We start from the raw sequence: 56,166 nt of genomic DNA on the forward strand, positions 1-56,166 counted from the left end.
GCACGTCGCCGAACAAATGGCCGGAACCGATCGAGCCCCCGACGATGATGCCGACGCCAACGATCATGGCGGCCATTGTCACGAACGTGGCCGGGCGCGGTCGTTCGCCGAGGAACAGCCAGGACAACAGCGCCGCGAACATGGTGTTGAAGGCGAGGATGAAGACGAGATTGGCAGTCGTGGTGTTGAAGACGGCAGTGATGAAGGCGATCGAGCCGAGCCCGTAAAGTGCAGCGACAGCCAGGCCAGCACGACCCGGGATCAATTTGGGTGCGCTGGGCGTCCACCAGCGCCATATCGCCCACACGATCAGTCCCGCAAGCAGCGTGGTGCCGCTGCGCAGCATCAGGATGGTCCAGGGCGCGCCGTCGGCCAGGCGGATCAGCGGGATGTCCACCGTCAACGCCATGCCACCGAGCGCGGCAACCAGCAGACCTTTGGAGTGGTCGTGGGAAACTGTCACGTGGAGGCCCCCGCCTTAAAGCAACGGCAGCGTTAGGAGCCTTGAAAAGGCTGGACGGGCCGGATTGTTCAGTCTCAGCCGCTGAAGCGTTCCCAGCCCTTCGGGCCGAGATGTTCCTGCGGCATGAAACGCATCTTATAATTCATCTTGCGTGAACCGTTGACCCAGTAGCCGAGATAGACATGGGGCAAGCCCATCGCCTTGGCACGCTGGATATGGTCTAGGATCATGAAGGTGCCCAGCGAGCGCTCATCCAGGTCGGGATCGAAGTAGGAATAAACCATCGACAGGCCATCGGCCATCTTGTCGGTCAATGCCACCGCCACCAGTGCACCCTGGCCCTTGCCGGTGATGAATGTGTCGGGTCCGCGCCGACGGTACTCGATAATCTTGGTGTCGACATGGGTGTCCTCGACCATCATGGCGTAGTCGAGAACCGTCATGTCCGACATGCCCCCCTTGCGGTGACGGGCGTCGAGATAGGCGCGGAAGAGGGAGTATTGTTCGGTCGACGGTTCGGCGTCGTGCATGACGCCGACGAGATCGGCATTGTGCTGCGTCACGCGGCGCATGTTGCGACTGGGTTCGAACTCCTGCGCCAGGATACGCACCGAAACACAGGCGCGGCAATTCTCGCAGGCTGGGCGGTAGGCGATGTTCTGCGAGCGGCGAAAGCCTCCCTGGGTCAGGAGGTCATTCATCTCCGAGGCCTTGTCACCGACCAGATGGGTGAACACCTTCCGCTCGAACTGACCTTCTAGATACGGGCATGGCGAGGGCGCGGTCAGGAAGAATTGCGGAGACTGGGTAGGATGCTGCGTCATCGCGCGTCGAAAAATGCTCCCACGAACTACGGAGCGTTTCCACTTTTCGCGGAAACGCGGAAATGCTCCAGCTTTTTGTTTTCGCGCAATTCCGGACGCAAAACCGCTGCGCACTTTTGCTGGAATTGCCCTAGCTTGGCGCGCGCGGCAAAAAATTCAACAGGATAATCGTGTCGGCGTGCCTTCTGGCCCATATATTCGTTGGTTGGGCAGCACAGTGTGGACAAGTCCCGTCTCAGCGGTCGGTACGGCTGACGACGGTACCCAGCAGCAGGTCGTGCAGCGTGCGCTTGCGGTCGGAAAACAGCGTGACGAGCAGCACCAGTGGCGTGAGAATCACATTGCCCGCCCAGAACAGCACCGAATGCACAACAGCGGTCATGCCATCGATCGGGGTGCCGTCCAGCCTGTCCAGGCGGATACCCATCGCCTTCATGCCAAGCGTGGCCTGATCGCGACCACCCAGCGTATTCCAGATGTAGACCACGGCGACTGCGGGCACGAGAACTGAAAACAGCATCCAGCCCAGGCCCAGCGTGATGATGCCGAAGAGGAATACCAGGATGGCAAATGGAATGGTCAGTACGCCGACCACCAGATAGTCGATGATGCAGGCAAAGACGCGGCGCGAGCGGACGCCGTCATAGGCACGGACGTCGTCCAGCCTGGAAGTGATGATCTCGCCGTCGAGAACGCGCGCGTTCATTTGCTGAATATCCTCATGGTTGGCCGGTTCAGGACCCGCCTCTCATTTCAAATGGTGTGGCAGCGGCTTGCGTTCAAGTTGCAGCGACGGATCGCCGCCGGTCGAGCCATCCGCTGATGATATTGCCGTCCACTGCGCCGAATTCATGGCCGGAGGCTACCGTATGTTCATCGACGTTGGCGTGATGCGCCCGCAGCAGTCCGGCGAGCGCTGGCGCGAAAGGCGCGTAGGTGACGTCGTTGGCGCCGGTTATCATCAGCACATGCGCACCCGATAAGTCGGTATCCGGGACGTGATGCAGTACCGGCATGGCGCGCAGCAGCACCGCGCGTCGGAGCACTCCGGGGGTCAGCAGCATGGTGCTGGTCACCAGGTTGGCGCCGTTGGAATAACCGATGAAGGCAATATGTGCCGGCTCCAGATTGTGACGGGCGACCAGCTCGTCGATGAAATGCGCAAAAGCATGCGCTTCCGTGCGGATGCTGGCCTGGTCGAATTCCGTCGGCGTGACCCGCCTGAACCAGCGCAGATCGCCGTCTTGTATGATGCGGCCGCGCACCGCCACCAGCTTTGCTCGCGGGGCGGCAGCCATAGCCAGAGGCATCAACGTCGTCTCGTCCGCTGCCGAGCCGTGCAGCAGGATGAGCACCTCGCTGCCCGCGTGCTGCGGGACCTGGAGGCGATAGGAGAACGACAGGTCGCGTCGTAATGCCGCGATCTCCGTATTTTGTCGACTATCGGTTCCAGCCGTTTGATTTTCCATCATTTTGTCTCTGTTTGCCGGCTTCAAAACGAAACATTTTTGGATCGTCCCAAAAGTGATTGGGCCTGCTCTGTTTTTCATCACTTTTGCGCTGATATGGAGTGTCGAGCGGTTCCGTGACGGAGGCTAGGGGGTGAACCGCAGACAATGTGAACCGTTGCGGAGTCCTAATCATGACCACACCGCTCTCTTCCGAACGTGATACCCGCATCGATGTTCTGCGTGCGCTCGCTCTGCTGATGATCTTCATCGATCATGTGCCCGGCACCAGGTTCGAGCTCTTCACATACAAGAATTTCGGCTTCTCCGATGCAGCCGAAGCGTTCGTGCTGATTTCGGGCATTGCCGTCGCCCTTGCTTATGGTCGCAAGTTCCAGCCGGGAGACCGATTGCTGGCGACGCTCAGGATGTGGCGCCGCGCCGGCGTGCTCTACGCTGCCCATATCGTCACCACCGTGGCCTCGATCGCCATCTTCTGCGCGGCCGCATTGCTCGCCAGGCGTCCGGACTTCCTGACGCAGATCAACATTGGCCCCTTGATCGAACGCACGCCTGAGGTGTTGCTCGGCATTGCCACGCTCGGTCACCAGATCGGCTATAACAACATTCTGCCACTTTACGCAGTGTTGCTTCTCGCGGCGCCAGCGCTTCTGTTCCTTGGCGGGCGCTGGCCGCTGCCAACGCTGACGGTTTCTGGCATCGTCTGGTTGTGGGCCGGCCTCTATCAGGTTGCGCCGCCAAACTATCCAGAGCAGGGGTTCTGGTTCCTCAATCCGCTGTCGTGGCAATTTCTTTTCACCATCGGTGTCGTCGGCACATTGCATGTACGCCGTGGCGGCTGCATTCCGGTGAATGTCTGGCTGCTTGGCGCAGCCGCTGCCTATGCACTCATCGCTCTGGTCTGGGTTCGTGGCCCCTGGTGGGGGCAGGATACCTGGTTTGGTCTGCCACCGGTGCTTGCCGGTTTCGACAAGACTTTCCTGTCGCTGTCCCGGCTGCTGCACGTGCTTTCAGTTGCTTATCTGATCGTGGCGCTGCCTGCTGTTTCGGGTTTCTTCCGCAAGCCGCTCGATCACCCGCTTGCCATCCTCGGCAAGCGGTCACTGCCGGTGTTCATTGCCGGCACCTTGCTTGCAATCATGGCGCAGGTGCTGAAGCTGGTGCGACCCGGCGGCTTTTCCTACGACGCCATGCTGATTGCCACCGGCATCGCTGCGCAGTTCGCGTTCGCCTACTATCTCGAATGGCTGTCACGGCTAGGATGGACGAGCAAGACGAAGGCGCCGCAGCAGAGCCGGGGTTTCAGCGCGCAGCTGGTCAGCGTTCGCTGACGGGACCGGCCGATTCGCGCACGACCAGCTCGATCGGCATCTCCTGCCGGCGTTCGGCCTGGCCCGGGTCTAGGATGGCGCGGGCGGCACGGCGGCCCATTTCCCGCATCGGCTGAGCGATCGTGGTCAGCGACGGCTTGCATGTGGCCGCTTCCGGAACGCCGTCGAAGCCGACAATGGAGACATCGCCAGGTACCGACAGGCCGCGTTCCTTGAGCCAGTCGATCGCGATCATGGCAATCCGGTCGGACATCGCAAGCAGCGCGGTCGGTGGTTCTGGCAGGTCGAACATGTAGTCGAGGCTTGCATGTACGGTCGGCACATCGTTGCCGGTTTCGTAAATCGGAACACTGGCTGCATCAATGCCGGCACCGGCGAGCGTTTCCAGATAGCCGTAGAGGCGGTCGCGTGTGCCGGAGTAGGTGGCGCCTTCGGCGCGCAGAGCGGTCACCGGCCCGCTGCTTCCCTCGTCGAAATTCAGCGCCAGCACGCCGAAACGGCTGTGGCCGAATGCCAGAAGGTGGTCCGCAGCCAGTTTCGCGCCGGCCTTGTTATCGATTCCGATGGCTGAAAGCGCACCCTCGTCATAACCGAAGTCGAGCACGACGAAGGGGAGTTTTCGCTCGCGGGTCAGATACACTGGCTGCCAGTTGCCTTCCACGCAGAAGACGATGAAGCCGTCGACCAATGCGCTCTGGATGTTCCAGGCGAGATGTTCGCCGTTGATCGCAGACACCAGCGACAGGCCGGCACCCGTGGCATCGCAAATTTCCGAGATGCCGGACATGACCACGCGCGCGAAAGGGTCGTCGAAGAAATAGGAGAGGGGTCCCGCGGTGGCAACGCCGATGGCGTTGACCTTGCCGGCCCTCAGCAGGCGGCCCTTGGGGTCGGGGCCGGCGTAACCGAGTGCGTCCGCAGCCGCCTTGACGCGTTCGCGTACTTCTTCGCGCACGATTTCCGGGTGGCTGAAGACATTCGAGGCGGTGCCGTGCGAGACGCCGGCAGCCTTGGCGACATCCGCCAGTCTGACCGGTTTGATCGCGGTTGCCTGTCTTGCCATCAGTCATCCTTCTCATCGGTGGACGTATCGATGTCCGGGCGTTTTTCAGAGGCCTGATGATCACCAGACCGCCGACCTTGTATCACAATTGTTGGATCGATCCATATTTGCCTTGACTTTGCGTCGAGGGAGGCAGAGGATTTGGATCGATCCAAAAATTTTTAGACCGATCTTGGATCGATTCAAATCCGAAATGATCCGGATCGGGGAAGTGAGGCAGCAATGCGTCCGATCGACTATCTGTTTGAAGATATCTATCGCAACTATTGGGGCATCTCGTTCAAGTCGCCTCCAAATGAGCAGAACGAGGCTCAAACCAACCACTTTGACCTTGTTCGGCGTTTCATAAGCGGGATCGCCAGATCGCTGCTTGCACAACAGGGCAGCCGATCAGGCGGCGATCCTGTTGCCAGGCTTCAGGGTCAGCAGCGGGACGCAGACAAGATAAAGAGCTGCGCCACCGATCCAGACCAGCCCGGGAAACGTCGATCGCGTGGCGAAATAGGTGGTCGAAATCGCGAGAGGCGCGACAATGGAAGCAAGGCTGGTCAGCCCGGCAATCACGCCCTGCAGCCGGCCTTGACTGTTCGCGTCAACTCCTGCGGTCATCATTGACTGCAGCGCTGGTGCGCCGATGCCGCCAAGGCAGAGCATGGGCAGAAGGGCGAAGACCATCCAGCCGTGCGTTGCCAGTCCGATCAGGATGTAGGCGGTGCTGTCGGCGGCGATGGCGATGGCAAGCGCTTTCTTTTCACCCAACCTTTCGCTGAGAGGCCCGGCCAGAAAGGCCTGGGCCAGGGCGTGGAAGAGGCCGAACAAGGTCAGCGAAATGCCGACAGTGAGCGGATCCCAGGCGAACTTGTCCTCGACATAAACAACCCAGATCGTGCCTCCGACTTCGCCGACCATGGCCAGCAGAATGGTCGTGCCAAGCAATGGCAGCAGCAATGGAAAGCCGAGTGCCCAGCGCAAGGGAGCGAAGGGGTTGAGCGAAACGGTCGTGGCTTCGATGCTCGCACGTTTTGGCTCCTTCAGGACCAGCATGGCGATGAGCAAGGTGACCAGATTCAGGACCGCGGCGGCAAGGAAGGGGGCACGCGTCCAGATACCACCCAGCAGACCGCCGATGGCTGGCCCGGCGATGAAACCGACGCCGAAGGCCGCGCCGAGCTGCCCAAAGCGCCGTGCACGCTGGTCCTCGGGCGTCACGTCGGCAATGTAGGCCGACGCGACCGCGGACACGGCACCGGTGACGCCGGCTATCGCCCGGCCGATGAACAACAGCCACAGCGTCGGGGCGAGGGTCATGAACAGGTAGTCCACCGTGGCGCCAGCCAGAGACATCAAGAGCAGTGGGCGGCGGCCGAAACGATCCGACAGCGCGCCGAGCAACGGTGAGAAGACAAACTGCATCAGCGCGTAGAGTGCCAGGAAGGCACCGTAGCGCCAGCCGAGATCGCCGGTGTGGCCGACTTCGCGCAGCAGTTCCGGAATGACCGGCATGGTGAGCCCGATACCGGTTGCGGTGAGGGCAACCGTTGCCAGGATGATGGCGATCGAGCGATTCATGACGAGTCCAAAATTTATCGGTGATAAATTCACTTATCATTGATAAATTTTGGATGCAATGAGGATGTTGTTCTCGAGAGGAGACGCCAATGAAGGTCGACCGCACACGCATCGTCGAAGAGGCGTTGAAACTGCTCAACGAAGTGGGGGTGGATGCGTTGTCTACGCGCCTGCTTGCGGAGCGGCTGCAGGTGCGCCAGCCGGCCTTGTATTGGCATTTCAAGAACAAGCGCGCGCTGCTGGATGCCATGAACAGGGAGATCCTGGAGCGCAGTCACAACCATCCGTTGCCGACGGAAGGTGGCGACTGGCGACGCTACCTCGCTGACAATACGCGCAGCTTTCGCGCTGCGCTGCTGGCGTACCGGGATGCCGGCCGGGTTCATGCGGGCACCGAAGTCGAACCCGATGAATTGCAGGATATCGAGACGAAGACTGCGTTTCTGGTTGCACAGGGGTTTGAGGTGGGTGAGGCGATGATGCTGTTTATCGCACTCGGTCGCTACACGCTCGGTTGCGTCATCGAGGAGCAGTCCGACTATCCTGAAGGGCCGGGCCGAGGCGCGGAACTCGATGATGCGGCGCGTGACTTTCCGCTGTTGTCGGCGGGATTGGCGCGCTATCGCGAAGGGGGGCACACGGCCCTGTTCGAAACGGGACTCAGTCTGATCCTGGATGGTGCCGCCATGCGGCTTGCACGCAAGGCGGAAAAATCCGGCGCCTAGGTCCTTGATCCTGCAAATGCCGACGCTGCGGTCGTCAGCCATCCCAGGATCAGCAGCGTGCCGCCGGTCGGTGCCACAAAGGGCAGCAGTCGCCCGCCCAGGAAATCACGGGCGAGCAGGTCGCCGCAGAACAGGATCAATCCCACCAGCAGCACCAGCCCACCAAGGCGAAGTATCCTGTTGCCACCGACCAGCCCGATCGCGAGCAGCGCGAGCGCGTGGGTAAGCAGGAATGATGCGACCGTGCCGGTAAAGGCACCACCGACATGCGCGGCCGCCGCCGACAGCGCCACGCCCGCGGCGCCGCTGAGACCTCCTGCCAACACCAGAGGCGCGCAAGGTTCAAAAGCGAAACGGGAAGAGTTCATTGTTGAAGTTCCATCAGCAAGGGCGGAAATGCGCGAAACCAGGTCCTGGGGAACGACGCCTGGAAATCGAGGCAGGATCGCACGGTTTGGGCGTTACGCGGACTGCGGCTGTTCGTAGCGGCTGCGCACGATCCAGTTGAAGAGCGCGCCCAGTGCAAGCAACACCGCGGTGAACAGAAAAACCGCGCGCATGCCGAAATGACCGCCGACAAAACCGCCGAGAACCGGTCCGGCGACCTGACCGACATATTGCGCCGAGATCGAATAACCCAGGACATTGCCGCCGACACTGTCCGGTACATTGTGGCGAATGACGCTGGTGACGGAGGGCAGCAGACCGCCCAGCGCCAGGCCCATCAGGAAGCGCAGCACGATCAGTTGCCAGCTTTCGGTGACGAACGCCTGCGGAATGAGCAGCAGCGCTGCCACCAGCAGCGCGCCGATGATCACGCTCCAGTGGCCGACGCGATCGGCGAGCTTGCCCAACCTCGGGGCCGACAGGATCGCCCCGAGTGCCGCCGCCGACATGACGAAGCCGGCAACCAGAGTCACTTTCGCAGAATCCGTCACCAGTTCGGCGACATAGACGGTGATGATCGGTTCGATCGACATGGTGGCGAACATCAACAGCATGCCGGTGGCCAGCATCGCCACCACCGGTCGTTTGTCGGAGATGCGTGACCAACTGCCCGCCTGCTTCTTCCTTGTTTCAGTTGCGGTGGGTCGACGATTTTCCCGGATCAGGAAGGTCGTGGCGAGGAACGCCAGGAAGATGACGCCGCCAGCAATCAGGAAGGTCGCGCGGATGCCGATCCTGGGCGGCAAGGCACCGCCAATCAACGGTCCGACCAGATTGCCCGCCATGATGCCGGCTGAAAGTGTTCCGAGAGCCCAGCCGGAACGATCCTTCGGCGTCTGCATGGCGACCAGAATGGTCGATCCTGAGGAATAACCGCCGGCCAGGCCGATCAGAAGGCGCAAGGCCACCAACTGCCAGACGTCCTGGACCATACCCATCAGCGACATGCACACCGCCATGCCGAAGCTTGCGCGCACGAGCATCGACTTGCGGCCATAGCGGTCGCCCAGCCGGCCCCACAATGGCGCGACCAGGGCCGCTGCCAGGAAGGTGGCGCCATAGGCGATGCCCGACCATTGAACGATCCCCGCATGATCGCTGACGCCCAGCTCCGCCACATAGAGCGGCAGGAAGGGCAGGAGCAGCGTCATTGCCACCAGTGTGGTGAAGGAGCCGACGAAGCACACGACGAGATTGCGGCGCCAGTGGATATTGTAGCCTGCTTCCCCGGACGTGGTGCTTTCATCGGACATGGCGTTGCTCTTCGCTGCGTTGTCTTGTATCCCGATTTGGGATACCAATTTGGTATCCGTATCAGGCGCGGACATTGCGGAGTCAATGGGCCAATGGCGAGAGGGAGAAAGTCGCGATGTCACAGATGCTGCAGGTAGAGCGTCAGCTTCGCGAAATGATCCTGGGCCTCGACATCGGCCCGGGCGAAAAGTTGACCGAGCGCTGGATGGAAAGCCGTTTCGGGGCGTCGCGCACGCCAGTGCGTGCGGCACTGCTCAGGTTGGAGACGGAGGGACTTGTGTCGCGCGACGGGCGGGGTTGGACGGTTTCACCGATCAACCTTGCCGAAATCGAGCAGATCGCGGTCTATCGTCAGGCTGTCGAGGTTGCTGCCGCGCGATTGACGGCGGCGCTGGAAGACAGAAGCGGCCTCGATGCGATTGAGGCAATGCTTGATTCCTGCGGAGCGGATACGCCGAGGGAAGAATGGCATCGGGTCGGTACCGACTTCCACGTCGAGCTGGCGCGCCTGTCCGGCAACGAGTTCCTGTTTCGCGCCGTGCGGGATGCCATGACCCGGCTGTCGCGGGCGCGATGGCTGGAAATTCGTGACGAGGCTGCATCGGAGCGGGCCTGGCAGGAACATAGAGCTATCCTGGCCGCTCTGCGGGCAGGGCGAGCGGACGACGCTGCGGACCTCCTGATCCGGCACATCGGCGGCAGCCGTGATCGCCTCGTCGGCTCATTGCAGGCCGAGCGCCGCGGCCTGCGCGCCCGTGGTTTCGCTGTCGTTGCGGCCTAGAAAAAAGGGCGCCCGCCGAGCCGGGGGCACCGCATTGTTTCCTGATAATGTTTCGTCACATTCTTTGACTGTTTTCTCTCGGGATTGTCTGGCGCAGCAGGACCCGTGACGCTAAAAGCCTGCGCGGGCTTTTGCGTTGGAATTTCGATGCGTAATATTCGTCGCAGGACTGGCAAGGTCTTTTATTACGCGCGCAACATTGTTCGCGACAGCGCGCCGCAATTGCTCTTCCGCCGTAGGCTGGACCAGGCGCTGACGACTGCCTTGCGCGGCGGCCCCGTGCTTCTCGATCGACTCAATTACTACAACAAGCTGCGGGAGCCGTTCACACCGAGCCCGGCGGCCGTGACGATCGCGACACTGCCGCGCCGCCCATCGATGTATTATTACGATCTCAAGGAGTTCGCCCGCTACTTCGATCCTAACCTGCGTCTGGACCTGGAGTTCGGCGACGTTCGTGGACTTCCTGATGTCCCTTCGATCGTCAAGAACCGTCCGATCGGCGCAAACAATGCCAACGCCGTGCTGTTCAAGATGGACAAGCTGCGGCATTTCCAGATGCCGGACGATCCGGTGCGGTTTGCCGACAAACAACCCGGGGTCGTCTGGCGCGGCGACATGAACAATCCCATGCGCCTGGTTTTTCTGGACGCTGCGCAGGGGTTGCCGTTCTGTGATGTCGGGTCGCCCGCCACTCATGCGCCGGAACGTCACCACAAGCCTTTCATGAGCGTCGAAGACCAGAAGCGCTATCGCTACATCGTTTCGCTTGAAGGCTATGACGTAGCGACGAATCTCAAATGGATCATGAGTTCGAATTCGCTCTGCCTGATGCCGGAACCGACCAATGAGATCTGGTTCTGCGAGGGCCATCTGAAGCCGGATGAGCACTATGTGCAGCTTGCGCCCGATTTCTCGGATATCGCCGACAAGTTTGCGTTCTTCGAGCGCCATCCCGAACAGGCGGAGCGTATCATCGCGTCGGCCCAGGCCTATTGCCGCCAGTTTCTGGACGAGCCGACCGAAAGGGCGCTGTGTTTCCTGGTGCTCTACAAATATTTCGTGCTGAGCGGACAGGTCGAGCCCGACGACAAGGTCTGGCGCTTCATTTCATCGTAGGGCGCGTTTTGGTTCCGCAATTGCAATAAAACCGTCATTGCCCGCGGATATTGGTCGGCTCACGGTGCGAACGCGGAGCGATATCATGACCGAACTGGAACGCAATTCCCCCGCTGCTGATTGGCTGGAGGCGGAGCTGGCAGACACGCTCGACGAGGACTATGAGCTCGAGCTGTCGGAGCCAGCGCTTTCCGAAGAGATCGCCAAGATCTACAAGCGTTCGCATCCGCCATCTGTCGAAAGACAGGTCTATTTCCGCGAATTGCTGACATTGCAGTCGGAGCTGATCAAGCTGCAGTCGTGGGTAGCCCACACCAAGGCCAAGGTGGTGGTGCTTTTCGAGGGCCGCGATTCGGCCGGCAAGGGCGGCGTCATCAAGCGCATCACCCAACGCCTCAACCCGCGCATCTGCCGCGTCGTCGCGCTGCCGGCACCGACCGAGCGCGAGCGCTCGCAGTGGTATTTCCAGCGCTATGTGCCGCATCTGCCGGCAGGCGGCGAGATCGTGCTGTTCGACCGCTCCTGGTACAACCGCGCAGGGGTCGAGCGGGTGATGGGCTTTGCCACGGCCGACCAGGTCGAGGAATTCTTCCGCGACGTGCCGGAGTTCGAGCGCATGCTGGTCCGCTCCGGCATCATCCTGGTCAAATACTGGTTTTCGATCACCGATGAGGAGCAGCAGATGCGCTTCCTCATGCGCATCCACGATCCGATGAAGCAGTGGAAGCTCTCGCCGATGGACCTGCAGTCGCGCGTGCGCTGGGAACAGTACACCAAGGCCAAGGAAGAGATGCTGACGCGTACCAACATCCAGGAGGCTCCCTGGTTCATCGTTGAAGGCAACGACAAGAAGCGCGCACGGCTGAATTGCATCGATCACCTGCTGCAGCAGGTTCCTTATGAAACAGTGCCGCATGACGAAATCACGCTGCCGGAACGCGTGTTCAATCCGGAGTATGAACGTACCGTGTTGCCGCCGGAACTCTACGTGCCGCAGAAATACTAGAGCGCCGCGCGTCCCTTCGGACGCGCAAAGGACGCTCTAACACTTTGATTTGGCCGGTCATTCGGCCTTGCGTTGAGCGACAAAGAAGCCTTTCAGCGCATCGACCTTCTCAGCCGTCCATCCGGGCGGCTGTGCAACGGCCATCCAGGCATCGATATAGTGCTCGGGAGCGTAGACGTGCCCGTAGCCCATTGGCGTGGTCGTGCCGAGCCCGATGTCGACGGTCAGCTGCAGCAGCGTGACGATCGGGAACCAGCGGAAGCGCTGCGAGACATCGGGCCCGCGTTCGCCCTTCATCCAGTCCGGCTTGCTGTAGGCAGCATGAGGATCGAAAAACACGATCGGGTCGCTGGCATACTGCAGATAGACGACCCGTATCGGTCCCCATGGCGCGCCGTCGAGATCGAGCGCATTGCGTTGGCTGGTGAAGCGGATGACCGAACCGTCGCGGAAACGAGGCAGCCATGCGGGCGAGCCGGCGACGCGGCCCGCGGTGACACTTTTCCAGGTCCGACTGGGGAAGGGTGGGCCCGCCCACACGGCGCCCTGGTACGGGTCGGCAACGACATCATAGATATCGCTCGACAGATCTGAATTCATCGCGCCGAGACTAAGTCCGTACAGGTAGAGTTTCGGGCGCCGATCTTTCGGCAGTTTCTTCCAGTATCCATAGACCTGGGTGAACAGCGCCCGTGAAGCTTCCGAGCCGTAACCCGGCTCGACAAGCAAGGAGAGCCAGCTCGGCAGGTAGGAATACTGGATGGCGACGCTCGCGATATCGCCCCGGTACAAATATTCGACCGGATCTATTCCGGCGGGATCCACCCAGCCTGTCCCCGTCGGCGTGATGATGATGAGTGCGGAGCGTTCGAAGCCGCCAACCCGCACCAGTTCTTCGAGCGCCAGTCTTGCCCGAGCCTCTACCGTTCCGGCGGAATTCAGGCCGGCATAGACGCGGATCGGTTCCTTCCCGCCCTGGCCGGTCTGGGTGGCGATCTCATTGCCGCTCGGCGCGGAGGCAATGTAGCTGCGCCCCATCTTGCCAAGCCCCTGCCAGTTGATCAGCGAGGCCGAACTGCCGGTCTTCCGGGGATCGGTTGGCGGCTTTGTCTCGGCATCGATGATCTGATCCAGTTCCCGGTAGGATGAATCCATGGCGCGGATCGCGAAGCGCAGCAGCACGCCATCCACCACGGACCAGAACAGAAGAGTGGTGACGACCAGTCCGGCGACCCCGGCAACACGCCGGGGCACATGGGGGCGCAGTCGATTTGCAATGATGCGAAATACGCGCGCGAGCAGCCGTGCGATCAGGATAACGACCGCGAAGGTCACCAGCGCGATCACTGCGACCTCGAAGGGGCCGACCTTGTTGGCCGGTGCCATGCCCATCAGGATGCGGATGGAATCCTGCCAACTGGACGCCTGGATCAGGAAAAAGACGGCAGCAATCAGGCAGGCAAGAAGGATTACGCGCGACGCGGAAACCAGCCGACGCGGATTCGTGCGCGGCAGTTCCATGTAGGTCCAGAGCGCACGCAGGGCGACACCGACGCCATAGCCACAAGAGAAACTCAGGCCAGACAGAATGCCTTGGGTGATGCTTTCACGTGGAATGAGGCTTGGTGTCAGCGATGCACAGAAGAACAGCGTCGCGAGGGCCAGACCGGTCAGCGAGAAGGCGTCAATCGTCCTGGCTGCCCAGCGGAACACCATGCCTCAGCTTCATCCTTTCAGGATTTCGGCCACTCGTGGCGCGAAATAGGTGAGGATGCCGTCGCAGCCGGCGCGCTTGAACGCCAGCAGCGATTCCAGCATCACCTTTTCGCCGTCGATCCAGCCATTGGCTGCGGCCGCCTTGATCATCGCGTATTCGCCCGACACCTGGTAGGCGAAGGTCGGCATGGCGAACTCGTCCTTCAGGCGACGGATGATGTCGAGATAGGGCAAGCCCGGCTTGACCATCAGCATGTCTGCGCCTTCGGCAAGGTCCTGTTCGGCTTCTCGAACGGCCTCGTCGCTGTTGGCGTGATCGATGTAATAGGTCTTCTTGTCGCCCTTCAGCAGTCCCTGCGTGCCGATCGCCTCGCGATAGGGGCCGTAGAAGGCGGAGGCGAATTTGGTCGCGTAGGACATGATGGCGATGTCCTGGAAACCATTGGCATCCAGCGCGTCGCGGATTGCGCCGATACGGCCATCCATCATGTCGGACGGCGCGATGATGTCGGCGCCGGCGGCCGCCTGCAGCACGGCGGCGGCCGCAACCTGCTCGACCGTCTCGTCGTTGACGATGATGCCGTCACGCAGGATGCCGTCGTGGCCGTGGCTGGTGAAGGGGTCGAGCGCGACATCGGTGATGATGCCGATGTCGGGAACCGCCGCCTTGATGGCGCGCGTCGCGGCATTGATCAGATTGTCGGGATCGAGAATGTGCGAACCGGCCTCATCCTTGCGTGTGGCCTCGATGTTCGGGAAAGTCGCAATCGCCGGAATACCGAGCCTGGCGGCGCGTTCGGCTTCGCGAACCGCCTGATCGATGCTGAGGCGAAAGACGTCAGGCATCGCATCGATCGGCTCGCGTATATTCGTTCCGCCGGTCAGGAAGATCGGCCAGATCAGGTCGTCGACGGTCAGGCGGTTTTCCTGCCCAGCCGGCGCGACCAGTCCGCCTTGCGCATGCGGCGCAGGCGACGCGAGCCGGTGATTTCGTCGACGTTGCGGGCGCCGGCAGGTTTTGTGGGGGCGAACTTGTTCATGGCCAAAACTCCGATTGGCGGTTTTCTAACACGTGCGGGCCGGAGCGACCAATGCGGCTGGTTGTGCCAGCATCGGCGCGGATGGTCGCAGTGCGTTCCACACTCGGTCGGGGCCGGCTTGCCGGAAGGGTGGCATTGACGCGCTGGAGGGCGACGCTTAGCACTTCCAAAGCATATGAATGAGGATTCTATGGCAATCGATTTTGGCGGCGGCGAGGAAATCCGCTTCGAAAGGATTGGCCGGGCCGGCGTCGTGACCATGACCCGCCCCCAGGCACTCAACGCCATCACGCATCGCATGATCAATGCGCTATCGCGCGCTCTGGATGCCTGGGAGGCTGATCCGGAGATCGACCTGGTGCTGCTGAGGGGCGAGGGCAGGGCGTTTTCCGCCGGCGGCGACATCATGGCTGTCTATGAAGGCGGCAAGGCCGGCACCCCCCCAATCGAGTTCTTTGCCGACGAGTACCGGTTGAACGCGCGCATTCCCCGCTTTGCCAAGCCCTATGTCTCGCTGATCGACGGTATCGTCATGGGCGGTGGTGTCGGCCTGTCGTTTCATGGCTCCTACCGGGTGCTTACAGAAAACGCCCAGTTTGCGATGCCGGAGGTCGGCATCGGCTTTTTTCCGGACGTCGGCGGCAGCCATCTGCTGCCGGGCCTCGAGGGCAGTTTCGGGGTGTATCTTGCACTGACGGGAGAGCGCATCCGTTATGGCGATGCGCTGTGGTCCGGCTTGGCGACCCACGCGATCAAAGCGGCCGACCAGGCTGTTTTCGTCCAGGACCTGACCGAGACCGGAGATGTGAACGCGGCATTGCGGCGGCATGCCGTCGCTGCCGAAGCCGAGACCGGGGAGCCGGTGCGCGAAGCGATCTCGCGGCATTTTTCACGTGATACCCTGGCAGAGATCATCGCCAGCCTTGAAGCGGGAGCCAGCGATGAATTCGCTTCCAAAACACTGGCCATCATGGCTCAGCGTTCGCCAACCAGCCTGAATGTTGCCTTCCGGCAGATTCATGCCGGCCGCTCGCTGGCCATGGACGACTGCATGCGGATGGAGTTCCGCATCCTGGTGCGCATGCTGCAGGGCCACGATTTCTATGAAGGCATCCGCGCGGCGATCGTCGACAAGGATCGCCAGCCGAAATGGCGACCCGCAGGGTTGGGGGCGGTCTCCCCGGAGGATGTCGATCCATACTTCGCGTCGCTCGGCGAGCGGGAACTGGCACTGTGAACGATGCCGCGCAAAGCCGCATGGTTCTGGAACCTTCGACGACGGAACTCGTCTTCGAATGGTTCCAGCGTATCGTTGCCGTCTATTGCCTGCTGTTCGGGGTGCTCTACTGGGTTCGTCTGATCGGTTTCTATCCAGGACCTCTGTGGCGCTTCGACCTGATGCCTGTGCACTGGCAACTCGCCGCGGCAACGCTGGCGGTGTTCTTCCCCTTTGCCGCCGCCGGCCTGTGGATGCTGGCCTCCTGGGGGCCTGTCATCTGGGTCATCTGCGCCCTGACCGAGACGATCATGTATGTGGGCTTCCCACAGCTCTTCGGCGAACGCTGGCCGATCGTCGCGGCACATGCCGCCGTGGCCCTGATCTACATGGCGCTGCGGCTCGTCGTGCATTTCCAGCGCCGCCGCCAGCGCGTGTGATTTAAGCCGTTTGGCCGTTCGCTAAATCTTTAGGTTAATTTTCTTCCCGCGGCAGGCTTTTTATTAACCCTCTCTCGAAACCTCTTACCGGTAAGCTCTTGTTAGCCCTGGCGTTTAAGTCGAATTTTATAGGTATTCGATAGTGTCGCGATCAAGGTGACAAAAAACAAAAAATCACCGGGCGACAAACGAGAGGCAAAGACAATGATCAATTCGCGTCCTGTGGCGAAGACCGCCAATGTTATCGATGAACGCCGCGAGTCCATCCGCACGCTTTACATGGAATCCCTTCAGCTGGTCGAACGTCTTCATCGGCGTTTGCTTGATGTGATCAAGGATGAGTTCGATCGCAACGGCCGTTCCGACATCAATGCTGTCCAGGCTCTGCTGCTGTTCAACATCGGCAATGCCGAACTGACCGCCGGTGAGCTGCGCTCGCGTGGCTACTATCTCGGCTCGAACGTATCCTACAACCTGAAGAAGCTCGTCGACCTCGGCTTCATCAACCATCAGCGTTCGCGCATCGACCGTCGTTCGGTCCGCGTCAGCCTGACGGACAAGGGCAATGAGGTGGCTGAGGTGGTTGCCGGTCTCTATGAGCGCCATATCGGCTCGATCGAGCATGTCGGCGGCATCAACCAGGACGAGTTCAAGCAGATGAACCGTGCCCTGCAGCGCCTCGACCGCTTCTGGAACGACACGATCGCCTACCGCATGTAAGCGGCTGGTTCGTGATCGCCCGTCGGATTGCCGGCGGAGCTCCGCGACGTCTTCGTCGCGGCGAGATACCACGCCGAAGAGCGGGGAGGAGGAGATCTAGAGCGTTTCCGCTTTTCGCGGAAACGCTCCGAGTTTTGTTTCGGCCGCATTGTTGTAACGCCAGGTGTTTCCACTTGGCTACAAAATGCTCTAAATCTCCGGACTGGGCCGGTGCTGAAAAGGCACTGGCCCTTTCTTTCGTACGACGTAGGTCTAATGCGCGGGCGTTGCGCCTAATTGCCGCCATATTCCGGTGAAAGCGAGAAACAGGACGGTGCAGCCAATCTGGCTGGCTGGTCCGCTCTCGCGAATGTGCGTTTTCCGGCAGCGAGATGCGAGATATGGTTGGCTAAATGTTAAGGATGGCAACCATAGAGTGCGGGCCGCTAACCAGGCCCACTGGCCGATCGTCGAATTGTTGAACAAGTCTGGAACGCCCATGAACACCAGCCGTCGCCTGTTTCTCACCGGAGCTTCCGCGCTTGCCGTGGCTTTTGCCGCCGGCGCCGCCAGTGCCCAGGACGCCGTGGATGGTATCCTGAAGGCCTCAGGGCAGGGTAGTTGGGACGACACATTTGACGCCCGCGCGACGCAGGGCGGCAAGGTCGCTTCGACGCTGCCGATCTTCAGCCCTCAGACCGTGACCTACACCGAGCAGGCCATTGGCCAGTATCGTGACATCGTGGCTCAGGGCGGCTGGCCGGAAGTGCCCGCGACCAAGAAGCTCCAGCTTGGCGTTTCCGATCCCGACGTCGTGCCGCTGCGCAAGCGGTTGATGGTATCCGGCGATTTGCCGCAGAATGCCGGCCTGTCGGAATCCTTCGATTCCTATGTCGATGCTGCGTTGAAGCGTTTCCAGACCCGTCATGGCCTGCCGGCCGACGGCGTCACCGGCAAATACACCTTTGCTGCGATGAACATCTCGGCCCAGGTGCGGCTCGGTCAGCTCGAAACCAACCTGGTGCGCCTGCGCGCCATGGGCGGCTTTCTCGGCAATCGCTACGTGATGGTCAACATCCCGGCAGCGCAGATCGAAGCGGTGGAGGGAGACCGCGTCGTGCTGCGTCATACGGCGATCGTCGGCAAGATCGACCGCCAGACGCCGATCGTCAATTCGAAGATCAACGAGATCATCGTCAATCCTTATTGGAATGCGCCGGTGTCGATCGTCCGCAAGGACATCATTCCGCTGATGCGCAAGAATCCGAACTACCTCAAGGACAGCCATATCCGCCTGCTCGCGCCGGATGGCTCCGAAGTCGATCCGACCACCGTCGACTGGTCGACGGAAGATGCCGTCAAGTACCGTTTCCGCCAGGATCCGGGCACCGGCAACGCCATGGCGTCGGTCAAGATCAATTTCCCCAGCCCGGACGGCGTCTACATGCACGATACGCCGCAGCAGAGCCTGTTCGGCAAGCTGATGCGCTTTGATTCCTCGGGCTGCGTGCGCGTGCAGAATGTGCGCGACCTTGTCACTTGGATCCTGCGCGATACCCCGGGCTGGAGCCGCCAGCACTTCGAGGAAACCATCAAGACGGGCAACAACACTCCTGTTGCGGTCACCAATCCGGTTCCGGTCTACTTCACCTATGTTTCGGCCTGGTCGACGGGGCCTGGCGTCGTACAGTTCCGCGACGATATCTATCGCCGCGATGGCGTCGACGAACTGCAGATCACCTCTTCTCTCTAAGAAGCGGGCAAGTCAGAAAACATCAGAGCCATCGGCGGTAACGCCGGTGGCTTTGATGTTTTCGGCACAGATGTCGCGCACGCAACCGCGCAGCCAGCGATGGGCCGGATCGGCATCGAGCCGCGGATGCCACAAGAGCGAGATGGTGATTTCCGGCAAGGCAAGAGGGAGCGCGAAGCGGAACATGCCATCCCTGAGGTGGCCGGTGTAGCGTTCGGGAACGCTGGCGATCAGGCCAGCCGCCCGTGCAAAGACGAGCGCTTCCAGGAACCCGCTGACCGTTGTGGCGATCTGTCGTTGCAATCCAAGGATTTCCAGGGCGTCGTCAATCGGTCCCTTGTCGAGATTTCGGCGCGAGACGAGAACATGATGCCCGGCGGCATAGCGTTCGGCGGTGACGATACCCTCGCATAGCGGGTGCCCGACCCGTACGACGCCGACGAAACGGTCTCGAAACAGGGTCTGTGCCCGGATCTCGGGTCCGGTGGTGTTTCCGATCACGCCGGTTTCCAAGTCTACACTGCCGTCGCGCAGCGGTGTGCTGTCCTTGTCCGGTTTCGGTACGAAGCGCATGCGTACACCGGGTGCCTCCCGGGCAATGCGTGCAAGCAGGGAAGGCCCGAAGTTTTCGACAAAACCGTCGGAATTCCTCATGGTGAATGTCCGCGTGAGCCTTGTCAGGTCCAGCTTTTCTGCGGGGCGCAGCACTGCCTCGGCTTCCTCGACGATACGGCCGACGTGCTGGCGCAGTTCAAGCGCACGCGGTGTGGGGACAAGGCCGCGACCGGCCCGGACCAGCAACGGGTCGCCGGTGGCTTCGCGCAACCGCGCCAGCGCGCGGCTCATGGCCGAGGGGCTGAGCCGCAGCCTTCTGGCCGCGTGGGCAACGCTGCCTTCGGCAAGCAGCACATCGAGGGTGACGAGCAGGTTGAGATCCGGGTGTGGCATTCGTCCAGCATAACGCATGTTCCGTGTTTTGATGAGGCGTTAGATGCACGAATAAAGTGCAAATGGTGCGTCTTCCGCCATGTGATATCTGACGCTACCTCTCTGTCCGAGTTAATCGGCGGAGGCAGACAGACCATGCAATCGAACGTCAGCCAGCATGACACGACAACAGCACAGGCCCCAGATGGCACCGGCCGCTGGGCGCTGATCAGCCTGGCACTGTCGATGCTGCTTTCCTCGCTTGGCATCAGCATCGCCAACGTCGCCTTGCCATCCCTGGCGGAGGCATTCGATGCGTCTTTCCAGCGCGTGCAATGGGTTGTGCTGGCTTATCTGCTTGCAGTCACGATCACCATCGTTTCGGCGGGGCGGCTCGGTGATCTCGTGGGGCATCGACGCATGCTGATTGGCGGTATCTCGCTTTTCGCGCTTGCCTCGGGCCTGTGCGGCGTCGTGCCTTCGCTCTGGCTGCTGATCGGCGCGCGTGCCTTGCAGGGACTTGGCGCCGCTGTCCTGATGGCGCTCAGCATCGCCTTCGTGCGCGATACCGTCGCCAAGGACAGGACCGGGAGCGCCATGGGATTGCTGGGCACCATGTCGGCAATCGGTACTGCGCTTGGCCCTTCGCTGGGCGGGGTCCTGCTGACCGCGGCAGGCTGGCGGGCGATCTTTCTGGTGATGGTGCCGCTCGCTGTGCTGAACCTTTTCCTGGCCCGCCGTTTCCTGCCGAGTTCCAGGCCGGTTGGAAAGGGCGCTGGCTTCGACGCTCCTGGAACGCTGTTGCTTGGCCTTGCACTTGCTGCCTATGCGCTCGCCACCACGGTAGGTGGTTCGCATATGGGATGGCTGAATGTGACGTTGTTCGTCGCCGCCGCTCTCGGAGCCGGGTTGTTCATCAAGGTCGAGGCGAGGGTGACTTCGCCGTTGATCCAGCTGGCCGCATTCCGCGACGCTACTTTCAGTGGCAGCCTGACGATGAACGCGCTGGTTTCCACAGTCATGATGGTCACCTTCGTGGTCGGGCCGTTCTATCTTGCCCGTGCTCTCGGATTGAATGCAGCTTTCGTCGGCATGGTGATGTCGGTTGGTCCCGTGATCTCGGCCTTGACGGGCATTCCGGCTGGCCGGATCGTCGACCGGCTCGGTGCTTCGTTCGTTGTCACCGTCGGGCTGGTCCTGATGACGATCGGCGCGTTTGTCCTGGCCGCGGTTCCAACCTCCTTCGGTGTCGCCGGCTACGTCCTGGGCATCGCCGTCCTGACGCCTGGCTATCAATTGTTCCAGGCTGCCAACAACACGGCCGTCATGATGGATGTCAGCCCGGACCGGCGCGGCGTCGTTTCGGGCATGCTGAGCCTGTCGCGCAATCTCGGGCTCATCACCGGGGCATCGGTCATGGGGGCCTTGTTCGCCTTCGTGTCGGGCACTGTCGACGGATCGGTTTCGCATCCCGAGACCATCGCCACCGGGATGCGGATCACCTTTGCTGTGGCAGGAGCACTGACCTCGGCTGCGATCGTGATTTCTTTTCTGGTGCGCAGCGGCGCTGCAACTGCACAGCCGATTGAGGGATGACCCAACCCTCAATCATGCCGAACGGTTGGATGTCCGGCAAAGTCTCCTAAGCTTGTCATCTTAGCGTTACGGGCGGTCACTAGCGTTTGCTCACGAACGCAGGGGACGCTCGTGAGACAAGTTGCAGGGGCATGGGCATTTTGCCTGGCGATCTTCTTGGCACTGCTATCGGCCTTACCCGCTGGCGCAGAACCAATTCGTGGTGCGGGTTCGACCTTTGCCGCGCCGGTCATTTCGGCCTGGGCCAAGGCCTACAAAGAGGCGCGGGCCGACGGAGGCGACTACTTTACCCTCGACTGGAGCGTCGACTACGAACTGGTCGGCTCGTTGGCCGGCGTCATGCGGCTTTCGCAGCCGGAGATGGATTTCGCCGCGACCGATGCACCGCTTTCGCTGGAGGAGATCGCCAGGCGCAATGTGGCGCAATTTCCTATCGTCATGGGTGGCATCGCGGTGGTGGCCAACGTTGTCGGAGTCGAGCCTGGCAAGTTGCGCCTGAGCGGTCCGGTCCTGGCCGGCATCTTCTCGGGCCAGATCCGGACCTGGTCGGCCCCGGCGATCGTCGCACTCAATCCCGACATGCAACTGCCGGACCGCCCGATCAAGGTGCTGCGGCGCCAGGACGGCTCCGGCTCGACATTCGTCTTCACCAGCTATCTTTCCAGAACCAGTTCCGAATGGCGTGAGAAATTTGGAACTGCGACGTTGATCGATTGGCCTGTAGGGCAGGGCGCAGAAGGCACCGGCAATCTGGTCGCGCTGGCTGCAGCGACGGCCGACAGCATCACCTATCTCGAATATGGGCAGGTGGTGCGCGCTGGTCTGCCCGTCGTGCAGTTGCTCAATGAAGCCGGCGCCTTCGTCGCGCCCGCACCTGAAAGCTTCACGGCAGGCCTGGCAAATATTGCGTGGGACGCTTCCAGGCATTTCCTTGCCGATACAACCAATATGCCGGGTGCCGGCGCTTATCCAATGGCTGCCGTCACCTACGCGGTCATGCCCAAGGATCGGGGTGGTGAGCGAACCCAGCGCGTGCTCGACCTTTTCAGATTGGCCTATTCAGCCGGCGCCAGGGATGCACGTGCGCTGGGCTACACCCCCGTGCCACCGGAACTTGTGCGTCAGATCGATCGCTATTGGGCACAGACCCTGACGACCCTGAACAACTAGCGCGCTCTTCCAGGCGCCGGCACTGTCCACACAGGAAGGCATACCGACATGCAGGTCGACATCTTCAAGGACATCCTCGTTCCCGTGATCGGCGGTCTCGGCATTTTCATGCTCGGCCTCGAATTCATGGCCAACGGCATCCAGGCACTCTCCGTCAACAAGATGCGGGATTTTCTGGCCAAGGCGGCCGGAACGCCGATCAAAGGCGTGCTCGCCGGCACACTCATCACCGGTGTAATTCAATCCTCGACGGCGATGACCGTCATGGTGGTCGGCCTGGTCAATGCCGGGGTGGTGGCGCTACGGCCTGCCATCAGCGTCATCATGGGCGCCAACATCGGCACGACACTTGGCAACGGCTTGATCGCCCTGCCGCTCGGCCCTCTCGGCCTGATCCTGGGCGGGATCTTCGCGCTCATCTACTGCTTCGCGAAGAGCGAGAAAGTGCGCAACATAGCGCTCGCCTGCATGGGGTTTGCGCTGATCTTCTACGGTCTCAACTTGATGACCGGTGGTCTGCGCCCGCTGCGCAACATGCCCGAAGTGATGGAATTGCTGCAGACGCTGCGGGCCGATTCCTACTTCAATCTGCTGAAATGTGTGCTGATCGCCGCCGGTGTCACGGCGATGATCCATTCTTCCTCGGCGACGATCGGTATCGTCATGGGCCTGGGCGCCGCCGGCGTGCTTGACTGGACCACCGCCGTCGCCTTTTCGCTCGGTGCTGATCTCGGCACCACGATCACTTCGTGGATGGCCTCGCTCAACCTTTCCAAGAATGCCAAGCGCGCAGCTTATGCGCACATGTCGTTCAACGTGATCGGGGTTCTTGTGACCGTCCCGCTGTTTTTCGTCTCGATCGAGGTGCTGCGCTGGGCCATGCAATGGTTCGGCGGCGATCCCAGCGTTCCGGTGGTCGTCGACGGCAAGGATACGTTCCCGCTCGTTCCCGTCGCGGTCGGTCTGTATTCAACCTTTTTCAATGTTTTCAATACGTTGCTTCTCTTTCCGTTTGTCGGCGTGTTCGAGCGCGTTCTGTCGCGCATCGGTCATACCGAAGCTGATGATGTGGAAGATTTCTCGGTGCCGAAATATCTTGATCGCCGCTTTTCCTCGGATCTTGGACAGGCCGTGCCTGCGGTGGAACAGGAGACGGAACGGCATCTCAAGGCCGGTGCACTGTTCCTCGATATCGCCCGCTCCAAGAAGAATGCGCCCAGCGACCCTGGCGAGCACTATCTGGCGACCGACATTCTGTCGCGCGACATCCGCTCCTATTCGGCCGCGTTGCTGTCATCAGATATGCCAATGGACCAACTTGATCTGGTTGCCAGCCTGATCGAGGAGGCTGATTTCACCGCAGCGCTCGCCGAGCAACTCCATCAGGTGGCGCGCCGCGTCCGTCGTGAAACCTTCGGAACGCAAGGCAAGGTGATCGTCGATACCGCGCTCGACAAGCTGGATTTCGACCTTCGCGAAATCCTGCCCGACTTCGGCGTGAAGGCACCGCAAATGCCGGCTGGTCATATCAATTTCCCGGAGGTCGACCAGCTTCGGGCTCAGATATTGACCGCAGGCGAGGGAATCGCTCCCGGTGAACGGGGGGCGTTGCTGGCATTGCTGGGCAGTGTCGAGCGCGCAGACCTCCTGATCAGGCGCATCGACGCCGAACGCAAATCCGTCAACCGTCAAGCAGTCATTGCCCGTGCCAGGGCTCGCCGCGAACAACGCGACGAGAAGGGTGGCGTATTTGGCGACGGTCTGGCGCCGGTACCCGGTGAATGAGTACCCTTTTCGGGACAAGGCCGCATGGGAGCGGCCTTGTCATCCGGGAGGCTGAATTTCTTCCTTCAGCATATCTCAGTGCGGGCTTGCTGTTGGCCGAATGATGATCTCGCTCACATCAATGTCGGCTGGCTGGCTGATCGCATAGGCGATGGCGTTGGCGACGGCTTCGGCACTGATGGTGATGGCACGCCAGGCTTTCATGGCTTCGCGCGCCCTGGCGTCGGTGATCGTGTCGGCCAACTCCGAGGTGGTGGTGCCGGGCGAAATGACGGTGACGCGGATCCGGTCGGTTTCCTGCCGCAGCCCATCTGAAATGGCCCCGACTGCGAACTTCGTGGCGCAATAGACGGCGGCTGTCGGCGAAACGCTATGGCCACCGATCGACGACAGGTTGATGATCTGGCCATGGCCCTGTGCGTTCATCAAGGGCAGGGCGGCTGCGATTCCGTAAAGCACGCCCTTGATGTTGACGTCCACCATCCTGTCCCACTCGTCCACCTTGAGTTCCGCGAGCGGAGACAGGGGCATCACGCCGGCGTTGTTGACGATGACATCGAGCCTGCCGAATTGCTCTTGCGCATAGCGTGCAAAGGCTTCGACATCGGCACATTCGGTAACGTCGAGCCGGCGGCTGCGGACGGAGCCACCGGCAGCGGTTATCTCGTCGCCGAGGTTTTGCAACCGGTCCACCCGGCGCGCGCCAATGACGACATGCGCGCCGCCCGCCGCAATAACTCTTGCCGTTGCCTCGCCGATGCCGCTGCTGGCACCGGTGATCGCGACGACTTTTCCTTCAATTCCGTTCATTCAGACATCTCCATGGTCTGGACAATTCTTGCAGTTGGCGGGGATCAATCGGGAAAATCAGCGCTGATTGTCGTCTCGGCCCAGGCATCGAAGTTCTGCCGCAACGCATCGAGCCGCTGGCGTGCTATGGTCAGGGCCGCAGCACCGAGCAGCAGGCGCAGTGGTGCTTCATCGGCTTCAAATGCCGAGATAATCGCCTTGGCAGCCCGTGCGGGGTCGCCCGGCTGGCGGCCTGATGCCTCACGGGTTGCCGCACGGCGCTTTCCCGCGGTCTCCGCATAGTCCTCGATGACAGTCCCGGATTCGACCATCGAACGGCCGGCCCAATCGGTACGGAAGGCGCCGGGTTCAATGATGGTCACCTTGATGCCGAGTGGTTTGACCTCGTGCGACAGCGATTCCGAAAGCGCTTCGACGGCAAATTTCGTGGCGTGGTAGTAGCCGGTGGCAGCGAAGGCGACGAGACCGCCAAGTGACGAGACATTGAAGATATGCCCCTGGCGACGGGCACGCATGCCGGGCAGGACGCGCTTGGTGACGGCGACGAGACCGAAGACATTCGTCTCGAATTGATCGCGGATTTCCCGATCGGAGCCTTCCTCGATGGCAGCCAGATAGCCGTAGCCAGCGTTGTTGACGAGCACGTCGATGGCACCGAATTTTGCCTCCGCCGCTGAAACGGCCCGTTCGATGGAAGCGTTGTCGGTGACGTCGAGCTGCAAGGCGAGCGCGCGTTCACCATATCTGGAGGCTAAAGCATTCAAAGCATTGGAATTGCGTGATGTTATGGCGGCACGCCAGCCGCGTTCCAGAACGGCTTCGGCAAGTGCCTGGCCGAGGCCGGAGGAGGCTCCGGTGATGAACCATACGGGATCGGTCATCGTCATGGTGAGTTCCTTTCAGTCGAGAGCGGGTGTCTCTCCGGTATTCATTGGCGGCGCAGGATCATGCCACCGTGGTGAAGGGTATTTTCGTCGACGAAGTCGCCATCGGCGGTGAAGCCGGTGTCGTCCCAGTATTCGATATGTGTGCCGGTCACTTCGTAGCGACCCTGATAGGCGCTTTGCCTGCTGCCGCGCGCTTCATCATAGCGGCCGTCCGGCAAGAGTTCGTGGCGGACCCTGCCGTCATCGGTCGACCACATGCCGACATAGGGATGCTGTGTCATCTCTCGCTCCTTGAGGAGGTGGGAATTGGTGACGCTTTCCGATGCCGAAGCCGGCGTTGCCGAAAGCATGGCCAGGATCAGGCAGGGCAGAACGTGTCTTTTGCTGTGTACCGTCATCGTTCGATCTCCGGTCCAGCCTGGCGCCATGCGTTGCGCACGACCTGGCTGGCAGGAGGAACATAGGAGCATCGATTGGCGTGATCGACTTGCCAATCGAAGATAGCTTGGTTAGTTATTCTAACTAATGGCGGATGATTTCGAAGGCATTTCGGTGTTTCTTGCCGTGGCGGAAGCGCGCAATTTCCGGCTTGCGGGCGAGCGTCTTGGCGTTACCCGCTCAGCCGTGAGCCAGGCATTGCAACGGCTTGAAGACCGGATCGGCACCGCATTGGTGCAGCGGACCACGCGCAGCGTCAGCCTGACGGAAGCGGGCGAGATGTTCTACGACATGGTCCGGCCGTCGGCGCAGGACATAACCGAGGCCGTGCAGGCGGTCCGTGAAACGCAGACGCGCCCTTCCGGCCTGCTCAAGGTTACGGTGTCCTCGATTGCCGAGCGTTTCATATCCGGGCCCCTGCTTGCAGGGTTCCTCGCGCAATACCCGGAGGTGAAGCTGGACATCACCATTACGGACGAGGAATTCGATATCGTCGCGGAAGGCTACGATGCCGGTGTCCGGTTGGGCGAGGTGATCGAGCAGGACATGGTCGCAGTGCCGGTTTCGGGAGAACAGCGGCAGTGCGCGGTCGCTTCACCCGCCTACCTTTCCAGGCGCGGCACGCCGCTTCATCCGCGCGATCTGACGGATCATGTCTGCATCGGCTGGCGCCCGCGGCCGGATACGGCGCCGTATCGCTGGGAATTCACCGAACACGACCGCGATTTCGAGCTGGCGGTCGATCCGGCGATGACCACCAACGACATGGGCATGATGATCCGCATGGCCTGCGCCGGTGCGGGCATCACTTTCGGCATGGTGGAGACCTTCGAATCCCATGTCGCCCGGGGCGAACTGGTGCCGCTCCTGGAAGACTATTGCCCGCCTTTTGCCGGTTTCCACCTCTACTTCCCCAGGCGTCATCGTCAGCCGCTGAAGTTGCGCGCGCTGGTGGACCATGTCCGCACCTTCAGGAAAGCAGAGATCTGAGGGCGCATGGGCAGGAGTTGAATGCTTGAATCACCCTTCGCGTTCAAGATATTGGACGGAAAGGGAAAAACGACTTCAGGTCTGCGCCCGCAGGGTGAGAAGAATTGGCGTTTCTGTCCCTGGAGCTTTCCTCGCCAAGCCAAACGGTCTAGGTCGGACGGATCATCGGTGGAGGAATGCTTGGCCGTCGCGACCCTGATCCTGCTGCTTCTGGTGCTGGTGGCTGCATCCGGCGTGCTGGTGCGCTTCCTGCCACTGCCTTTGCCGATCATTCAGATCGGGTTGGGTGTCCTTTTGGCGTGGCCGATCGATGGCTTGCGCGTCGAACTCGAGCCGGAGCTGTTTCTTCTCGTCTTCGTGCCGCCGCTTCTGTTCATCGATGGCATCATGCTGCCGAAGCGCGAGTTCGCCAAACTGGCACCGCGCATCTTCGGCCTGGCCTTCGGGCTCGTCTTCTTCACGGTCGTGGTATTCGGATACGCACTGAACTGGCTGTTGCCGCAGGTGCCGCTGCCGGTTGCCTTCGCGCTTGCTGCCGTGCTGTCGCCGACGGATGCCGTCGCGGTGTCTTCCATCGTCGGTCGCGATCTCGTTCCGGCTCGCATCCGCCATATCCTTGAAGGCGAGTCGCTGCTCAACGATGCGTCCGGCCTGGTCGTGCTGCGATTTGCCGTCGCAGCAGCTCTGACCGGCCAGTTCTCGCTCGGTGAAACGGCATTGACCTTCGTGCTGGTCGCGGCGGGCGGTGCGCTGGCTGGGTTTGCAACCCTTTGGGCGGTAGCCAAGGTGCTGCGCATCGTAGCCAAGATCGGCGATGTGCGGCCGGAGGTGGAAGTGGTCATTCTGATCCTTCTGCCTTTCGCGGCCTATCTGCTGGCCGAAAAGTTTCATCTTTCCGGAATCCTGGCGGCGGTTACGGCCGGTCTCTACATCGCTCGCGCCGGTTTGTTCGGCTCCCTGTCGTTTCCGGCGCGCATGCAGAACATGGCGTTGATCGAGATGCTTTCGTTCACCTTCAACGGCGTCATCTTCCTGCTGCTTGGCCTGCAGTTGCCGACGATCATCCGCAACGTTCCACCTGAATTGTCGCTCTATGGCAGCTTCTGGGAACCGGTGCTGGCGGTGATGACGCTGACGCTGATCCTGCTTGCCATACGCTTTGCCTGGATTGTCTTCGGCTCGACGGCGCGGGGCATCATCGAGCGCTGGCGGGGGCGCGAAACATTCAGGCTCACCACGCGGTTGAGGGTGGTCATGACGCTGGCCGGCGTTCGTGGCGCGATCACGCTTGCCGGTATTCTGTCGCTTCCGCTCGTCGTCTCCGAGAATGGTCCGCCTTTCCCTGCGCGCGATCTCGTCATCTTCATTGCCGCCGGCGTCATCATCTGTTCGCTTCTGCTGGCCAGCGTGGCGCTGCCGATCGTGGCACGCGGCATTCCGTTGGACGAAGAGGAGGAAAGCGCCATCGAGGAGCGGCTGGCACGTCAGGTCGCGGCCGAAGCGGCGATTGCCCGCATTGAACAGATGGTTGATGAAGCGCAGGCCACGCCTGCACTTTATGAGGCGCGTCTGGCCGCCGCGCAGCAACTCATTCCTGCCTATCGGCAACGCATTGTCGCTGGCGAGGAAGAAGATACGACCGTCAAGGACATTCAGCCAGCGCTCCAGTCGATGCTTGATGCTGCTTTCGCGGCCGAGCAGGCTGCCTTGCTCCGCCTTTTGAGGGCGCGCAAGATCGACGACACCACCATGCGCGCGGTGATCGGGGAGGTCATGCTCAACCAGGCCCTGAATTCACGCAAGCAGGCGAACAAGCGTGCAACCGCGAAGAAACCGGCAACAAGGAAAGCGGGCGCCAGGAAATAACGCGCCCGCAACCCATTTCAGTCGTCCCCCGACACGGTTGCAAAGAAGTTCTCCGGTCCATCCACTTCGATCAGCTTGCGATTTTCGATCTGCCAGAAGCGGTTGCCGACCGTGCGCACGAAGCTGCGGTCGTGCGAAACCAGCAGGCAGCTTGCCTCATGCGCCATCAGTTCGGTTTCCAGCGCTTCCTGGCCTTCGATGTCCAGATGGTTGGTCGGCTCGTCGAGCAGATAGAAGTTGGGGTTGGTGAGCCTCAACGCCAGCATGGCCAGCCTGGCTTTCTGGCCGCCGGACAGCCGGCCAATCGGTCGCTCCTGCATGTCGATGCCGATGCCGGCACCGGCGAGCAGCGTTCGGAGCCGCTGATCGCCGAATTCGAAGCGCCGGCCGATCGCTGCCATCGGCGTATCGGTGTTGCCGAGGTCGGCCAGCGCCTGGTCGACATGGCCCAGTGCCAGAGATGGCGTGGCGCGGATGCCGGTCTGGCCACCGTCACTTCCCGAAATTGCATTGCGCAGCATGCCGACCAGTCGTGATTTGCCGGAGCCATTGCGACCGAGCAGCACGATGCGATCGCCCTGGCAGATCCAGCGCTTGCCGGTTTTGAACAGAAGCGTTCCGTCGGGCGTTTTCACTTCGGCATCGTCCAGCGTCACCAACTGTTTGGCGTGGGTGCCGCGGTTGGCGAGACGGATGGCGCCCGCGGAGTGTTCCTGGTGTGCGGGGCGGGCAGCATCCTCGAGCCGTTCAGCGCGGTCTTTCAATTGCTTGGTCTTGATGACCAGGAGATCGCTTCCGGAATTGATGCCGATGTTGTTCAGCTTGGCGGCCTGCCGGCGAAGCTGCTGCGCCACCTTCATGTCACGCTGATATTGCCGTTCCTGCGAAGCGTCGCTCTCATCCAGCGCAACCCGAGCCCTTGAATAGGGCAGGGCAAAGACCTGGCTGTGCTCGGCGCGCAAAAACAGCGTGCGGTTGGTGACGGCGTCGAGGAAGGCGCGGTCGTGGCTGGCCACGATCAGCGGGACGCTTTGCGGCAGGCTGTTCAGCCAGTCTTCCAGCCAGCGGATACGGGCTAGGTCGAGGTGGTTGGTCGGCTCATCGAGCAGCAGGGCATCAGGATCGTTCACCCAGACACGCGCCAGCAGAGCGAGGCGCTGCCAGCCGCCGCTCAACGCGCCGAGTGGGCGTGCGCGCAATTCCTCGGGAACCTCGAAGGTTTCGAGCACCACATCGGCACGCCAGCTTTCGTTTTCTGCCTGCTCTGCCGGCAAAGCCTGCCGGACCGCCTCATGGAACGGCAGGGTGAGCAGTGCGGGGGCGATATCCTGCTCGACGTGGCCGATGGTGAGACCGCGCGACTTGGTGATGTCGCCGTCCGTCGGCTCGAACGTGCCGGCGATGGTGCGCAGCAGCGTCGACTTGCCTCTGCCGTTCGCCGCGACGATGCCGATACGGTCGCCGGCTTCGACGGAAAGGTCGAGATTGGAGAACAGGCGGGCGCCGAGTGTGACGCCGAGTGCCTTGAGATTGATCAGTGCCATGGTTTTTCTCTGGTCTGTCGCGAGCCTTCCCGGCGGCCGGGCATGTCCGATGCCTGGCGGTGTGCCGGATTGCGTTGGCTCGTTGTTGCAACGATGAGCGGACAACCGGCATTTCGCCGACGTCGCGCTACCCCTTGGGGCAGACCAGATAGAGATGCTTGAGTGCGATCGTCTCGTTGGTCAGCCCTGCAAACGCATTTGCAGGGCCTGGATCGGGCCACGCTGACGGTGTTGATCATGTCTGAACACGCAGCCCTCCTTTCTTCTCGACGGTTGCGAGCCTTAAATAGACGCGGCTTTGTGCCGACGCAAGCGATGTGAACCGATCAAGCCGCTGCATAACGCAAAAGCACGACATCCTGCGGCAGGACCTGCTGTCCGATAAACCGGAGTTTCGGCGTCTTCCCGGCGAAGAACGGTCTGCCGCCGCCGAGCACCACAGGATTCACATAGAGATGGTACTCGTCGATCAGACCCAGCCCATCCAGGCTGGCCGCGAGCTCGGCGCCGCCCACATCGATCATGCCATCGGTTTCGGCCTTGAGGCGCCTCAGTGTTCCGACAACATCTTCGTCGATCAGCGACGCATTCGGCCCGACCTCACGCAGCATCGTGGAACAGACGAATTTGGGTGTTGCCTGCCATGCCGTCGCGAACTCTCGCGCCTCGTCAGGCCAGTCGGCCTGATCCGTGTCCCAGTAGCGCATCGCTTGATAGAGTTTGCGACCGCAGACGCTGATCCGGGTGTCCTGCATCAACCGGTTGAAATATCGATGCAGCGGCGCTTCCGGCACCGGCAATTCCGGGCCACCTTCCGGCCCGGTGATGTAGCCGTCGAGAGACGTCAGCATGCCGAAGATGATCGTGCCCATGTCCTCCTCCAATCTGATTGCATTTTGCAATCAGATTGTGTCGATGGCAAGACGGACCGAGTGCTGGTTAAGCCTCCTGGTTTTGCAAGGCCTGATGGTTCCAGAAAACGGCGCGATCCGGCCAAAGGATTTCGCAGTGTAAACGTGGCAGCGCCCGGACAACTGTGTTAATGGCGCCGTGACTTTTCCGGACAGTGAGGATCCCAGTCCATGGCAACAGCAGCGGCCGTTTCGAACTCCCTCGAATCCTTCTTTGGAACACCGCTCGCGGAGGTCGATCCGGAGATCTTCGGCTCCATACGCAACGAGCTTGGCCGGCAGCGTCATGAGATCGAGCTGATCGCATCCGAGAACATCGTCTCGCGCGCCGTTCTGGAAGCGCAGGGCTCGATCATGACCAACAAGTATGCCGAGGGTTACCCGGGCAAGCGTTATTACGGCGGCTGCCAGTTCGTCGACGTGGCTGAAGAGCTTGCCATCGAGCGTGCCAAGAAGCTGTTCGACTGCAAGTTCGCCAACGTCCAGCCGAATTCCGGCAGCCAGATGAACCAGGCGGTGTTCCTGGCGCTGCTGCAGCCGGGCGATACTTTCATGGGCCTCGACCTCAATTCCGGCGGTCATCTCACCCACGGCTCGCCCGTCAACATGAGCGGCAAGTGGTTCAAGGTCGTCTCTTATGGCGTGCGCAAGGACGACCATCTGCTCGACATGGAAGAGATCGAAAAGCTCGCCCAGCAGCACAAGCCGAAGCTGATCCTGGCCGGTGGCACGGCCTATTCCCGCATCTGGGACTGGAAGCGGTTCCGCGAGATCGCCGATTCGATCGGAGCCTACCTGATGGTCGACATGGCCCATATCGCCGGCCTGGTCGCCGGCGGCGTGCATCCGAGCCCGTTGCCGCATGCGCATGTGGTGACCACAACCACCCACAAGTCGCTGCGTGGGCCGCGCGGCGGCATGATTCTGACCAACGACGAGGATATCGCCAAGAAGATCAATTCGGCGGTCTTCCCCGGTCTGCAGGGTGGCCCGCTGATGCACGTCATCGCCGCAAAGGCGGTGGCATTTGGCGAGGCGCTGAAGCCGGACTTCAAGATCTATGCCCAGAACGTCGTCGCCAACGCCAAGGCATTGGCCGAGAGCCTGAAGGAGACCGGCCTCGACATCGTTTCCAACGGCACCGACAACCATCTGATGCTGGTCGACCTGCGGCCTAAGAATGCCACCGGCAAGCGCGCCGAGGCTGCTCTTGGTCGCGCCAACATCACCTGCAACAAGAACGGCATTCCATTCGATCCGGAAAAGCCGTTCGTCACGTCGGGTGTGCGTCTTGGCACACCGGCTGGCACCACACGAGGCTTCGGCCAGGCCGAGTTCCGCGAAATCGGCAAGCTGATCGCGGAAGTGCTGGACGGTCTCAAGGTGGCCAATTCCGATGAGGGCAACGCAACCGTCGAGGCTGCGGTCAAGGCCAAGGTGGTGTCGCTGACCGAGCGCTTCCCGCTTTATCCCTATCTCGGCTGATCGTTGAGCTGGACAACCCGCCGGGTGCCCCTTCAGGCGCGCCCGGCGGGTTTGTCATTTCCGGCAGACGGGTCGGCCGTAGGTTCCGCTGGCCCCAAATTCGACAAAAGATCGGAAATACCGATCCGGCCTTTCATTTTGCACATTCATCGCGACAATGGCGCGCAATTCGTTCGGAGGATTCGGTATGCGCCCTAACAGGCTGTCCCTCATTCTGTTTTCCGCCTTTGCGGCGCTCTCGCTTGCTTTCGCGCCCGGCGGCTCGCTGGCGCAGGAGAATGCGCAACAGCCCCCTGCCAAGAGCGAGCCGGGCCTCTCCGATGTGCTGACGGATCTGCTGCACGGCGTCGAAGGCGAGAACTCGACCGGCGGCCCGGACAAGCGTGTGCCGTTTGGTCGTGAGGAAGTGCAACTTTCCTTCGCGCCGCTGGTCAAGCAGACGGCGCCCGCCGTCGTCAACGTCTATGCTTCGCAGACCGCCAGGGTGCGCTCGCCTTTCGATGGCGATCCCTTCTTCGAGGAATTCTTCGGCCGCTCCGTGCCGCGTGCGCAGTCCTCGCTGGGCTCCGGCGTTCTGGTTGATCCAAGCGGCATCGTCGTCACCAACTTCCACGTCATCAAGAACGCCGATGAGGTCAAGGTAGCCACCTCGGACGGGCGCGAATTCACCTCCAAGGTGATGCTGAAGGACGAGACGCTCGATCTCGCGGTGCTGAAGATCTCCGCGGACAAGCCGTTCCCTGTCGTTCCGATCGGCGATTCCGATGCGCTCGAGGTCGGCGACCTCGTGCTGGCCATCGGCAACCCGTTCGGCGTTGGCCAGACCACGACGTCCGGTATCGTTTCGGCGCTTGCGCGCAGCCATATCGGCATCTCGGACTCCGGCTACTTCATCCAGACCGATGCCGCCATCAATCCCGGCAATTCGGGTGGTGCGCTGATCAACATGGGTGGCCAGCTGGTTGGCATCAACACCGCCATCTACAGCCGCAGCGGCGGTTCCATCGGCATCGGCTTCGCTATTCCCGCCAACATGGTGCGCGCCTTTGCGGAAGCCGCCAAGGCCGGCAGCGACTTCTTCGAGCGCCCCTATATCGGCGCTGAGTTCGAGGCAGTCACACCGCAGATCGCAGAATCGCTGGGCATAGAGAAAGTGGGTGGCGCGCTCGTCTCTTCCGTCGCCGATGGTGGTCCGGCCGCCAAGGCAGGTCTGAAGCCCGGCGATGTCGTCCAGACGCTGAATGGCGCTGTCATTGAGGGCATCGAAGCGCTCGACTACCGCATGGCGACGCTGACGATTGGCTCGAACGCGACGTTCGGCGTTCTCACCAAGGGCCAGCAGCAGCAGATCGCCATCGCCCTTGAGCGCGCCCCGGAGGGGCTCGCCACGCAGCAGATACTCCTGCGCGGCCGCAGCCCGTTCGCGGGAGCCAGGGTCGCCGATCTTTCGCCACGCCTCGCGCAGCGTCTCGGGTTGCGCAGTGACGCCAAGGGCGTGGCGCTTGTCGACGTCGCCAGCGCTTCGCCGGCATCGGATTTCGGCTTCCAGCCGGGCGACATCGTGCGTGAGGTGAATGGCATCACCATCGATTCCGCCAAGCGGCTGGAAGAAGCTGCACTGCAAAGCACGCGCTGGTGGCGCTTTACGGTGGAGCGGGGTGGGCAGACACTGCGACAGGTCCTACGTTATTAGGTCTGAATGACCCATCTAGGAGCGTGGAAACACGCGTGACACTGCCCCATGGCCGACCTGTTTGGAAGCAATGACGTTGAGACGACGCCACTCGGACGGCCGTTGGCCGACCGGTTGCGCCCGAAGACGCTTGCCGAGGTCGTCGGTCAGGAGCACTTGACCGGACCGGATGGCGCGCTGTCGCGCATGATCGCGTCGGGTTCGCTGGGCTCGATGATTTTCTGGGGACCACCCGGCACCGGCAAGACGACGGTGGCAAGGCTGCTCGCCGGTGAAACCAGCCTGGCTTTCGAACAGATTTCGGCGATCTTCTCCGGCGTGGCGGACCTGAAGAAAGTGTTCGAGACCGCCCGCTTGCGCCGCACCAATGGGCGCCAGACGCTGTTGTTCGTCGACGAGATACATCGCTTCAACCGCGCTCAGCAGGACAGCTTCCTGCCGGTGATGGAGGACGGCACCGTCATTCTGGTCGGGGCCACCACCGAAAATCCATCCTTCGAACTGAACGCGGCGCTTCTGTCCCGCGCGCGCGTGCTGGTGTTCCAGTCGCTCGGCGAAGACAGCATCGCCAAGCTGCTGGAACGGGCAGAGGAGACGGAAGGCAAGCCGCTGCCGCTCGACGGGGAAGCGAGGGAGGCGCTTGTGCGCATGGCGGACGGCGACGGCCGCGCTTCGCTGACGCTCGCCGAGGAAGTGTGGCGTGCGGCCAAGCCTGGCGAGGTTTTCGATGCCGCCGGCCTGCAAGGTGTGGTGCAGCGGCGCGCGCCGATCTACGACAAGGGCCAGGACGGCCACTACAATCTGATCTCGGCGCTGCACAAATCCGTGCGCGGTTCCGATCCCGACGCGGCGCTCTATTACCTGTCACGCATGTTCGATGCTGGCGAGGATCCGCTTTATCTCGGGCGGCGACTGGTGCGCATGGCGGTCGAGGACATCGGCCTGGCCGATCCGCAGGCGCTCGTCATCGCCAATGCGGCGAAGGATGCCTACGACTATCTCGGCTCGCCGGAAGGCGAACTGGCCTTCGCGCAGGCCTGCGTCTACCTGGCCACGGCGCCGAAATCGAACGCCGTCTACAACGCCTTCAAGGCAGCGACGCGGGCGGCCAAGGAGAATGGTTCGCTGCTGCCGCCCAAGCATATCCTCAATGCGCCGACCAAGCTGATGAAGGAAGAGAGCTACGGCGCCGGCTACCGGTACGACCACGATGAACCGGACGCCTTTTCAGGCCAGGACTATTTCCCGGAAAAGATGGGGCGGCAGACCTTCTATGATCCGCCGGAGCGTGGCTTCGAACGCGAGATCAGGAAACGCCTCGACTATTGGTCGAAGCTGAGGAAGGAGAGGGGTGAATAACCCCACTCCTGGAAGGCAAAGAGCAATCTAGGCTTTCCGTCCAGTTTCCCGTCTGTATCTTGCAACCCAATCGCTGCTTGTCGCATCGGCCAGCCTGGCTGTGCCGACCTTGACGGTCCTGGCAAGTACGGGATCCCTGCCGAGACCAGACAGTACTTTCGACAGAGCAAGTTGCGGGTCGTCAGACATTGTCTCGTATGTCAGTCGCAGCGGTTCGATGGCGCGCGATCTGAAGAAATTGGCCCAGGATGCATCGTCTTCTTCCAGCTCCCTGACAGTCTGGGCGATCTGGCCGCCATCGTAGGCGACGGGCCGTGGCGTTTCTTCGCCCTCGAGTACGGTACCGTCGCTGTTCCTGTGCCACAGGCCGCTCTGCCGGGCACGGATCAGGGAGACCGCCTGCGCAACCTTGTCCAGGCGCGAGAGGTGGATGTAGAGCGTCGGCCCGAAGGTTTCCTCCAGCCTTGCCGCCACGTCCGCCTTGCCGCCGGCGATGTTGTCCAGTCGTCGTGACGCGCCGGCGACACTGGCCCACATCAGGCGCAGGCCGAAAGTCCCGGTGTCGTTGGTGCCGACCCGCCGCATTGCCGTGACATAGGCCTTGTCGAATTGGACGTCGTCCGGGCCTCGCGCCGGCTCGACACCCCACTCCTCGGCCCACTCGGCGATGTCCTCCTGCCGGAAATAGGAATGCGGGCATCCTGCCACGCGGGTCTCGGTCAACATGCGGCAAAGCAGGGTGCTGCCTGAGCGCGGCGTGCCGCAGACGATGTAGGAGGAGAACTGCATTGTCGGCGACACCTGTGGCACGGTCGCTCAGCTCGCGCGAGCTGAGCGGGAAGGCATTACCGCGACAGTGCCGGCATGTCATGGGGCCAGGAGGTGCTCGAAGAGTATCTTCGTGCCGAGGCCGACGAGGGCGATGCCGCCGACGATTTCGGCATATCTGCCGAAGCGGGCGCCCAGATACCGACCCGCAAGGACACCGCCTGTCGACATCACCATGGTGGCCAGGCCGATCGCCACCGCGATCACGACGATGTTGACGTTCAGAAAGGCCAGCGAGACGCCGACAGCCATGGCATCGAGGCTTGTTCCGACCGCGGTCGCCAGCAGGCCGAACGCCGAAGGGTTGCTGATGTCTTCCTGGGTTGTGTCCTGCCGTGACAGGGCATGGATCGTCATCCTGCCGCCGACGGCGGCCAGCAGAACGAACGCAACCCAGTGATCGACCGCCTGGATATACTGGCTGGCGGCGACACCCAGCGCCCAGCCGATGAGGGGCGTCAGCATCTCGACGACGCCGAACACAAGTCCGGTTCGAAATGCCTGCGACAGGGTCGGGCGGACGGGGGAGGCGCCGCGCCCGAGCGCGGCAATCAAGGCGTCGACAGACATGCCGATCGCCAGCACGGCAATGGAAACGGGTGACATCGCTGATCCCGGAGTTAGGACGTTGGCCGGACGAGTGGAGCTTTCCTGTCCAGGAAAAGCTGTCGTCACGGTCTTGCCGAGCGCCAAGGCGCCGGCCGCACCACGCGAGAACGCGAGTATGTTGATGCGGCCCCGTTTCCGGTGGCTACTCCCCGATGACCGCTGACTATCAAACGGCAGCGCTGTCGTCAATACGCTTTGAGTTTTAATTCATAATTTTCAATGGTTTAGCCTTGGCTATCTTTGCGCGATAGAGGCAAGAAACACTGCTTTGGCAAAGCGGAAAAGGTCAGGATCGGCTGGGCGTTCGAGGCCTGTCCCGCTATCCCAATGCCGCATAAAAAACCGCTCCGTTGAAACGGAGCGGTGGTTCGTGAAGCCGGATCCGGCGTCTGCGTTTTCAGGTGTTTGCGGGAATGCGTGCGATGACCTTGATCTCGAAATCGAAGCCGGCCAGCCAGTTGACGCCGATCGCGGTCCAGTTCGGGTAGGGCGCCTTGTCGAAGATCTGGTTCTTGACTGCCATGAGGGTCTCGAACTGGTTCTCGGGGTCCGTATGGAAGGTGGTGACGTCGACAATATCATCGAACGTGCAGCCACCGGCTTTCAGTGTTGCCCTCAGGTTTTCGAAGGCCAGTTCGACCTGGCGCTTGAAATCAGGCTCGGGGGAGCCGTCGGGACGGCTGCCGACCTGACCCGAAACGAACAGCAGATCGCTGGAACGGATCGCAGCCGAATAGCCGTGGGCTTCGTAGAGAGCATGCCGGTCAGCCGGGAAAACCGGTTCGCGCTGTGCCATGTTTTGTCCTTTTCAGGTTTTCGCGCCGTGCCGATGCAAAGGCGTGGAGCAGGGATGCATCGGTCGGCATATGCGAGATTGACATACGCAGCGTATGTAAGGTTGCGCGGCGATGTTTCAATACGCATACGGCGCGTATGCAAACGGCGGTTCGCAATCGGGTATCCGGGGTCGCGAAGGACCCCGGATGCCCGATGCTAGAATGTCAGTCCGCAGGCACGGCGAATGGCGACCTGGACCGGCGAAGGCGGCAATGCCGGATCGAACTCACCTCTGGGCTTGAGCGGCGGCTGCGCCAGGAAGCGGGGCTGCACGCCCCGATGTGGCTGTGCGGCATGCACCAGAAACGGATGGCATAGATAGACGGTGCCGGCCGCGCCGGTTGCCAGGTCGATCTCGCAAGCCTGTGTGGACGCGTAACCGTCTGCGGAAAGCTGCCTCAGTGTTGCGCCGGCCTCGCCGTACGGCAGGAGCTCGCGTGCGATGGCGGCGTGGGAGCCCCTGCGGATCCTGGTCGGCGCGTCATCGGGTCCGATATCCGAAAACAGGAACAGCATCAGCAAGGCGCGACCACTGCTCTTTACATTGGCGCGCCACTCCATGAAGTCCGGATTGCTGGTGCCAAAGCTGACATCCACGTGCCAGCCATCGTCATCAAGGCCCTGCCTCGACGGAAAGCGGATTGGAAACGTTCCGAGCGCCGCGGGCGCATACCAGCGACCTTCTCCGACGAGCTGGTCGTAGGCCCGGTGCAGGCAGGGGCTGTTGGCAGCTTCGACAAAAGGCGGTGATGACATCGAGCCGACGCGGATGACCGGCTTCGTCCAAGTCTCGGGTTCATCCGGCGACAGGCCGATTTCTGCCCACAGCTCGTCCCGGCATTGTCGGGCAAGGCTGCTGCTGAAGGCGTTGTCTATCCTGACGAAACCATCGTCGATGAACTGCTGGACCTGATCGGGCGTCAGGCCGGAAAGAGCGGTTCCGGGCATTGTGCGTTCTTCCTTGAGTGCCGCATTGGTGGCGGCGAGTCTGATCTGGCGGCGCGAGCACGCCGCACGCTCGGGTCGTTCGGAAACGACCGACAGCGTTCAGATCAGCGGGAAGAATGTGGACGTGAACATGATGCCGTAGCCTACGGCGTGAGCCGGGGGAATTCAAGGTTGCGTCGGGCAACAGTCGGGCGCTGCCGCTCGAAGGTGCACTAGACGGTTAGGTCGGGGCGATCTCCTCACAGCGCGCCATGGCCCAGCGCAGGTCTGCCATGTCGCCGGTCGAGGCGCATTCGAAGACCTGCTGAAGCCCGATACGCAGTTGATAGCAGCGCAAGGTCTGGACATTGGTCGATAAGTCCGCGCGATGCTTTTCGAAGAAGCGCGCCTGCACTTCCATGCAGGCCAGCCAGGGGCGCCAGAAGAAGATATTGGCTACATCGTAGAGCGGATCGCCGAACAGTGCCTCGCTCCAGTCGATCACACCGGTGATGGCGAGGCCGTCGGTCAGCACATTGTTCGAGCCGAAATCGCCGTGTACCAGGCATCTGCTTTCCGGACACAGCGGAATGAGCTCCGCGAGCAGGCGCAGATGCCGGTCGATCCAGTGCCGGTCGACCGTCGATTCCTGACCTGGCCAGTCATGGTGTTGGGGATTGGCGACGGCTGCAAGGAAATCGCGCCAACTTGCGTGTCCGCCGCTGCCGCTGGCATCGAAACGACCGAAGCCCACCGTGTCGTCCAGAGGTGCATCCGCGATGGCGTGCATGACTTCGTCGACGCGGCCAACGATTGCCGGCAGTTCGGCTGGCGTCAGGTCCTGCAGGGTTTTGCCCATGACACGCCTTGAAACGCAATAAGCATGCCCCTCTATCTCGCCGATCGACAGAATTTGTGGGATCGGCAAGCTGGCGGAAGCGAAGTGCCGATAGCAAAAGGCATCCTTGTGAAAGCTTTCGGCCAGCCGGTTGATGCGCAGGATGAAGTCTTCATTCGCGAGCCGGATGCCGAAGACCTGCGATTCCTCGCCCTGCGATACGGAGGTCCAGGCCGAGATCGGTCCCAGGTCGCGCTGCAGGGCCGACGTTATGGCCTGGTGGGACAGTCTTGGCTTCATGTTCCTTGCAGCGGCTCCGGTATTTCGGATCTGGCGATGCGATGCAATCAGGCAAAGTCAAAGTGGCGATGTATCCTTTTAGTTGACATTGTGAACCAATATAAGTTCACCTTATCAACCATATTCAGCCTGCCACTCGTGCGGGCGTATCCCAGGGAGCGAGATAGCATGCACATATACGACTATATCGTGGTCGGCGCAGGATCGTCCGGCTGTGTGCTTGCGAACAGGCTGGTGTCCGCCAGCAAAAGCGTACTCCTGCTCGAAGCCGGCCCCCGTGACAACACGCCCTTCATCCATGTCCCCGCCACCTTCGTGCGTGTGCTCGGAACGAAACGGACGTGGATGTATCAGACCGAGCCCGAACCAGGCGCTAACGGCCGTGTGCTGACGGTCCCACAAGGCCGCACACTGGGAGGCGGATCATCGGTCAACGCCATGATCTATATCCGTGGGCAGGCCGAGGACTACGACGAATGGCGCCAACTCGGCTGCCGTGGCTGGGGCTATGAAGACGTCCTGCCTGTTTTTCGTCGCTGCGAGGACAACGAAACCTACTCGAATGCGTTTCACGGCGTTAGCGGGCCATTGAAGGTTTCCGAGCCACGCCACAGGCACCCGATCAGCTCCGCTTTCGTGCGGGCCGCGCAAGAGGTCGGACTGCCGTTCAACGCGGATTTCAATGGTGCTGAACAGGCTGGCGTCGGTTTCTATCAGACAACCACGTTCGCCCAACGAAGAGGTTCGACCGCCGCGACCTATTTGAAAGCCGTGCGCAGGTCGCCACTCCTGACCCTGCGAACCGGCTGCATGGTCCACGGACTGCAGCTTGAGAACGGCGCCGCGAGCGGGGTCCGATATCGCGCGGACAATGGTGAAAGTGGCACGGCGGCAGCGAGGGAGGAGATCATCTTGTGTGCCGGGGCACTCGCCACGCCGAAGCTTCTGATGCTGTCCGGCATCGGTCCGGCATCGGAGCTGGCGGCCTTCGGTATTCCGGTCGTACGCGACCTGCCGGGGGTCGGAGAGAATTTTCAGGACCATATCACTGCGTCGGTCTACGGTATCACCGACCGGCCAATTTCGCTCAAAGGGCAGGATCGCGGCTGGCGGGCAGCCTTGAATGCGCTGCAATATCTGTGTGGCCGCGGTGGCCTTCTCGCTTCGAACGTCGTCGAAACAGGCGGGTTTATCGATACGTCGGGTTGCGGAAGGCCTGATGTGCAGTTCCATGTCACGCCTGCCCTCGTCGGTGATGCGACGCGTCAACCGATGGAAGGTCATGGTGTTTCGATCAATCCGTGCATATTGCGACCGGTTTCCCGGGGGAAAGTGACTTTGCGGAGCGCAAAGCCGCAGGATGTCATCCGGTTCATCGGCAACAATCTGACGGCACCGGAGGATGTCGATACGCTGCTGCGCGGGGTGAAGCTGGCGCGGGCCATTCTCGCCGCGCCGTCAATGCGGGCGTTGGGCTTCAGCGAACTGACACCCGGAGAGGTCGCGGATACTGAGATGGTGTCGTACATCCGGTCGATGGCCAAGACCGTCTACCATCCTGCCGGCACCTGCAGGATGGGTAACGACCCGCTGGCGGTGGTGGACGACCAATTGAGGGTCAGAGGGATACCGCGATTGAGGGTCGCTGATGCATCCGTCATGCCGACGCTGGTCAGTGGAAACACCAATGCACCTTGCATCATGATCGCCGAACGCTGCGCTGATTTCATGTTGGCCGCATAGACCTGAAGTCGTGTGAACAGGCCATCCGGCGGCAATGCACTGAAAAGGTGAGTGCTATCCTCCAATTTTGCGAGATGCTGGCTGGTACGGGTTTTGTGCCGTCTTGTGCACGACAGCAATTGCGCCTATGCAGCCGTCACTGGGGTGAATGCGTCGCGGCCGAGGGCGCGGCGAAACTCTTATAAAGGGTGGCGCCAGGCGCCAGGCTCACATGACCAAAGATCAACGCAAGGCAATCCGCAAGGCCGCCATCGCCGTCGTGCTTCTGGGGCTCGGTTTCTATTTCATCCCGATCATCACGCTGATCTGGCTCATTTGCGGGCTCATCGATGTGCTCCGCAACAAGAAGAAGGACCAGCGGCTGTTCAGCCTTTATTTCACGGGCAACGGCATGTTCACATGGCTGCTGTCGCCCTTCAATCTGCTGGTCGACCTGATCAGCTACAAGAACTGGGGTGTGTGGAAGCTGGAGCAGTTTCCGGCCGACTACCAGCGTGAAGTCAACGAGGTGCTCAATGTCTTCAAGGAGCGCCGCAACGAGATCATCGCTGACATCGATGCCAATTTCGGGACCGGCCGGCGCGGCATGTACGTCTACCAGTGGTACGGCAAGCACAAGATCGACAACGTGCCGGAATTCAACAAGGACTTCAAATATGTGAAGACGATTGCGGTCTCTGTGTTTTCGGGCCGCGAATCGACGTCCTGGCATTTCGGTCCGCTGCGTCTCTCGCTGCGGGTGCTGTACAATCTGATTCCGGTGAACGCCGAAATCTTCGTCGAATGCCAGGATGCCAGGAACTACTGGCACGACAATCCGATGTATATCTTCGACGACACGCTGCTGCATCGCTCGGTCAACGAATATGATGGCCGCCGCTACTGCGTCTTCATGGACGTCATCCGTCCTTCCCCGGTTCCCGGGCTCGTCGCTGGATTGCTCACCATCGTTTCGATGAGCGTCGAGCGCATCAATTCCCTGTTCTACAAGAACTGGAAGATGATCTCGTCCAGCAAAGGCAAGAAGGCCCAGGCCTAGGCCTGGCGTCGCGCTGACGAGGAGTGGACCGATGTATCATCTTCTCCTCGTGGCACTCGGCGGCGCGATCGGCGCCGCTATCCGCCATCTTTTCAATCTCGGTGCCCTCAGGGTGATCGGTCCCGGCTTTCCCTGGGGCACGATGGCCATCAACGTCATCGGCTCCTTCATCATGGGGGCCTTCATCGAAATGCTGTCGCGCCGCTACGGTGGCGCTTCGACGGAGCTGCGCCTGTTCGTCGCCACCGGTATCCTCGGTGGCTTCACGACCTTCTCGGCCTTTTCACTGGATTTCGCCACCTTGTGGGAGCGTGGCGATGTCGTGCCGGCTGCCGGTTACGCGCTGGCGAGCGTCGTTGGCGCGATTCTGGCGCTGTTCCTCGGGCTGTGGCTCGTAAGAACGCTCGCATAGTGCTATTGGCCCGCTTCGAACAATAAAGGCGGACCATGGCAGGCGTCGAACAGATCACGGTGGAAGCCGGCGAAACGGGCATGCGGCTCGATCGCTGGTTCAAGAGCCACTATCCCGGATTGAGCTTCGTGCAGCTGCAGAAGCTGCTGCGGTCCGGGCAGGTGCGGATCAACGGCGCGCGCGCCAAGACCGACACGCGCGTCGAACCGGGGCAGGTGATCCGTATCCCGCCACTCGACGTCGACAAGAAGGGCGGCGCCGACCAGCTCACCGGTCATTCGATCCGCAACCAGGGCGATGCCGACGTGCTCGCCAAGATGCTGCTGCATGAGGACGACAAGGTCTTCGTCTTCAACAAGCCGGCGGGTCTTGCAGTGCAGGGCGGTTCGGGCGTGACCCGCAATGTCGATGACATGCTCGAGGCATGGCGCAACAAGAAGGGCGAGAAGCCGCGTCTGGTTCATCGGCTGGACCGCGACACGTCGGGCGTGCTGGTCATCGCGCGCACGCGGCTTGCCGCCATGAAGCTGTCGGAAGCGTTTCGTGCCCGCGAAACCAAGAAGACCTACTGGGCGCTGGTCAAGGGCGTTCCGCCGAAGCGCGAGGACAAGATCTCGACCTGGCTGGTCAAGGAGCCGACACCGGACGGCGATCGCGTGCGGGTCGCCAAGCATGGTGAAAAGGGCGCTGACCACTCGGTTTCCTACTACCGCATCGTCGAGCAGGCGGCGCAATCGCTATCATGGCTGGAGATGGAACCCTACACCGGGCGCACACATCAGCTGCGTGTGCATGCGGCCTATATCGGCTGCCCGATCATCGGCGATCCGAAGTATTTCGAGGCCGACACCAACTGGGATTTCCCGGGCGGCATGCAGAACCGACTGCACCTGCATGCGCGCCGGATCATCATCCCACACCCTGACAAGGGCGTGATCGACGTCACGGCGCCGATGCCGCCGCATATGCGGCAGAGCTGGAACTTGCTCGGCTTCGACGAGGCGAGCGCCGAGGACTGATTTTCGCAGTGAACCGCCGCTGGAGCGTTTCCGTTTTTCACGGAAACGCGGAAACGCTCCAGCTCTTTGTTTTCACGCAATTCCGGACGGAAAACCGCTACGCACTTTTCCTGGAATTGCGCTAGCCGTGCCTTGGATCATGCCGCGACTGCCAACCTCCTGTAGGGAGGTACGCAGGGAGAACCTGCGGAGGGTGTCATGACTACAGCAAGTCAAAGCTTTGACCGGCGCGATGCCATCGATGCCGCGGCGGTCGGCTTCATGCTGGTACTGACCTTTTCATGGGGCCTGAACGGTGTTGCCGCAAAGCTGACCAATGCAGGCTACAACCCGATCTTCCTCAATGTTGCGCGCTCGGCCATTGCCTGCGTGCTGGTGTTCCTGTGGTGCCAGTTCCGCGGCATCCGCCTGTTCGAGCGCGACGGCACGCTTTTCGGCGGCATCCTGGCTGGCCTGTTGTTCGGGATCGAATTCAGTCTGGTGTTCGTGGCGCTGGAGTACACGACCGTGGCGCGCAATTCGCTGCTGGTCAACACGATGCCGTTCTGGGTGCTTGTCGGCGCGCATTTCTGGCTTGGCGAGCGCATGACGTTGCAGAAGCTGCTGGGGCTGGTCCTCGCCTTCTGCGGGGTGATCGTGATCTTTTCCGACCGGCTGGGCAGCAACGGGCAGCCGACACTGTTCGGGGATCTGCTCAGCCTCGCTGCCGGACTGTTCTGGGCGCTGACGACGCTGACCATCAAGCGTTCGAAGCTGCAGACCGCGAGTGCAGAAAAGGTGCTGCTCTATCAACTCGTGGTTTCAGCGATCATCGCGATCCCGCTGGTGCCGCTGGCCGGACCGGCGCTCCGCGACGTGACGCCGCTGGCGACCGGTGCACTGCTGTTCCAGGCTGTTTATATCGTTACGATCACCTATATCGTCTGGTTCTGGCTGATGCGGCGTTATCCGGCGGCGGGACTGTCGAGTTTCGCCTTCCTGTCACCCGCATTCAGTGTCATATGCGCCTGGTTGATCCTGGGCGAGCCGTTGACCTGGAAGATATTCCTGGCACTGGGGCTGATCTTCGTGGGCTTGAGAATTGTCAATCGGCCGAGACGGCCCAAAACGGCATAGTGGGTGTACCGGCAATGCGCGATATTCTGAGCGATCTCGAGGCAGGGAAGCAGCTTTCCGATCCGGATCCGACGCGACGCGCCCAGATCCAGATGCGTACACCCTTGCCGAAGCGTTTCTACAAGACTGCCTCTATCGCGCCTTCGGACAACGGGTTTGTCGTACAGCTGGACGGCAAGCCTGTCCGCACGCCAGGCAAGGCGTTGCTTGCGCTGCCGACCGAAAAGGCCGCCGCGCTGGTGGCGGCCGAGTTCGCAGCGCAGGAAGAGGTGATCGACCCGGTGACCATGCCGGTGCTGCGTCTCGTCAACACGGCAATCGACGGGGTCGCGGCCGACACACAGGCGGTGCTGGAGGATATCCTGCGTTTCGCCGCGTCCGACATGCTGTGCTACCGTGCCGATGGTCCGCAGGGGCTGGTCGATCGCCAGAATGCGCAATGGGATCCGGTGCTCGACTGGGTGCAGACGTCACTTGGCGCGCGTTTTGAACTTGCCGAAGGTGTGATCCATGTCGAACAGCCGCGTGAGAGCATCGCGGTACTTGGTGCACATCTTGCCCGTCGCAATGATCCATTCCGGCTGGCATCCCTGCATGTCATGACCTCGATCATGGGATCGGCGCTGCTCGCAATGGCCGTCGAGCAGGGCGAACTGGCCGCCGAAACCGCCTGGCTTGCAGCCCATGTCGATGAGGACTGGCAGGTCGAACATTGGGGCCAGGATTCAGAAGCGGTGGCGCGTCGCGCCTTTCGCAAGCGTGACATGATGGCTGCGGTGTCGCTGCTCGAAGCACTCGATGGATAGCCATCCGTCACATTAGACCAAAGTCATAATCCCAATTGCTCGGTCCTCATGACCGGCGCTTTCTGCCAGATTCTGCGTGATGGCTGGTCCGAGTCCGTGTCCGGAGGAGGGTACGGGCAGCCGGCATCGGGGCATTTGGGAGGAGCACTCATGGCAATGGCACAGACCGCCGGCAGAACTGGCCGCGGCATGACGCGGGAAGAGAAGAAGGTCATCTTCGCTTCCTCGCTGGGTACCGTTTTCGAATGGTACGATTTCTATCTCTACGGCGCGCTGGCTGCTTTCATCGGCGCGACCTTCTTTGCTTCCTATCCGGAAGCGACGCGCAACATCTTCGCGCTGCTGGCTTTCGCCGCCGGTTTCCTGGTGCGTCCGTTCGGCGCGCTGGTGTTCGGCCGTATCGGCGACCTCGTCGGCCGCAAATACACCTTCCTCGTCACCATCCTGATCATGGGCCTGTCGACCTTCCTGGTCGGCCTGCTGCCGGGATCGGCTTCCTGGGGCATTGCAGCTCCGGCTATCCTGATCATCCTGCGCATGCTGCAAGGCCTGGCGCTGGGCGGTGAGTATGGCGGCGCAGCCACCTACGTGGCCGAACATGCGCCCGCGATCGTCGCGGCTATTACACCTCATGGATCCAGACCACGGCGACGCTCGGCCTGTTCCTGTCGCTGATCGTCATCCTGATCATCCAGGGCTCGATGAGCAAGGAGACCTTCGCGGCCTGGGGCTGGCGGATTCCGTTCCTGCTTTCGGTCGTGCTGCTCGGCGTTTCCGTGTGGATCCGGCTGACGCTGAGTGAATCGCCGACCTTCCAGCGCATGAAGGAAGAGGGCAAGGGCTCCAAGGCACCGCTGACCGAAGCCTTCGGTCAATGGAAGAACGCCAAGATCGCGCTGCTCGCACTGTTCGGCCTTACAGCCGGCCAGGCCGTGGTGTGGTATTCCGGCCAGTTCTACGCCCTGTTCTTCCTGCAGAACGTGCTCAAGGTCGACGCCTATTCGGTCAACGTCATGATCGCGATCGCCCTGGCACTCGGCACCATCTTCTTCGTGGTGTTTGGCTGGCTGTCCGACAAGGTTGGCCGCAAGCCGATCATCATGGCCGGCCTGGCGCTGGCCATCGTCACCTACTTCCCGCTGTTCAAGGCGCTGACCTGGGCCGCCAATCCGGCGCTCGCCACCGCGCAGCAGACCACGAGGGCCACGGTGACGGCTGCTCCCGGCGACTGTAAGTTCCAGTTCAATCCGGTAGGCACTGCCAAGTTCACGACGTCCTGCGATATCGCGACGGCATTCCTGACCAAGAACTCGGTTCCGTATGACGTCGTGACGACGGCGGCGCCTGGTACCGCCGCGACGGTCAAGATCGGCAACGAGACAGTGGAATCCTACGATGCTGTCGCAGCCGGCGACCAGGCCAAGGCCAAGGATGCAGCCTTCGCCAAGACGGTGAACATCGCCTTGCATGACGGTGGCTATCCGCTGGTTCGCGCTGCCGCCAAGGTGGCCGACCAGAAACTCGATGCCTTCGTGACGGCCAATCCGGAACTGAAGCTCGATGCCGCAGCCATCCGCGGCGGTGAGAAGGCCACCGTTCCGGTCGCCCAGGCGGTCAAGGACAAGATCCTGACACAGGAAGAAGCAGGCGCTGCGACAGATGTCACCGTCTACAGCATTCCAGCCGCAGGCGCCTTCTCGATGGTGGCCGATCCAGCGCAGGTGAACTGGCCGATGGTCATCGGCATCCTGTTCATCCTCGTTCTCTATGTGACGATGGTGTATGGGCCGATCGCCGCGATCCTGGTCGAGATGTTCCCGACCCGTATCCGCTACACCGGCATGTCTCTGCCTTACCACATCGGCAACGGCTGGTTCGGTGGCCTGCTGCCGGCAACGGTGTTCGCGCTGAGCGCCGCCAAGGGCGATATCTACTACGGCCTCTGGTATCCGATCGTGTTCGCGGCGATGTCGCTTATCATCGGTACGCTGTTCGTGAAGGATACGCTGGGTACGGATCTGAACGCCAAGGATTGAGTGGCCCGTCCAACGGACCTCATTTGATCGAAAAGGGCCGGCGCGGTTTCCCGCGCCGGCCCTTTTCATTGGTGTTTGAGGACATCAGCCCCGCCTCGGGAATACTCAGGCCTCTGAAAGCTCCAGCTTTTCCGCCAGAATTTCCCGCGCCGCCGGGATCACTCTGCCGCCGTAGAGTTCGATCGAACGCATCATCTTTTCGTGCGGCAGCGGGCCGGATGAATACTTCATCTGGAAGCGCGCTGCGCCGAGTGCCTTCACCGTTGCCGCGATCTTGCGCGCCACGGTTTCCGGCGAGCCGACATAAAGCGAGCCGCGTTCGACTTCCGATAGGAAGTCTGCGCGTGTCGCCGGCGGCCAGCCGCGTTCACCGCCGATGCGGTCACGCATCAGCTTGTAGTGCGGCCACAGTTCTTCGCGCGCCTGTTCGTCGGTATCGGCGATATAACCCGGCGAATGCACGCCGACCGGCAATGTCGCTCCTCCAAGCTGATCGAGCGCCTGGTGGTAGAGATCCACATAGGGGCGGAAACGCTTCGGGTCGCCGCCGATGATGGCAAGCATCAAAGGCAGGTTGTAGCGCGCCGCGCGAACCACCGATTCCGGGCTGCCTCCGACGCCGATCCAGGTCTTCAAGGTGCCGTTTTCGATCGGCGGGTAAACCGACTGGTCCTCGAGCGGTGGCCGGATCGAACCTTGCCAGGTGACCGGCTCGCCCTTGCGGACCGCCGCGAACAGGTCGAGCTTTTCTGTGAACAGCGTTTCGTAGTCATTGAGCTGGAAACCGAACAACGGAAACGATTCGGTGAAAGAACCGCGGCCGAGGATCACTTCCGCACGACCGTTCGACAGCGCATCGACGGTGGAGAAGCGCTGGAAGACGCGGATCGGATCGTCCGAGCTCAGCACCGTGACGGCCGAACCCAATTTGATGCGGCTGGTGCGCGTGGCGATGCCAGCAAGCACGGTCTCAGGCGCCGATACTGCGAAGTCATCGCGGTGATGTTCGCCAACCCCGATGAAGTCGATGCCGATCTCGTCGGCCAGAACGGCTTCCTCGACGAGATTGCGGATCACCTGAGCCTGCGGAAGCAACTTGCCGTCACTGCCCAGCGTGACATCGCCAAACGTATCCAGTCCGAATTCAACTTTGTCGGTCATATCATCCCCATTTTGGGCTGCCGGCGCGATCCGTCGGGAACGGCTGCCGGGCCTCGGCTGGCCACCGGTCGGTCGGTGGCGGATTGTCCAAATCGGAGAATGAGATAGGCGAGGCGGGCAGAGTTGCCCATTCACTCGGCGAGAACGCACCGTTCACTTTCGGTTGACGACAGCGCAGCAACGCTTGCGGCAAACTCCGCGCGGACCCATTCGGCGAAGATACGGGCGGGCTCGCTGAGTTTCGAGAGGCTGCGCGCGACCAGGAAATAGCTGCCTGAATTGAGCCCGGTGGCAAAGGGCCGGACCAGCGTGCCGGCGGCGAGCTCGTCCTGCATGTAGAGGAGATCGACCAAAGCCACGCCGTGGCCGAGCAGGGCAGCCTGTTTGGACAGCGCCATGTCGGCATACATCGGGCCCGGCGCCCGCACCTCGGCTTCCTCCTCGCCGGCCAGCCGAAACCAGTTCTTCCAGTGCTCGCGGCTTTCCTCGTGCAGCAGGGTGAAACGGCGGAGGTCGCCTGGTTTTTCGATCGCAGGGCCACCGGCGAGCAGGGACGGCGCCAGGACAGGCGTTTCGAGCGCGTAGGCAAGGCGCTCCGCTTCGGTATTCGGCCAGCTGGTGTTGCGGAAGGAAAAACGCAAGGCCAGCTCGGCCTGGTCGGCGCGAAACTCGATAAGCCGCGGATCGACATCGAGCACGACATCGATGTCCGGGTTCATACGCCGGAAACGGTCGAGGCGCGGGATCAGCCAGCAGGCGGCGATGGACGCATCGGAACTCACCCGCGCGGTACGGGTCTGACCGCGGTTGGCGATATCTGTCAGCATTCTCTCGATGCCGTCGAAACTGGCGGTCAGCTGGTTGAGCAGCGCCTTTCCGGGCTCGGTCAACACGACCCTGCGGTGCAGGCGCTCGAACAACGGGGTGCAGAGCGTGGTTTCCAGCTCGCGGATCTGGCGGCTGACGGCGGCTTGCGAAACGTGCAACTCCTCGGCAGCCCGGCTGAAACTGGCATTGCGGCCAGCCGCCTCGAAAGAGCGGAGGGCAGTCAGCGGCAAGCGGCTGCGCTTCATTCGCATAATCTCAGGTTATCCGAGTACGAAAATATACTCGTTTGAAGGCAAGCGCCAGAAGGCGTTGAATCGCGCCATGAAAAAGATACGCGAAACCGGAGTGAATGTGATGTCTGAGATCATCCAGGCGCTTCTCGATGCGCTGACGATTGCAACGTTCCAGACGTTGAAGAAACCGCCACAGCGACAGGATGGCTATCCGCGTCCGCGATCCGATCGGCATGGAAGGATCTAGCGCTACAGTCTGCGCGCTCTGAGACGGCACGTTTGAGCGTTTCCGCAAACCGGCGCACATTTTTGCAGGAATTGCTCTAATCGTCGTTCGGGGACTGGTCGCCGAGCCAGTAGTGCGGGCCGGGGCCGAGGGCTCCGGCCTTGTCATGTGGGTTGACCAGTCGGCAAAATTCGAGTGACAGGCAACCGCAGCTGATGCACTGCGCGAGGCCGGTCTTCAGGCGCTCCAGCTCGGCAATGCGCTCGTCGATACGGCTCGACCAGGGGCCGGAAAGCAACGACCAGTCGGCACCCTTCGGCACGTGGTCCGTCGGTAGCTTGTCGAGCTCGGCACCGATTTCAGCAAGCGTCATGCCGAGGCGCTGGGCAAAGACGATGAAGGCGAGCCGTCGCAGGGTGGCTCTGGTGAAGCGGCGATGCCCCGAGCCTCTGCGCTCGGACTGGATCAAGCCACGCTCCTCATAATAGCGCAGCGCAGAGGCTGCCACGCCGCTGCGGCGTGAAAGCTGATTGATGGTGAGGGTCGTTTCCATCCGACCTTTTCGCATGCATTGCTCTTGACTTCAAGTTTACTTGAACTTGTAGGCAGTCGATCAGGCCGGGCGAACGCCGCGGTTTGGTGGTGGTGCCGAAAAGGAAAGAGCAATGAACACCGGGGATATGAAAACGCCCGACATCCAGAAGTTCGTGGCCGGGAAGGTGCGGGACTGGATGGAATGGTCCGGTACAAAGCTGGTCGATGTGCTCAACGAGGATGAAGCACCAACTTCAAAACTCGGGGCAATCGGTTTTCTCAGGGCGCCAAGGGGAGCGACCAGCGATTTCGAGTTTGCCTATGACGAGGTGCTGATTGTCATTCGGGGCCGTTGCACGGTTGCGAGTCGCGACGAATGGCAGACGGCGGGGCCGGGCGAGGTGCTCTATCTGCCGGCCGGCACGCCGGGAACATTCAATGCACTCGAAGACCTGGAACTGGTCTATGTCGCATCCTCGCCTTATGGCGAGGTCAATCGCGTAACCAAGGCGTCACTGGTCGCCGCGGCGCAAGCCGAAGCCATTCAGTAGGTGCCGGCAATGTCGCTACGCATCGTTCAGCTGTCCAGCTTCGACATCCGCCCCGGCAAACTTGAGCCGTTCAAGCAGGCTATTCGCAATGCCGTGACCTTTGCCGAAGCACACGGTCCTCAGCTCGTTGTCGAAACCTTCATCGACGAGGAGTCGATGCGAGCAAACAGCCTGCAGATCCTGCCAAGCTCCGAAGCCGTGCTTGCGCATTGGAGGCTGGCAGATCCCTACATTCGCGATGTGATGGAAAGTTGCATCATGCGCCGGCTCGATGTCTATGGCGAGCCGAATGAGGAAGTCATGCTGGGGCTGCTTTCGCTTGTCGAACAAGGCATTCCGGTGACGGTCACACCGGGCTTTGTCGGTTTTCGGCGTGGCCATCACTAGAGCGCTCCAGCTCTTTTGTTTTTATGCAATCCCGGACGGAGAACCGCTCCGCACAGCTCCTGGAAATGGGCCGACTGTTGCGAAATTCGTCGAAGCGCGCCATCTACTGCCGATGATGGCGCGAGCGCGATATCAGCAATGACCAAAGAGGCGGGTGGACATGGCCACGACTGCGGTCACCGGCATGCCGGTGAAAGGCCTGCCGTATCGCGCGGCCGTAACTGGGATGGACCCTGGCGCAAGACTCCAGGCAGGCTGGCAGGCACGGCCCTTGTCCGGCTCTACCAACTCACGCTTTCGGGCTTTGTCGGCAACACATGCCGGCACCTGCCGACCTGTTCGGAATATGCCTATGAGGCGATTGCCAGGCATGGCCTGTGGTCCGGTGGCTGGATGGGGCTGTTCCGTTTCATGCGCTGCGGCCCCGGGGGCACGCACGGCATCGACAACGTGCCGGCGGTGCTCGATGCGCGCTATGTCTGGTATATGCCATGGCGCTACTGGTTGATCAGCCGCAAGGCTGTGGATCAACCAAATCGTTAAAAAACCACCCACTTTTCGTTAATGAATTGCGTACAATAGTGGCGGCGGATTTCACGTGACGGGCCCGCGTTCCCGGCAGGTGGCCAGTCTGCATTTCAGTCATACATACTCCCTCGGGACGTCTCTAAATTCACGGAGCGAATATGCCGGTCATCGATATGTGGCTCGGTCGCAAGGTCTTTGCTGCCTCGCTGGCCATGGGCGCGGTTTTGCTGAGCGCGGGAACGGCCACAGCCGACGTTTCCTGGCTGGTGCTCGACACGCAGACGGGGACCGTCTTGGGTCACGAGAACGCTGGCAAGCGGCACGCGCCGGCTTCGCTCGCCAAGCTGATGACGATCTATCTTGCCTTCGAGGCGATCGAACGGGGCAAGCTCGGCTGGGACGATGAGATCGCCATCTCGAAAAATGCGGCAGCCAAGATTCCGATGAAGCTGTGGCTGAAGCCCGGCGAGAGCATCAGCGTGCGCGAGGCCGTCAACGGCATGATCGTGATCTCCGCCAACGATGCCGCCGCCGCTATTGGCGAACATATGGCGGGGTCGGAGGCTGCCTTCGCGCGGCTGATGACCAAGCGCGGCCGGCAGCTGGGGCTTCGCAACACCATCTTCGCCAATCCCTCGGGTTTGACCGATCGGACAAGCCAGTTGACGACCGCTCGCGACATGGCGGTGCTCGGCATGGCACTGGAACGGGATTTCCCGAAACTGTTCGGTCTGTTTTCCCAGCCTTCTTTCGTCTTTCATGGCAAGCGGCTGAAAGGACACAACAATCTGATGTACCGCTATGCCGGTGTTGATGGCTTGAAGACGGGGTATACAGCCGTTTCGGGGTACAATCTGGTGTCGTCGCTCGAGCAGGGCAAAGGCCATCTGATCGGCGTCGTTCTCGGCGGCAAGACGGCCCGCAGCCGCGATGACCGGATGGAAGCCTTGCTGAAGCGCTTCAGTACCGGGCGAACCGTGACATCTGCGCCCTTGGTGGCCTCGAATGCACCGGTGCCGACCCGCAGGCCGAAACAGGTCGTCGCGCCATCTGAGACAATCGACGCCGCCCCGATCGAGCAGGGCGATGGCGACGCTGATGTCGCGCTCATTCCATCGGCCTGGCAGATCCAGATCGGCGCGCTGCCCAGCGAGGTGGCAGCAAAGGCGTTGCTGGGCAACGCGCAGAAATTCATTCGTTCTATCCATGGGGAAGCAGCCGGCCAGATCATGCAGACACAGGCACGCGGTACGACGCTCTATCGTGTGCGTTTCGATGGCTTCGAGGATGCAAAAGCGGCGAGCAGGACTTGCGCGGCGCTCAAGCGGCAGAAGTTCGACTGCATAACGGTCAAAACCAACTGAGCGCTGTTCCCGGAGAATAATGATGTCTGTTTCCGTTCGCTCCACCCTTGGCGGTGCGGGCTTTGTCGCGATGTTGCTCGCTGCATGCTGGCCAGCGGCGGCGCAATCCACCAGCCTAAAGCCGGTGCTCGAATGCACGGCGATCGTCGACGCCAAGGGCGGAGCCGCGCTGTATCGGCAAGGAAGTTGCGACAAGCGTGTGAGCGCCCTGTCCACCTTCAAGGTGCCGTTGGCCTTGATCGGCTACGATACCGGCATCCTTACGGATCCGCACAATCCGCGCTGGGATTACAAGCCGGAGTTCAACGCCATCAAGCGCGACCAGCGCCCCGTCAATCCGTCGATATGGCTGGCCGACTCTGTCGTCTGGTATTCGCAGGAACTGACCCGCAAGCTCGGCGCTGCGCGTTTCGGCGACTACGTCAGGAAGTTCAACTATGGCAACCGCGACATCTCGGGCAACCCGGGCAAGAACGATGGCCTGACGCAGGCCTGGCTGAATTCCTCGCTCAAGATCTCGCCCGACGAACAGATCGCCTTCCTGCGCGGTATCGCCGGCCGCAGCCTGCCGGTTTCCGCGAAAGCCTATGACATGACTGAAGCAGCGATGCCGGCCTTTGAGGCTGGTGGCTGGCAAGTGAAGGGCAAAACCGGGACAGGCCGGCTGGCGGGCAAGGGCGGCGCGCCCAACAGCAGCCGGCCGATCGGCTGGTTCGTCGGCTGGGCCGAAAAGGACGGCAAGCGCATTGTCTTTGCCAAGCTCGTCATCAACAACGGCAAGAGCAACGGGTTGATGGGTCGCGTGGTGCGCGCAGCATTCCTCGAGGAGCTGCCCGGCTTGATCAAGTAGGCGGCAAGACGGTCAGGTTGATCCAGCCAGCGGCGCTGCCTTGCCAGGGCGGCGCCGTTTCGCTTTACGTCGGTCGCAACTGCCCCTAAAAGACCGCTCGCCGCCGGGCATCCGGCACAACACCACCCGCGTTCGTATGCGGGACTGGATAGGAGAAGACCATGGCCAATGTTTCCCTCACATTCCCCGATGGTTCCGTACGCGACTACGACGCCGCGACGACCGGCGCGGAGCTCGCCGAATCCATCTCCAAGTCGCTGGCCAAGAAGGCAGTGGCCTATGCCGTCGATGGTACCTTGCGCGATCTGTCGGACCCGCTGAAGGCTTCCGGCAAGGTCGAGATCGTCACGCGTGACGATCCGCGCGCGCTGGAGCTGATCCGTCACGACACCGCGCACGTGCTGGCGGAGGCAGTGCAGGAACTGTGGCCGGGAACGCAGGTCACCATTGGCCCGGTGATCGAGAACGGCTTCTACTACGACTTCGCCCGCAACGAGCCCTTCACGCCGGAAGACTTTCCCGTCATCGAAAAGAAGATGCGGGAGATCATCCAGCGCAACAAGCCGTTCACCAAGGAAGTCTGGGACCGCGACCGCGCGAAGAAGGTGTTCCGCGACA

Annotated in this window: 53 protein-coding genes, 2 pseudogenes and 1 riboswitch (2 of these 56 running past the window's edge); of the genes and pseudogenes, 31 read left to right on the forward strand and 24 right to left on the reverse strand. The window is 61.6% G+C overall.

The features are described 5' to 3' along the window. The 4 genes from C1M53_RS24710 to C1M53_RS24730 all read right to left on the reverse strand — a co-directional run. On the reverse strand, positions 1-463 hold the 5' portion of the coding sequence (locus tag C1M53_RS24710; protein ID WP_165358236.1) for a DMT family transporter. 434 nt of this gene lie to the left of the window's left edge; only the first 463 of its 897 coding nucleotides appear in the window; its start codon is at positions 461-463; its stop codon lies beyond the left edge, outside the window. 74 nt (positions 464-537) lie between these two features. Then, on the reverse strand, positions 538-1,287 hold the full coding sequence (locus C1M53_RS24715; protein ID WP_129414638.1) for an arginyltransferase: 750 nt from the start codon (positions 1,285-1,287) through the stop codon (positions 538-540). Between the two features lie 235 nt (positions 1,288-1,522). Then, positions 1,523-1,993: an RDD family protein gene (locus C1M53_RS24725; RefSeq protein ID WP_129414640.1), complete on the reverse strand. Its 471-nt coding sequence runs from the start codon at positions 1,991-1,993 to the stop codon at positions 1,523-1,525. A gap of 73 nt (positions 1,994-2,066) precedes the next feature. Next, complete coding sequence (locus C1M53_RS24730) at positions 2,067-2,837, reverse strand: alpha/beta hydrolase (protein WP_245488275.1); 771 nt, start codon at positions 2,835-2,837, stop codon at positions 2,067-2,069. Between the two features lie 92 nt (positions 2,838-2,929). On the opposite strand from C1M53_RS24730, the gene opgC reads away from it, so the two are divergent. Continuing rightward, on the forward strand, positions 2,930-4,087 hold the full coding sequence (gene opgC / locus C1M53_RS24735; RefSeq protein WP_129414641.1) for an OpgC domain-containing protein: 1,158 nt from the start codon (positions 2,930-2,932) through the stop codon (positions 4,085-4,087). On the opposite strand, the gene C1M53_RS24740 is transcribed toward opgC, so the two are convergent. Both C1M53_RS24740 and tet read right to left on the reverse strand, forming a co-directional pair. Next, positions 4,074-5,150: a LacI family DNA-binding transcriptional regulator gene (locus C1M53_RS24740; protein WP_129414642.1), complete on the reverse strand. Its 1,077-nt coding sequence runs from the start codon at positions 5,148-5,150 to the stop codon at positions 4,074-4,076. The genes opgC and C1M53_RS24740 overlap by 14 nt on opposite strands. 390 nt (positions 5,151-5,540) lie before the next feature. Continuing rightward, positions 5,541-6,719 carry a Tet(A)/Tet(B)/Tet(C) family tetracycline efflux MFS transporter gene (tet, locus tag C1M53_RS24745; protein ID WP_129414643.1) on the reverse strand — a complete coding sequence of 393 codons (1,179 nt, stop codon included), beginning with the start codon at positions 6,717-6,719 and terminating at the stop codon, positions 5,541-5,543. Positions 6,720-6,808: 89 nt separating this feature from the next. Here tet and C1M53_RS24750 point away from each other — a divergent pair, with 89 nt between their 5' ends. Then, positions 6,809-7,444: a TetR/AcrR family transcriptional regulator C-terminal domain-containing protein gene (locus C1M53_RS24750; RefSeq protein ID WP_129414644.1), complete on the forward strand. Its 636-nt coding sequence runs from the start codon at positions 6,809-6,811 to the stop codon at positions 7,442-7,444. Here C1M53_RS24750 and C1M53_RS24755 read toward each other — a convergent pair. Both C1M53_RS24755 and C1M53_RS24760 read right to left on the reverse strand, forming a co-directional pair. After that, a complete protein-coding gene (locus C1M53_RS24755) occupies positions 7,441-7,812 on the reverse strand; it encodes a DUF423 domain-containing protein (protein WP_129414645.1) in 372 nt (123 codons plus the stop codon). The two genes, C1M53_RS24750 and C1M53_RS24755, sit on opposite strands and share 4 nt — an antisense overlap. A 93-nt stretch (positions 7,813-7,905) precedes the next feature. Beyond that, a complete protein-coding gene (locus C1M53_RS24760; RefSeq protein ID WP_129414646.1) occupies positions 7,906-9,144 on the reverse strand; it encodes a multidrug efflux MFS transporter in 1,239 nt (412 codons plus the stop codon). A gap of 116 nt (positions 9,145-9,260) precedes the next feature. Between C1M53_RS24760 and C1M53_RS24765 the strand changes: the two genes are divergently transcribed. The 3 genes from C1M53_RS24765 (at position 9,261) to ppk2 (ending at position 12,051) form a co-directional block, all read left to right on the forward strand. Beyond that, positions 9,261-9,926, forward strand: a complete 666-nt coding sequence (locus C1M53_RS24765; RefSeq protein WP_129414647.1) for a GntR family transcriptional regulator — start codon at positions 9,261-9,263, stop codon at positions 9,924-9,926. Between the two features lie 147 nt (positions 9,927-10,073). Next, positions 10,074-11,045, forward strand: coding sequence for a glycosyl transferase family 90 (locus C1M53_RS24770; protein WP_129414648.1), 972 nt, complete (start codon positions 10,074-10,076; stop codon positions 11,043-11,045). An 85-nt stretch (positions 11,046-11,130) separates the two neighbouring features. Next, complete coding sequence (gene ppk2, locus C1M53_RS24775) at positions 11,131-12,051, forward strand: polyphosphate kinase 2 (protein ID WP_129414649.1); 921 nt, start codon at positions 11,131-11,133, stop codon at positions 12,049-12,051. Between the two features lie 57 nt (positions 12,052-12,108). Here ppk2 and C1M53_RS24780 read toward each other — a convergent pair whose 3' ends face one another. Together C1M53_RS24780 and hemB are read right to left on the reverse strand one after the other, a co-directional pair. Further along, positions 12,109-13,767 (reverse strand): alpha/beta-hydrolase family protein, encoded by a 1,659-nt coding sequence (locus C1M53_RS24780; protein WP_129414650.1) that lies wholly within the window; start codon positions 13,765-13,767, stop codon positions 12,109-12,111. Between the two features lie 9 nt (positions 13,768-13,776). Beyond that, positions 13,777-14,807, reverse strand: a pseudogene (gene hemB / locus C1M53_RS24785) (porphobilinogen synthase). A 196-nt stretch (positions 14,808-15,003) separates the two neighbouring features. On the opposite strand from hemB, the gene C1M53_RS24790 reads away from it, so the two are divergent. From C1M53_RS24790 to C1M53_RS24805, 4 genes are all read left to right on the forward strand, one after another. After that, positions 15,004-16,044 carry an enoyl-CoA hydratase/isomerase family protein gene (locus C1M53_RS24790; protein WP_129416357.1) on the forward strand — a complete coding sequence of 347 codons (1,041 nt, stop codon included), beginning with the start codon at positions 15,004-15,006 and terminating at the stop codon, positions 16,042-16,044. 20 nt (positions 16,045-16,064) lie between these two features. After that, positions 16,065-16,463: a DUF6163 family protein gene (locus C1M53_RS24795; RefSeq protein ID WP_129414651.1), complete on the forward strand. Its 399-nt coding sequence runs from the start codon at positions 16,065-16,067 to the stop codon at positions 16,461-16,463. Between the two features lie 204 nt (positions 16,464-16,667). Then, entirely contained in the window at positions 16,668-17,183 is a 516-nt protein-coding gene (locus C1M53_RS24800) for a MarR family winged helix-turn-helix transcriptional regulator (RefSeq protein ID WP_054311167.1), read from the forward strand. Between the two features lie 478 nt (positions 17,184-17,661). After that, complete coding sequence (locus C1M53_RS24805; RefSeq protein ID WP_129414652.1) at positions 17,662-18,915, forward strand: L,D-transpeptidase family protein; 1,254 nt, start codon at positions 17,662-17,664, stop codon at positions 18,913-18,915. 12 nt (positions 18,916-18,927) lie between these two features. Here C1M53_RS24805 and C1M53_RS24810 read toward each other — a convergent pair whose 3' ends face one another. Then, a complete protein-coding gene (locus tag C1M53_RS24810; RefSeq protein WP_129414653.1) occupies positions 18,928-19,863 on the reverse strand; it encodes a LysR family transcriptional regulator in 936 nt (311 codons plus the stop codon). A 135-nt stretch (positions 19,864-19,998) separates the two neighbouring features. On the opposite strand from C1M53_RS24810, the gene C1M53_RS24815 reads away from it, so the two are divergent. The 3 genes from C1M53_RS24815 (at position 19,999) to C1M53_RS24825 (ending at position 24,393) form a co-directional block, all read left to right on the forward strand. Then, positions 19,999-21,438 carry an MFS transporter gene (locus C1M53_RS24815; protein ID WP_129414654.1) on the forward strand — a complete coding sequence of 480 codons (1,440 nt, stop codon included), beginning with the start codon at positions 19,999-20,001 and terminating at the stop codon, positions 21,436-21,438. A gap of 156 nt (positions 21,439-21,594) precedes the next feature. Continuing rightward, complete coding sequence (gene pstS, locus C1M53_RS24820; RefSeq protein WP_210214705.1) at positions 21,595-22,608, forward strand: phosphate ABC transporter substrate-binding protein PstS; 1,014 nt, start codon at positions 21,595-21,597, stop codon at positions 22,606-22,608. Between the two features lie 48 nt (positions 22,609-22,656). Next, positions 22,657-24,393: a Na/Pi symporter gene (locus C1M53_RS24825; protein WP_129414655.1), complete on the forward strand. Its 1,737-nt coding sequence runs from the start codon at positions 22,657-22,659 to the stop codon at positions 24,391-24,393. A gap of 75 nt (positions 24,394-24,468) precedes the next feature. Here C1M53_RS24825 and C1M53_RS24830 read toward each other — a convergent pair whose 3' ends face one another. The 3 genes from C1M53_RS24830 to C1M53_RS24840 are packed head-to-tail and all read right to left on the reverse strand — an operon-like array spanning position 24,469 to position 26,488. Continuing rightward, positions 24,469-25,203 (reverse strand): SDR family oxidoreductase, encoded by a 735-nt coding sequence (locus C1M53_RS24830; protein ID WP_129414656.1) that lies wholly within the window; start codon positions 25,201-25,203, stop codon positions 24,469-24,471. Positions 25,204-25,247: 44 nt separating this feature from the next. Then, positions 25,248-26,090 (reverse strand): oxidoreductase, encoded by an 843-nt coding sequence (locus C1M53_RS24835; RefSeq protein WP_129414657.1) that lies wholly within the window; start codon positions 26,088-26,090, stop codon positions 25,248-25,250. A gap of 41 nt (positions 26,091-26,131) precedes the next feature. Continuing rightward, positions 26,132-26,488 (reverse strand): Atu4866 domain-containing protein, encoded by a 357-nt coding sequence (locus tag C1M53_RS24840; protein ID WP_129414658.1) that lies wholly within the window; start codon positions 26,486-26,488, stop codon positions 26,132-26,134. 127 nt (positions 26,489-26,615) lie between these two features. On the opposite strand from C1M53_RS24840, the gene C1M53_RS24845 reads away from it, so the two are divergent. Together C1M53_RS24845 and C1M53_RS24850 are read left to right on the forward strand one after the other, a co-directional pair. Continuing rightward, the gene (locus C1M53_RS24845) at positions 26,616-27,518 is read left to right on the forward strand and encodes a LysR family transcriptional regulator (RefSeq protein ID WP_129414659.1); all 903 of its coding nucleotides are present in this window, start codon (positions 26,616-26,618) and stop codon (positions 27,516-27,518) included. Between the two features lie 180 nt (positions 27,519-27,698). Then, positions 27,699-29,384, forward strand: a complete 1,686-nt coding sequence (locus C1M53_RS24850) for a Na+/H+ antiporter (protein WP_129414660.1) — start codon at positions 27,699-27,701, stop codon at positions 29,382-29,384. A 17-nt stretch (positions 29,385-29,401) separates the two neighbouring features. On the opposite strand, the gene C1M53_RS24855 is transcribed toward C1M53_RS24850, so the two are convergent. Together C1M53_RS24855 and C1M53_RS24860 are read right to left on the reverse strand one after the other, a co-directional pair. After that, positions 29,402-30,928 (reverse strand): ABC-F family ATP-binding cassette domain-containing protein, encoded by a 1,527-nt coding sequence (locus tag C1M53_RS24855; protein WP_129414661.1) that lies wholly within the window; start codon positions 30,926-30,928, stop codon positions 29,402-29,404. 326 nt (positions 30,929-31,254) lie between these two features. After that, entirely contained in the window at positions 31,255-31,800 is a 546-nt protein-coding gene (locus C1M53_RS24860) for a dihydrofolate reductase family protein (protein ID WP_129414662.1), read from the reverse strand. Positions 31,801-32,010: 210 nt separating this feature from the next. Between C1M53_RS24860 and glyA the strand changes: the two genes are divergently transcribed. The 3 genes from glyA to C1M53_RS24875 all read left to right on the forward strand — a co-directional run bounded on the left by glyA (position 32,011) and on the right by C1M53_RS24875 (position 36,376). Then, the gene (gene glyA / locus C1M53_RS24865) at positions 32,011-33,324 is read left to right on the forward strand and encodes a serine hydroxymethyltransferase (RefSeq protein ID WP_129414663.1); all 1,314 of its coding nucleotides are present in this window, start codon (positions 32,011-32,013) and stop codon (positions 33,322-33,324) included. Between the two features lie 187 nt (positions 33,325-33,511). Then, a complete protein-coding gene (locus tag C1M53_RS24870; protein ID WP_129414664.1) occupies positions 33,512-35,017 on the forward strand; it encodes a DegQ family serine endoprotease in 1,506 nt (501 codons plus the stop codon). 48 nt (positions 35,018-35,065) lie between these two features. Then, a complete protein-coding gene (locus tag C1M53_RS24875) occupies positions 35,066-36,376 on the forward strand; it encodes a replication-associated recombination protein A (protein WP_129414665.1) in 1,311 nt (436 codons plus the stop codon). Positions 36,377-36,403: 27 nt separating this feature from the next. Here the strand turns inward: C1M53_RS24875 and C1M53_RS24880 are convergent, their stop codons facing one another. The 5 genes from C1M53_RS24880 to C1M53_RS24900 all read right to left on the reverse strand — a co-directional run bounded on the left by C1M53_RS24880 (position 36,404) and on the right by C1M53_RS24900 (position 40,715). Further along, complete coding sequence (locus C1M53_RS24880) at positions 36,404-37,165, reverse strand: Stf0 family sulfotransferase (protein WP_129414666.1); 762 nt, start codon at positions 37,163-37,165, stop codon at positions 36,404-36,406. A 78-nt stretch (positions 37,166-37,243) separates the two neighbouring features. Continuing rightward, a complete protein-coding gene (locus C1M53_RS24885) occupies positions 37,244-37,810 on the reverse strand; it encodes a manganese efflux pump MntP family protein (RefSeq protein ID WP_129414667.1) in 567 nt (188 codons plus the stop codon). After that, a riboswitch (yybP-ykoY riboswitch) is annotated at positions 37,779-37,976 on the reverse strand. (Overlaps the previous gene by 32 nt.) A gap of 234 nt (positions 37,977-38,210) precedes the next feature. Then, positions 38,211-38,609 carry a RidA family protein gene (locus C1M53_RS24890; protein ID WP_129414668.1) on the reverse strand — a complete coding sequence of 133 codons (399 nt, stop codon included), beginning with the start codon at positions 38,607-38,609 and terminating at the stop codon, positions 38,211-38,213. Between the two features lie 197 nt (positions 38,610-38,806). After that, entirely contained in the window at positions 38,807-39,598 is a 792-nt protein-coding gene (locus C1M53_RS24895; protein ID WP_129414669.1) for a phytanoyl-CoA dioxygenase family protein, read from the reverse strand. Between the two features lie 220 nt (positions 39,599-39,818). After that, a complete protein-coding gene (locus C1M53_RS24900; protein ID WP_129414670.1) occupies positions 39,819-40,715 on the reverse strand; it encodes a phosphotransferase in 897 nt (298 codons plus the stop codon). Positions 40,716-40,883: 168 nt separating this feature from the next. On the opposite strand from C1M53_RS24900, the gene C1M53_RS24905 reads away from it, so the two are divergent. From C1M53_RS24905 to C1M53_RS24935, 7 genes and pseudogenes are all read left to right on the forward strand, one after another. Next, positions 40,884-42,458, forward strand: coding sequence for a GMC family oxidoreductase N-terminal domain-containing protein (locus C1M53_RS24905; RefSeq protein ID WP_129416359.1), 1,575 nt, complete (start codon positions 40,884-40,886; stop codon positions 42,456-42,458). 211 nt (positions 42,459-42,669) lie between these two features. Then, the gene (locus C1M53_RS24910; protein WP_129414671.1) at positions 42,670-43,497 is read left to right on the forward strand and encodes an aspartyl/asparaginyl beta-hydroxylase domain-containing protein; all 828 of its coding nucleotides are present in this window, start codon (positions 42,670-42,672) and stop codon (positions 43,495-43,497) included. A gap of 31 nt (positions 43,498-43,528) precedes the next feature. Further along, a complete protein-coding gene (crcB, locus tag C1M53_RS24915; RefSeq protein WP_129414672.1) occupies positions 43,529-43,909 on the forward strand; it encodes a fluoride efflux transporter CrcB in 381 nt (126 codons plus the stop codon). A gap of 35 nt (positions 43,910-43,944) precedes the next feature. Further along, a complete protein-coding gene (locus C1M53_RS24920; protein WP_129414673.1) occupies positions 43,945-44,928 on the forward strand; it encodes an RluA family pseudouridine synthase in 984 nt (327 codons plus the stop codon). 198 nt (positions 44,929-45,126) lie between these two features. Further along, entirely contained in the window at positions 45,127-46,044 is a 918-nt protein-coding gene (locus C1M53_RS24925; protein ID WP_129414674.1) for a DMT family transporter, read from the forward strand. 14 nt (positions 46,045-46,058) lie between these two features. Beyond that, positions 46,059-46,850, forward strand: coding sequence for an ATP12 family protein (locus C1M53_RS24930; protein ID WP_129414675.1), 792 nt, complete (start codon positions 46,059-46,061; stop codon positions 46,848-46,850). Positions 46,851-47,000: 150 nt separating this feature from the next. Further along, a pseudogene (locus C1M53_RS24935) lies at positions 47,001-48,886 on the forward strand (MFS transporter). A gap of 105 nt (positions 48,887-48,991) precedes the next feature. Here the strand turns inward: C1M53_RS24935 and C1M53_RS24940 are convergent. Beyond that, complete coding sequence (locus tag C1M53_RS24940; RefSeq protein ID WP_129414676.1) at positions 48,992-50,047, reverse strand: LLM class flavin-dependent oxidoreductase; 1,056 nt, start codon at positions 50,045-50,047, stop codon at positions 48,992-48,994. A gap of 131 nt (positions 50,048-50,178) precedes the next feature. Beyond that, on the reverse strand, positions 50,179-51,120 hold the full coding sequence (locus C1M53_RS24945; RefSeq protein WP_129414677.1) for a LysR substrate-binding domain-containing protein: 942 nt from the start codon (positions 51,118-51,120) through the stop codon (positions 50,179-50,181). Between the two features lie 109 nt (positions 51,121-51,229). Here C1M53_RS24945 and C1M53_RS32395 point away from each other — a divergent pair, with 109 nt between their 5' ends. Next, positions 51,230-51,355 carry a hypothetical protein gene (locus C1M53_RS32395; RefSeq protein ID WP_281040906.1) on the forward strand — a complete coding sequence of 42 codons (126 nt, stop codon included), beginning with the start codon at positions 51,230-51,232 and terminating at the stop codon, positions 51,353-51,355. Between the two features lie 76 nt (positions 51,356-51,431). On the opposite strand, the gene soxR is transcribed toward C1M53_RS32395, so the two are convergent. Further along, positions 51,432-51,887: a redox-sensitive transcriptional activator SoxR gene (gene soxR, locus C1M53_RS24950; RefSeq protein ID WP_129414678.1), complete on the reverse strand. Its 456-nt coding sequence runs from the start codon at positions 51,885-51,887 to the stop codon at positions 51,432-51,434. Between the two features lie 112 nt (positions 51,888-51,999). Here soxR and C1M53_RS24955 point away from each other — a divergent pair, with 112 nt between their 5' ends. From C1M53_RS24955 to thrS, 6 genes are all read left to right on the forward strand, one after another. After that, complete coding sequence (locus C1M53_RS24955) at positions 52,000-52,419, forward strand: hypothetical protein (protein ID WP_129414679.1); 420 nt, start codon at positions 52,000-52,002, stop codon at positions 52,417-52,419. A gap of 9 nt (positions 52,420-52,428) precedes the next feature. Beyond that, on the forward strand, positions 52,429-52,806 hold the full coding sequence (locus C1M53_RS24960; protein WP_129414680.1) for a hypothetical protein: 378 nt from the start codon (positions 52,429-52,431) through the stop codon (positions 52,804-52,806). Positions 52,807-52,944: 138 nt separating this feature from the next. Then, entirely contained in the window at positions 52,945-53,349 is a 405-nt protein-coding gene (yidD, locus tag C1M53_RS24965) for a membrane protein insertion efficiency factor YidD (RefSeq protein ID WP_129414681.1), read from the forward strand. Between the two features lie 143 nt (positions 53,350-53,492). Beyond that, entirely contained in the window at positions 53,493-54,698 is a 1,206-nt protein-coding gene (locus tag C1M53_RS24970; protein WP_245488276.1) for a D-alanyl-D-alanine carboxypeptidase, read from the forward strand. 70 nt (positions 54,699-54,768) lie between these two features. Beyond that, positions 54,769-55,548: a class D beta-lactamase gene (gene blaOXA, locus C1M53_RS24975; RefSeq protein ID WP_348630059.1), complete on the forward strand. Its 780-nt coding sequence runs from the start codon at positions 54,769-54,771 to the stop codon at positions 55,546-55,548. 161 nt (positions 55,549-55,709) lie between these two features. After that, positions 55,710-56,166, forward strand: partial view of a threonine--tRNA ligase gene (gene thrS / locus C1M53_RS24980; RefSeq protein ID WP_129414683.1) — the 5' end (the start) only. Its footprint extends 1,529 nt past the window's final position; only the first 457 of its 1,986 coding nucleotides appear in the window; it begins with the start codon at positions 55,710-55,712; the stop codon falls past the right edge of the window.

This window comes from Mesorhizobium sp. Pch-S (assembly GCF_004136315.1).
Lineage (GTDB): Bacteria > Pseudomonadota > Alphaproteobacteria > Rhizobiales > Rhizobiaceae > Mesorhizobium.

Excerpts from the sequence above, each read along its gene's own strand:
- C1M53_RS24715 (WP_129414638.1), bottom strand. The coding sequence starts at position 1,287 with ATGACGCAGCATCCTACCCAGTCTCCGCAATTCTTCCTGACCGCGCCC.
- C1M53_RS24725 (WP_129414640.1), bottom strand. The coding sequence starts at position 1,993 with ATGAACGCGCGCGTTCTCGACGGCGAGATCATCACTTCCAGGCTGGAC.
- C1M53_RS24730 (WP_245488275.1), bottom strand. The coding sequence starts at position 2,837 with ATGAAAAACAGAGCAGGCCCAATCACTTTTGGGACGATCCAAAAATGT.
- opgC (WP_129414641.1), top strand. The coding sequence starts at position 2,930 with ATGACCACACCGCTCTCTTCCGAACGTGATACCCGCATCGATGTTCTG.
- C1M53_RS24740 (WP_129414642.1), bottom strand. The coding sequence starts at position 5,150 with ATGGCAAGACAGGCAACCGCGATCAAACCGGTCAGACTGGCGGATGTC.
- tet (WP_129414643.1), bottom strand. The coding sequence starts at position 6,719 with ATGAATCGCTCGATCGCCATCATCCTGGCAACGGTTGCCCTCACCGCA.
- C1M53_RS24750 (WP_129414644.1), top strand. The coding sequence starts at position 6,809 with ATGAAGGTCGACCGCACACGCATCGTCGAAGAGGCGTTGAAACTGCTC.
- C1M53_RS24755 (WP_129414645.1), bottom strand. The coding sequence starts at position 7,812 with ATGAACTCTTCCCGTTTCGCTTTTGAACCTTGCGCGCCTCTGGTGTTG.
- C1M53_RS24760 (WP_129414646.1), bottom strand. The coding sequence starts at position 9,144 with ATGTCCGATGAAAGCACCACGTCCGGGGAAGCAGGCTACAATATCCAC.
- C1M53_RS24765 (WP_129414647.1), top strand. The coding sequence starts at position 9,261 with ATGTCACAGATGCTGCAGGTAGAGCGTCAGCTTCGCGAAATGATCCTG.
- C1M53_RS24770 (WP_129414648.1), top strand. The coding sequence starts at position 10,074 with ATGCGTAATATTCGTCGCAGGACTGGCAAGGTCTTTTATTACGCGCGC.
- ppk2 (WP_129414649.1), top strand. The coding sequence starts at position 11,131 with ATGACCGAACTGGAACGCAATTCCCCCGCTGCTGATTGGCTGGAGGCG.
- C1M53_RS24780 (WP_129414650.1), bottom strand. The coding sequence starts at position 13,767 with ATGGTGTTCCGCTGGGCAGCCAGGACGATTGACGCCTTCTCGCTGACC.
- C1M53_RS24795 (WP_129414651.1), top strand. The coding sequence starts at position 16,065 with ATGGTTCTGGAACCTTCGACGACGGAACTCGTCTTCGAATGGTTCCAG.
- C1M53_RS24800 (WP_054311167.1), top strand. The coding sequence starts at position 16,668 with ATGATCAATTCGCGTCCTGTGGCGAAGACCGCCAATGTTATCGATGAA.
- C1M53_RS24805 (WP_129414652.1), top strand. The coding sequence starts at position 17,662 with ATGAACACCAGCCGTCGCCTGTTTCTCACCGGAGCTTCCGCGCTTGCC.
- C1M53_RS24810 (WP_129414653.1), bottom strand. The coding sequence starts at position 19,863 with ATGCCACACCCGGATCTCAACCTGCTCGTCACCCTCGATGTGCTGCTT.
- C1M53_RS24815 (WP_129414654.1), top strand. The coding sequence starts at position 19,999 with ATGCAATCGAACGTCAGCCAGCATGACACGACAACAGCACAGGCCCCA.
- C1M53_RS24825 (WP_129414655.1), top strand. The coding sequence starts at position 22,657 with ATGCAGGTCGACATCTTCAAGGACATCCTCGTTCCCGTGATCGGCGGT.
- C1M53_RS24830 (WP_129414656.1), bottom strand. The coding sequence starts at position 25,203 with ATGAACGGAATTGAAGGAAAAGTCGTCGCGATCACCGGTGCCAGCAGC.
- C1M53_RS24835 (WP_129414657.1), bottom strand. The coding sequence starts at position 26,090 with ATGACGATGACCGATCCCGTATGGTTCATCACCGGAGCCTCCTCCGGC.
- C1M53_RS24840 (WP_129414658.1), bottom strand. The coding sequence starts at position 26,488 with ATGACGGTACACAGCAAAAGACACGTTCTGCCCTGCCTGATCCTGGCC.
- C1M53_RS24845 (WP_129414659.1), top strand. The coding sequence starts at position 26,616 with ATGGCGGATGATTTCGAAGGCATTTCGGTGTTTCTTGCCGTGGCGGAA.
- C1M53_RS24855 (WP_129414661.1), bottom strand. The coding sequence starts at position 30,928 with ATGGCACTGATCAATCTCAAGGCACTCGGCGTCACACTCGGCGCCCGC.
- C1M53_RS24860 (WP_129414662.1), bottom strand. The coding sequence starts at position 31,800 with ATGGGCACGATCATCTTCGGCATGCTGACGTCTCTCGACGGCTACATC.
- glyA (WP_129414663.1), top strand. The coding sequence starts at position 32,011 with ATGGCAACAGCAGCGGCCGTTTCGAACTCCCTCGAATCCTTCTTTGGA.
- C1M53_RS24870 (WP_129414664.1), top strand. The coding sequence starts at position 33,512 with ATGCGCCCTAACAGGCTGTCCCTCATTCTGTTTTCCGCCTTTGCGGCG.
- C1M53_RS24875 (WP_129414665.1), top strand. The coding sequence starts at position 35,066 with ATGGCCGACCTGTTTGGAAGCAATGACGTTGAGACGACGCCACTCGGA.
- C1M53_RS24880 (WP_129414666.1), bottom strand. The coding sequence starts at position 37,165 with ATGCAGTTCTCCTCCTACATCGTCTGCGGCACGCCGCGCTCAGGCAGC.
- C1M53_RS24885 (WP_129414667.1), bottom strand. The coding sequence starts at position 37,810 with ATGTCACCCGTTTCCATTGCCGTGCTGGCGATCGGCATGTCTGTCGAC.
- C1M53_RS24890 (WP_129414668.1), bottom strand. The coding sequence starts at position 38,609 with ATGGCACAGCGCGAACCGGTTTTCCCGGCTGACCGGCATGCTCTCTAC.
- C1M53_RS24895 (WP_129414669.1), bottom strand. The coding sequence starts at position 39,598 with ATGCCCGGAACCGCTCTTTCCGGCCTGACGCCCGATCAGGTCCAGCAG.
- C1M53_RS24900 (WP_129414670.1), bottom strand. The coding sequence starts at position 40,715 with ATGAAGCCAAGACTGTCCCACCAGGCCATAACGTCGGCCCTGCAGCGC.
- C1M53_RS24905 (WP_129416359.1), top strand. The coding sequence starts at position 40,884 with ATGCACATATACGACTATATCGTGGTCGGCGCAGGATCGTCCGGCTGT.
- C1M53_RS24910 (WP_129414671.1), top strand. The coding sequence starts at position 42,670 with ATGACCAAAGATCAACGCAAGGCAATCCGCAAGGCCGCCATCGCCGTC.
- crcB (WP_129414672.1), top strand. The coding sequence starts at position 43,529 with ATGTATCATCTTCTCCTCGTGGCACTCGGCGGCGCGATCGGCGCCGCT.
- C1M53_RS24920 (WP_129414673.1), top strand. The coding sequence starts at position 43,945 with ATGGCAGGCGTCGAACAGATCACGGTGGAAGCCGGCGAAACGGGCATG.
- C1M53_RS24925 (WP_129414674.1), top strand. The coding sequence starts at position 45,127 with ATGACTACAGCAAGTCAAAGCTTTGACCGGCGCGATGCCATCGATGCC.
- C1M53_RS24930 (WP_129414675.1), top strand. The coding sequence starts at position 46,059 with ATGCGCGATATTCTGAGCGATCTCGAGGCAGGGAAGCAGCTTTCCGAT.
- C1M53_RS24940 (WP_129414676.1), bottom strand. The coding sequence starts at position 50,047 with ATGACCGACAAAGTTGAATTCGGACTGGATACGTTTGGCGATGTCACG.
- C1M53_RS24945 (WP_129414677.1), bottom strand. The coding sequence starts at position 51,120 with ATGAAGCGCAGCCGCTTGCCGCTGACTGCCCTCCGCTCTTTCGAGGCG.
- C1M53_RS32395 (WP_281040906.1), top strand. The coding sequence starts at position 51,230 with ATGTCTGAGATCATCCAGGCGCTTCTCGATGCGCTGACGATTGCAACG.
- soxR (WP_129414678.1), bottom strand. The coding sequence starts at position 51,887 with ATGGAAACGACCCTCACCATCAATCAGCTTTCACGCCGCAGCGGCGTG.
- C1M53_RS24955 (WP_129414679.1), top strand. The coding sequence starts at position 52,000 with ATGAACACCGGGGATATGAAAACGCCCGACATCCAGAAGTTCGTGGCC.
- C1M53_RS24960 (WP_129414680.1), top strand. The coding sequence starts at position 52,429 with ATGTCGCTACGCATCGTTCAGCTGTCCAGCTTCGACATCCGCCCCGGC.
- yidD (WP_129414681.1), top strand. The coding sequence starts at position 52,945 with ATGACCAAAGAGGCGGGTGGACATGGCCACGACTGCGGTCACCGGCAT.
- C1M53_RS24970 (WP_245488276.1), top strand. The coding sequence starts at position 53,493 with ATGCCGGTCATCGATATGTGGCTCGGTCGCAAGGTCTTTGCTGCCTCG.
- blaOXA (WP_348630059.1), top strand. The coding sequence starts at position 54,769 with ATGTTGCTCGCTGCATGCTGGCCAGCGGCGGCGCAATCCACCAGCCTA.